The sequence below is a fragment of the Streptomyces justiciae genome (genome assembly GCF_015163075.1).
Lineage (GTDB): Bacteria > Actinomycetota > Actinomycetes > Streptomycetales > Streptomycetaceae > Streptomyces > Streptomyces justiciae.
Map to the genome: position 1 here is coordinate 854,679 of NZ_JADDXU010000002.1, position 56,449 is coordinate 911,127.

The 56,449-nt window shown below is 70.2% G+C and carries 55 protein-coding genes and 1 riboswitch (2 of these 56 only partly in view); of the genes, 17 read left to right on the plus strand and 38 right to left on the minus strand.

Translation table 11 applies throughout. From position 1 onward, the window contains the following. From IQ210_RS07945 to IQ210_RS07960, 4 genes are all read right to left on the minus strand, one after another. A protein-coding gene (locus IQ210_RS07945) for an SDR family oxidoreductase (protein ID WP_194078120.1) crosses the window boundary here: on the minus strand, positions 1-377 show its start. The gene continues 391 nt to the left of window position 1, outside the view; only the first 377 of its 768 coding nucleotides appear in the window; the start codon lies at positions 375-377; its stop codon lies beyond the left edge, outside the window. Positions 378-389: 12 nt separating this feature from the next. Next, entirely contained in the window at positions 390-1,151 is a 762-nt protein-coding gene (gene fabG, locus IQ210_RS07950; protein WP_059198243.1) for a 3-oxoacyl-ACP reductase FabG, read from the minus strand. Positions 1,152-1,279: 128 nt separating this feature from the next. After that, the gene (locus tag IQ210_RS07955; RefSeq protein ID WP_194078121.1) at positions 1,280-1,729 is read right to left on the minus strand and encodes a DUF3037 domain-containing protein; all 450 of its coding nucleotides are present in this window, start codon (positions 1,727-1,729) and stop codon (positions 1,280-1,282) included. Beyond that, entirely contained in the window at positions 1,726-2,481 is a 756-nt protein-coding gene (locus tag IQ210_RS07960; RefSeq protein WP_194078122.1) for a HipA family kinase, read from the minus strand. The genes IQ210_RS07955 and IQ210_RS07960 overlap by 4 nt, the downstream gene beginning before the upstream one ends. A 91-nt stretch (positions 2,482-2,572) precedes the next feature. Here IQ210_RS07960 and IQ210_RS07965 point away from each other — a divergent pair, with 91 nt between their 5' ends. Further along, positions 2,573-2,992 carry a Rieske (2Fe-2S) protein gene (locus tag IQ210_RS07965; RefSeq protein WP_194078123.1) on the plus strand — a complete coding sequence of 140 codons (420 nt, stop codon included), beginning with the start codon at positions 2,573-2,575 and terminating at the stop codon, positions 2,990-2,992. 3 nt (positions 2,993-2,995) lie between these two features. Here the strand turns inward: IQ210_RS07965 and IQ210_RS07970 are convergent, their stop codons facing one another. Next, positions 2,996-3,637 carry a cysteine hydrolase gene (locus IQ210_RS07970; protein WP_194078124.1) on the minus strand — a complete coding sequence of 214 codons (642 nt, stop codon included), beginning with the start codon at positions 3,635-3,637 and terminating at the stop codon, positions 2,996-2,998. A 123-nt stretch (positions 3,638-3,760) separates the two neighbouring features. Between IQ210_RS07970 and IQ210_RS07975 the strand changes: the two genes are divergently transcribed. Beyond that, positions 3,761-4,228, plus strand: a complete 468-nt coding sequence (locus IQ210_RS07975; RefSeq protein WP_194078125.1) for a pyridoxamine 5'-phosphate oxidase family protein — start codon at positions 3,761-3,763, stop codon at positions 4,226-4,228. Between the two features lie 29 nt (positions 4,229-4,257). Here the strand turns inward: IQ210_RS07975 and IQ210_RS07980 are convergent, their stop codons facing one another. Further along, positions 4,258-5,160: a LysR family transcriptional regulator gene (locus tag IQ210_RS07980; protein ID WP_194078126.1), complete on the minus strand. Its 903-nt coding sequence runs from the start codon at positions 5,158-5,160 to the stop codon at positions 4,258-4,260. Between the two features lie 74 nt (positions 5,161-5,234). Here IQ210_RS07980 and IQ210_RS07985 point away from each other — a divergent pair, with 74 nt between their 5' ends. Further along, positions 5,235-6,272: a DMT family transporter gene (locus IQ210_RS07985; protein WP_194078127.1), complete on the plus strand. Its 1,038-nt coding sequence runs from the start codon at positions 5,235-5,237 to the stop codon at positions 6,270-6,272. A gap of 112 nt (positions 6,273-6,384) precedes the next feature. Here the strand turns inward: IQ210_RS07985 and IQ210_RS07990 are convergent, their stop codons facing one another. Next, positions 6,385-7,716 (minus strand): aminotransferase class I/II-fold pyridoxal phosphate-dependent enzyme, encoded by a 1,332-nt coding sequence (locus IQ210_RS07990; protein WP_194078128.1) that lies wholly within the window; start codon positions 7,714-7,716, stop codon positions 6,385-6,387. A 77-nt stretch (positions 7,717-7,793) separates the two neighbouring features. On the opposite strand from IQ210_RS07990, the gene IQ210_RS07995 reads away from it, so the two are divergent. Then, complete coding sequence (locus IQ210_RS07995) at positions 7,794-8,480, plus strand: pyridoxamine 5'-phosphate oxidase family protein (RefSeq protein WP_194078129.1); 687 nt, start codon at positions 7,794-7,796, stop codon at positions 8,478-8,480. Continuing rightward, entirely contained in the window at positions 8,480-9,112 is a 633-nt protein-coding gene (locus IQ210_RS08000; protein ID WP_194078130.1) for an FMN-binding negative transcriptional regulator, read from the plus strand. Before IQ210_RS07995 ends, IQ210_RS08000 begins: the two co-directional genes overlap by 1 nt. Positions 9,113-9,117: 5 nt before the next feature. Here IQ210_RS08000 and IQ210_RS08005 read toward each other — a convergent pair whose 3' ends face one another. The 3 genes from IQ210_RS08005 to IQ210_RS08015 all read right to left on the minus strand — a co-directional run bounded on the left by IQ210_RS08005 (position 9,118) and on the right by IQ210_RS08015 (position 12,170). Next, positions 9,118-10,071, minus strand: a complete 954-nt coding sequence (locus IQ210_RS08005; protein WP_194078131.1) for a DMT family transporter — start codon at positions 10,069-10,071, stop codon at positions 9,118-9,120. Positions 10,072-10,242: 171 nt separating this feature from the next. Next, positions 10,243-11,247, minus strand: a complete 1,005-nt coding sequence (locus tag IQ210_RS08010; protein WP_194078132.1) for an EamA family transporter — start codon at positions 11,245-11,247, stop codon at positions 10,243-10,245. Between the two features lie 392 nt (positions 11,248-11,639). Further along, positions 11,640-12,170 (minus strand): Clp protease N-terminal domain-containing protein, encoded by a 531-nt coding sequence (locus tag IQ210_RS08015; protein WP_194078133.1) that lies wholly within the window; start codon positions 12,168-12,170, stop codon positions 11,640-11,642. 197 nt (positions 12,171-12,367) lie between these two features. Between IQ210_RS08015 and IQ210_RS08020 the strand changes: the two genes are divergently transcribed. Continuing rightward, complete coding sequence (locus tag IQ210_RS08020; protein WP_169808055.1) at positions 12,368-12,556, plus strand: hypothetical protein; 189 nt, start codon at positions 12,368-12,370, stop codon at positions 12,554-12,556. 148 nt (positions 12,557-12,704) lie between these two features. Next, the gene (locus IQ210_RS08025; RefSeq protein ID WP_194078134.1) at positions 12,705-13,133 is read left to right on the plus strand and encodes a type II toxin-antitoxin system Rv0910 family toxin; all 429 of its coding nucleotides are present in this window, start codon (positions 12,705-12,707) and stop codon (positions 13,131-13,133) included. A 71-nt stretch (positions 13,134-13,204) separates the two neighbouring features. Here the strand turns inward: IQ210_RS08025 and IQ210_RS08030 are convergent, their stop codons facing one another. The 4 genes from IQ210_RS08030 to IQ210_RS08045 form a co-directional block, all read right to left on the minus strand. After that, the gene (locus tag IQ210_RS08030) at positions 13,205-13,831 is read right to left on the minus strand and encodes a PadR family transcriptional regulator (protein WP_194078135.1); all 627 of its coding nucleotides are present in this window, start codon (positions 13,829-13,831) and stop codon (positions 13,205-13,207) included. 113 nt (positions 13,832-13,944) lie between these two features. Continuing rightward, a complete protein-coding gene (locus IQ210_RS08035; protein ID WP_194078136.1) occupies positions 13,945-14,694 on the minus strand; it encodes a class I SAM-dependent methyltransferase in 750 nt (249 codons plus the stop codon). Between the two features lie 37 nt (positions 14,695-14,731). Then, complete coding sequence (locus IQ210_RS08040; RefSeq protein WP_194078137.1) at positions 14,732-16,372, minus strand: thiamine pyrophosphate-binding protein; 1,641 nt, start codon at positions 16,370-16,372, stop codon at positions 14,732-14,734. Continuing rightward, positions 16,369-17,154, minus strand: coding sequence for a cyclase family protein (locus IQ210_RS08045; RefSeq protein WP_194078138.1), 786 nt, complete (start codon positions 17,152-17,154; stop codon positions 16,369-16,371). The genes IQ210_RS08040 and IQ210_RS08045 overlap by 4 nt, the downstream gene beginning before the upstream one ends. A 188-nt stretch (positions 17,155-17,342) precedes the next feature. Between IQ210_RS08045 and IQ210_RS08050 the strand changes: the two genes are divergently transcribed. Continuing rightward, entirely contained in the window at positions 17,343-18,152 is an 810-nt protein-coding gene (locus tag IQ210_RS08050; protein ID WP_194078139.1) for a PhzF family phenazine biosynthesis protein, read from the plus strand. Positions 18,153-18,156: 4 nt separating this feature from the next. On the opposite strand, the gene IQ210_RS08055 is transcribed toward IQ210_RS08050, so the two are convergent. Further along, the gene (locus IQ210_RS08055) at positions 18,157-18,957 is read right to left on the minus strand and encodes a CPBP family intramembrane glutamic endopeptidase (RefSeq protein WP_194078140.1); all 801 of its coding nucleotides are present in this window, start codon (positions 18,955-18,957) and stop codon (positions 18,157-18,159) included. Between the two features lie 206 nt (positions 18,958-19,163). On the opposite strand from IQ210_RS08055, the gene IQ210_RS08060 reads away from it, so the two are divergent. Next, positions 19,164-20,942 carry a substrate-binding and VWA domain-containing protein gene (locus tag IQ210_RS08060; protein ID WP_194078141.1) on the plus strand — a complete coding sequence of 593 codons (1,779 nt, stop codon included), beginning with the start codon at positions 19,164-19,166 and terminating at the stop codon, positions 20,940-20,942. Positions 20,943-20,973: 31 nt separating this feature from the next. Here the strand turns inward: IQ210_RS08060 and IQ210_RS08065 are convergent, their stop codons facing one another. Next, positions 20,974-22,491, minus strand: a complete 1,518-nt coding sequence (locus tag IQ210_RS08065) for a glutamate-cysteine ligase family protein (protein ID WP_194078142.1) — start codon at positions 22,489-22,491, stop codon at positions 20,974-20,976. Positions 22,492-23,045: 554 nt separating this feature from the next. On the opposite strand from IQ210_RS08065, the gene IQ210_RS08070 reads away from it, so the two are divergent. From IQ210_RS08070 to IQ210_RS08080, 3 genes are all read left to right on the plus strand, one after another. Further along, positions 23,046-23,636 (plus strand): hypothetical protein, encoded by a 591-nt coding sequence (locus IQ210_RS08070; protein WP_194078143.1) that lies wholly within the window; start codon positions 23,046-23,048, stop codon positions 23,634-23,636. A gap of 282 nt (positions 23,637-23,918) precedes the next feature. Next, entirely contained in the window at positions 23,919-24,125 is a 207-nt protein-coding gene (locus IQ210_RS08075; protein WP_079310610.1) for a DUF5999 family protein, read from the plus strand. Positions 24,126-24,346: 221 nt separating this feature from the next. Continuing rightward, positions 24,347-25,393, plus strand: coding sequence for a LacI family DNA-binding transcriptional regulator (locus IQ210_RS08080; RefSeq protein WP_194078144.1), 1,047 nt, complete (start codon positions 24,347-24,349; stop codon positions 25,391-25,393). Positions 25,394-25,492: 99 nt separating this feature from the next. Here the strand turns inward: IQ210_RS08080 and IQ210_RS08085 are convergent, their stop codons facing one another. From IQ210_RS08085 to IQ210_RS47870, 12 genes are all read right to left on the minus strand, one after another. Beyond that, positions 25,493-26,530: an endo-1,4-beta-xylanase gene (locus IQ210_RS08085; RefSeq protein ID WP_194078145.1), complete on the minus strand. Its 1,038-nt coding sequence runs from the start codon at positions 26,528-26,530 to the stop codon at positions 25,493-25,495. Between the two features lie 47 nt (positions 26,531-26,577). Next, a complete protein-coding gene (locus tag IQ210_RS08090) occupies positions 26,578-27,342 on the minus strand; it encodes a carbohydrate ABC transporter permease (RefSeq protein ID WP_390897652.1) in 765 nt (254 codons plus the stop codon). Positions 27,343-27,449: 107 nt separating this feature from the next. Continuing rightward, positions 27,450-28,448 carry a carbohydrate ABC transporter permease gene (locus IQ210_RS08095; RefSeq protein WP_194078147.1) on the minus strand — a complete coding sequence of 333 codons (999 nt, stop codon included), beginning with the start codon at positions 28,446-28,448 and terminating at the stop codon, positions 27,450-27,452. Positions 28,449-28,454: 6 nt separating this feature from the next. Continuing rightward, positions 28,455-29,750 (minus strand): extracellular solute-binding protein, encoded by a 1,296-nt coding sequence (locus IQ210_RS08100; RefSeq protein WP_194078148.1) that lies wholly within the window; start codon positions 29,748-29,750, stop codon positions 28,455-28,457. 219 nt (positions 29,751-29,969) lie between these two features. Further along, complete coding sequence (locus IQ210_RS08105) at positions 29,970-31,463, minus strand: glycoside hydrolase family 43 protein (protein ID WP_194078149.1); 1,494 nt, start codon at positions 31,461-31,463, stop codon at positions 29,970-29,972. Between the two features lie 174 nt (positions 31,464-31,637). Beyond that, on the minus strand, positions 31,638-34,184 hold the full coding sequence (locus IQ210_RS08110; RefSeq protein ID WP_194078150.1) for a sensor histidine kinase: 2,547 nt from the start codon (positions 34,182-34,184) through the stop codon (positions 31,638-31,640). Between the two features lie 2 nt (positions 34,185-34,186). Beyond that, on the minus strand, positions 34,187-34,870 hold the full coding sequence (locus tag IQ210_RS08115; RefSeq protein ID WP_194078151.1) for a response regulator: 684 nt from the start codon (positions 34,868-34,870) through the stop codon (positions 34,187-34,189). A gap of 3 nt (positions 34,871-34,873) precedes the next feature. Beyond that, positions 34,874-35,506 (minus strand): potassium-transporting ATPase subunit C, encoded by a 633-nt coding sequence (locus tag IQ210_RS08120; protein WP_194078152.1) that lies wholly within the window; start codon positions 35,504-35,506, stop codon positions 34,874-34,876. A gap of 6 nt (positions 35,507-35,512) precedes the next feature. Continuing rightward, a complete protein-coding gene (kdpB, locus tag IQ210_RS08125) occupies positions 35,513-37,663 on the minus strand; it encodes a potassium-transporting ATPase subunit KdpB (RefSeq protein ID WP_407699686.1) in 2,151 nt (716 codons plus the stop codon). Next, complete coding sequence (gene kdpA, locus IQ210_RS08130; protein ID WP_194078153.1) at positions 37,660-39,324, minus strand: potassium-transporting ATPase subunit KdpA; 1,665 nt, start codon at positions 39,322-39,324, stop codon at positions 37,660-37,662. The genes kdpB and kdpA overlap by 4 nt, the downstream gene beginning before the upstream one ends. A gap of 8 nt (positions 39,325-39,332) precedes the next feature. Continuing rightward, entirely contained in the window at positions 39,333-39,422 is a 90-nt protein-coding gene (gene kdpF, locus IQ210_RS08135; RefSeq protein WP_016434100.1) for a K(+)-transporting ATPase subunit F, read from the minus strand. Continuing rightward, positions 39,419-39,541 (minus strand): hypothetical protein, encoded by a 123-nt coding sequence (locus IQ210_RS47870; protein WP_256781355.1) that lies wholly within the window; start codon positions 39,539-39,541, stop codon positions 39,419-39,421. Before IQ210_RS47870 ends, kdpF begins: the two co-directional genes overlap by 4 nt. Positions 39,542-39,771: 230 nt before the next feature. On the opposite strand from IQ210_RS47870, the gene IQ210_RS08140 reads away from it, so the two are divergent. The 4 genes from IQ210_RS08140 to IQ210_RS08155 all read left to right on the plus strand — a co-directional run bounded on the left by IQ210_RS08140 (position 39,772) and on the right by IQ210_RS08155 (position 43,573). Further along, positions 39,772-40,284 carry a hypothetical protein gene (locus tag IQ210_RS08140; protein ID WP_194078154.1) on the plus strand — a complete coding sequence of 171 codons (513 nt, stop codon included), beginning with the start codon at positions 39,772-39,774 and terminating at the stop codon, positions 40,282-40,284. 262 nt (positions 40,285-40,546) lie between these two features. Further along, positions 40,547-42,514, plus strand: coding sequence for an APC family permease (locus IQ210_RS08145; RefSeq protein WP_194078155.1), 1,968 nt, complete (start codon positions 40,547-40,549; stop codon positions 42,512-42,514). Between the two features lie 168 nt (positions 42,515-42,682). Further along, complete coding sequence (locus IQ210_RS08150) at positions 42,683-43,078, plus strand: TOBE domain-containing protein (RefSeq protein ID WP_194078156.1); 396 nt, start codon at positions 42,683-42,685, stop codon at positions 43,076-43,078. 75 nt (positions 43,079-43,153) lie between these two features. Continuing rightward, complete coding sequence (locus tag IQ210_RS08155) at positions 43,154-43,573, plus strand: TOBE domain-containing protein (RefSeq protein WP_194078157.1); 420 nt, start codon at positions 43,154-43,156, stop codon at positions 43,571-43,573. Positions 43,574-43,645: 72 nt separating this feature from the next. Here the strand turns inward: IQ210_RS08155 and gcvP are convergent, their stop codons facing one another. After that, positions 43,646-46,531 (minus strand): aminomethyl-transferring glycine dehydrogenase, encoded by a 2,886-nt coding sequence (gene gcvP / locus IQ210_RS08160; RefSeq protein WP_194078158.1) that lies wholly within the window; start codon positions 46,529-46,531, stop codon positions 43,646-43,648. 175 nt (positions 46,532-46,706) lie between these two features. Next, positions 46,707-46,803, minus strand: a riboswitch (glycine riboswitch). A gap of 131 nt (positions 46,804-46,934) precedes the next feature. On the opposite strand from gcvP, the gene IQ210_RS08165 reads away from it, so the two are divergent. Then, a complete protein-coding gene (locus IQ210_RS08165; protein WP_194078159.1) occupies positions 46,935-47,312 on the plus strand; it encodes a PRC-barrel domain-containing protein in 378 nt (125 codons plus the stop codon). A gap of 97 nt (positions 47,313-47,409) precedes the next feature. On the opposite strand, the gene IQ210_RS08170 is transcribed toward IQ210_RS08165, so the two are convergent. The 9 genes from IQ210_RS08170 to IQ210_RS08210 all read right to left on the minus strand — a co-directional run. Beyond that, on the minus strand, positions 47,410-48,798 hold the full coding sequence (locus IQ210_RS08170) for a DNA polymerase IV (protein ID WP_194078160.1): 1,389 nt from the start codon (positions 48,796-48,798) through the stop codon (positions 47,410-47,412). 58 nt (positions 48,799-48,856) lie between these two features. After that, positions 48,857-49,546 carry a MerR family transcriptional regulator gene (locus tag IQ210_RS08175; protein WP_194078161.1) on the minus strand — a complete coding sequence of 230 codons (690 nt, stop codon included), beginning with the start codon at positions 49,544-49,546 and terminating at the stop codon, positions 48,857-48,859. Positions 49,547-49,805: 259 nt separating this feature from the next. After that, positions 49,806-50,279, minus strand: a complete 474-nt coding sequence (locus tag IQ210_RS08180; protein ID WP_004002801.1) for a bifunctional nuclease family protein — start codon at positions 50,277-50,279, stop codon at positions 49,806-49,808. A 77-nt stretch (positions 50,280-50,356) separates the two neighbouring features. Continuing rightward, positions 50,357-51,094, minus strand: coding sequence for a transcriptional regulator FtsR (gene ftsR, locus IQ210_RS08185; RefSeq protein WP_194078162.1), 738 nt, complete (start codon positions 51,092-51,094; stop codon positions 50,357-50,359). 18 nt (positions 51,095-51,112) lie between these two features. Continuing rightward, the gene (locus IQ210_RS08190; protein ID WP_194078163.1) at positions 51,113-52,003 is read right to left on the minus strand and encodes an FHA domain-containing protein; all 891 of its coding nucleotides are present in this window, start codon (positions 52,001-52,003) and stop codon (positions 51,113-51,115) included. 61 nt (positions 52,004-52,064) lie between these two features. After that, positions 52,065-52,910 carry a DUF881 domain-containing protein gene (locus IQ210_RS08195; protein ID WP_194078164.1) on the minus strand — a complete coding sequence of 282 codons (846 nt, stop codon included), beginning with the start codon at positions 52,908-52,910 and terminating at the stop codon, positions 52,065-52,067. Positions 52,911-52,915: 5 nt separating this feature from the next. Next, complete coding sequence (locus IQ210_RS08200) at positions 52,916-53,248, minus strand: small basic family protein (protein WP_003988855.1); 333 nt, start codon at positions 53,246-53,248, stop codon at positions 52,916-52,918. Continuing rightward, positions 53,245-54,081 (minus strand): DUF881 domain-containing protein, encoded by an 837-nt coding sequence (locus IQ210_RS08205; protein WP_228047099.1) that lies wholly within the window; start codon positions 54,079-54,081, stop codon positions 53,245-53,247. Before IQ210_RS08205 ends, IQ210_RS08200 begins: the two co-directional genes overlap by 4 nt. 167 nt (positions 54,082-54,248) lie before the next feature. Next, positions 54,249-56,449, minus strand: partial view of a mannose-1-phosphate guanyltransferase gene (locus IQ210_RS08210; protein WP_194078166.1) — the 3' portion only. It continues 295 nt past the right edge of the window; 2,201 of the gene's 2,496 nt are visible here — the last part of the coding sequence; its start codon lies off the right edge, out of view; the stop codon is at positions 54,249-54,251.

Consider the following 56,449-nt stretch of genomic DNA (forward strand, 5'->3'; position numbering starts at 1 on the left):
GCGAAGCCGAGCGCCGAGATCACGTTGGTCTCGAACACCTTGCGGGCCACGTTCAGGTCGAGGTCGGCGATCGGGCCGAACACCGGGTTGGTGCCGGCGTTGTTGACCAGGAAGTCGACGCGGCCGAAGGCCTCCATGGCGCGCTCGACGGCGACGGCCTGGTGGGCCTCGTCGTGGGCCTTGCCGGCGACGCCGATGACGCGGTCGGCGCCGAGCTGCTCGACGGCCTCCTTGAGGGCGTCCTCGTTGCGGCCGGTGATGACGACCCGGTCACCGCGGGCGACGAGCGCCTCGGCGACGCCGTAGCCGATGCCGCGGCTGGCGCCCGTGACGAGGGCGACCTTGCCGGAGAGTTCGGGGAGTTCCACCGAAGTCATGTTCCTGTTCCCCTAGTCGAGCGGTCCGCCGGCCACGTACAGCACCTGGCCGGAGACGAAGCCGGCGGCCTCGTTGGTGAAGAAGGCGATGGCGTTGGCGATGTCGTCGGGCTCGCCGACGCGGGCCACCGGGATCTGGGTGGCGGCGGCGGCCTTGAACTCCTCGAAGCCCATGCCGACGCGGGCGGCGGTGGCCGCGGTCATGTCGGTGGCGATGAAGCCGGGGGCGACGGCGTTGGCGGTGATGCCGAACTTGCCGAGCTCGATGGCGAGGGTCTTGGTGAAGCCCTGCAGACCGGCCTTGGCGGCGGAGTAGTTGGCCTGGCCGCGGTTGCCGAGCGCGGAGGACGAGGACAGGTTGACCACGCGGCCGAAGCCGGCGTCGACCATGTGCTTCTGGACGTACTTCGTCATCAGGAAGGAGCCGCGCAGGTGCACGTTGAGGACGGTGTCCCAGTCCGAGGCGCTCATCTTGAACAGCAGGTTGTCGCGGAGCACGCCCGCGTTGTTGACGAGGATGGTCGGCGCGCCCAGCTCCTCGACGACCCGCGCGACCGCGGCCTCGACCTGCGCCTCGTCGGAGACGTCCGCGCCGACCGCGATCGCCTTGCCGCCGGCTGCGGTGATCTTCTCGACGGTGTCCTTGCAGGCGGCCTCGTCGAGGTCGATCACGGCGACCGCGCGGCCCTCGGCGGCCAGTCGTACGGCGGTGGCCGCGCCGATGCCGCGCGCGGCACCGGTGACGATCGCTACCCGCTGCTCAGTGGTGGACATTGCTGCTTCTCCTCGCCCTTGAAGAATGTGCGGCCCGGTCGGTGAGCGACCGCTTAGTACCTTCGGCAGACGTGACGCTAGAAGGCCTGGCACCCGGTGTCAACGCCACGCGGCCCGGGTGTGATCCATTACCTGACCAGGAGGTCCAGCAACCGCTCGGTCTCGGCCGCCGGATCGAGCGTGAGCCCGGTGTGCACGGGACCCGGCTGGACGACGGTGGAGCGGGGCGCGATCAGCCAGCGGAAGCGCCGTCCGGCGTCGTCGGAGGCGGCCTGACCGGCGCTGTCCCCGCCACCGCAGACCCGCTCGACTGCGCTCAGTGCCGCCCTGATGCCGGCCACGTCGGCGCTCGGGTCGAGGGCGCGCAGCCGGGCCTCGTCGAGGTGGGTGCGGGCTCCGACGTACCCCTTCGCGCGGCAGTAGACGAGCACCCCGGCGTTGATGCACTCGCCGCGTTCCACGCGCGGGACGACGCGCAGCAGGACGTACTCGAAGACGTCCCGGTCGTTGCCCTCGCCACCCTTGATGATGTGGCGCTCGACCACGCTGCCGGCCATGTGGATGTGGCGCTCGCTCATTTGATCCCCTGGATGCGGTCGTGGATGACGGCGGCCCGGGCCAGCAGGGGCCGGGCGTAGGCCCGGCGCAGGTCGTCCGGGGTGTCGAAGCCGGGTTCGTCGGCCAGCCACGCGTCCGGGATCTCGGCGGTGACCTCGGCGAGGAGGTCCTCGGTGACGCGCGGGGCCAGCTCCGCGGCGGCGCTCGCGAGGTCGGGGGCGAAGCGGGCGAGGGCGTGGTCGGCGGCGTCGTAGGGGCGGGCCGCGGAGGCCTCGGCGCCGGGCCAGTTGTGGTGCCAGATCATGGTGGCGCCGTGGTCGATGAGCCACAGTTCGCCGTGCCACATCAGCAGGTTGGGGTTGCGCCAGGACCGGTCGACGTTGTTGATCAGTGCGTCGAACCAGACGATCCGCCCGGCCTCAGCCGCGTCCACCTCGAAGGCGAGCGGGTCGAAGCCGAGCGCGCCGGAGAGGAAGTCCATCCCGAGGTTGGTGCCGCCGCTGGCCCGCAGCAAGTCCTGCACCTGCTGCTCGGGCTCGCCGAGGCCGAGCACCGGGTCCAGGTCGAGCGTCACGAGCCGCGGCACCCGGAACCCGAGCCGCCGCGCCAGCTCACCGCAGACCACCTCGGCGACCAGCGTCTTGCGGCCCTGTCCGGCGCCGGTGAACTTCATGACGTACGTCCCGAGGTCGTCGGCCTCGACGAGTCCCGGCAGTGAGCCGCCCTCACGCAGGGGCGTGATGTAGCGGGTCGCGATGGCTTCCTTGAGCATCGCCCCAGGTTACTGGGGCTGCTCTGAACAACCCGCACTCCGGGCCCGTACCTCAGGGCAGTTCACGAGGTATCCGCGGAAGGGACTCAGCATGGCCAGCGAATCGCTTCATCCCGCTTCGGCACCGAGCCGCCGTACGGTCGTGGCGGCGGTGGGGGCGGCAGGGCTCGCCATCACGCTGAACGCGTGCGGCTCGGACGACGAGGGGTCGACCGCCGCGGCCGGGACCGCGCTGGGGAAGACCTCGGAGATCCCGGAGGGCGGCGGCAAGATCTTCGCGGACGAGGGTGTGGTGGTGACCCAGCCGACCGCGGGCACGTACAAGGCGTTCTCGTCCAAGTGCACGCATCAGGGCTGCGCGGTGACCGGGATCGCCAACGGGGTCATCACCTGCCCGTGCCACAAGAGCGAGTTCTCGGTGACCGACGGCAGCGTGAAGAAGGGTCCCGCCACCCAGCCGCTGCCGGAGGAGAAGATCACCGTGAGCGGGGACTCGATCACCCTCGCGTGAGGGTCATGCACGCTTTCGGCGGCTGAGGCAGGCCAGCATGTCGGCCGTCGTCGTGAGCGTGGCGACCAGGGCGAGGGTGTTGCGGATCATCGCCGGGGTGTAGTCGGAGGGCACCCCGGCGATGGCGTCCGTGGGCACGACGGCGGTGTAGCCGCGGTTGACCGCGTCGAACACCGCGTTGGGGATCGCCACGTTGGCGGAGACGCCGGTGACGACGAGGGTGCGGCAGCCCAGGTTGCGCAGCAGCGGATCGACGTCCGTGCCCTGGATCGGCGACAGCCCGTGCAGCCGTCGTACGACGAAGTCCTCCTCGGAGACCTCGATCGGGGCCGCCACCCGGACCGCGCTGGTGCCGGACAGCTGCTGGACGGGGAGCCGTTCGGCGGCCCGGAAGAGGCGGGCGTTGCGGTTGGCGCCGCGGCCGTCGGGGCGGCGTTCGGCGATCGCGTGGACGACCTGGACACCACTGTCGTGGGCGGCCGCGACCAGTCGGGCCACGTTGGCGAGAGTCCCCGACGACCGTGCCTCCTTGGCGAGTTCGGGGAGCGCGCTGTCCGGGCCGACGACGCCCTGCTGGCACTCGACCGTGAGCAGCACGGTGGTGGCCGGGTCGAGGAGTTCGCTCAACTGCTCGTGCGACGGCACGTTCTGCCCCCTTGTCGCCAACGGTGTGGGCGGGCGAGCGTAACCACCATTGCGTGTTGAAGGAAGACACCGCATTGTTTTCTGACGCACTGTCAGATTCCGAGCAGGAGAAAGAGGGGGCGGATGACCGTCACTCAGCGTCGGGGCCGGAAGATCATGATGACGCCGGGCGAGCTGGACGAGTTCCTGACCAGCCAGCGCACCTGCCGGGTCGCCACCGTGTCCAAGGACGGCGCTCCGCATGTGAGCACGCTCTGGTTCGCCTGGGACGGCACCTCGTTGTGGCTGTACTCGGTGGTGAAGAGCAGGCGTTGGACCGATCTGCGCCGTGACCAGCGGGTCGCGATCGTGATCGACACGGGCGAGGAGTACGACGAGCTGCGCGGCGTGGAGCTGTCGGGTGCCGTGGAGTTCGTGGGCGAAGCACCCCGGGTCGGGGATCTGTACGCCGAACTCGACGTTCCCGAGACGCTGTTCGCCCGCAAGAACTTCGGCCTCGACGAGATGCCGCACGACGGACGGCACGCGTGGGTGCGGCTGACGCCGGACAAGATCGTGTCGTGGGACTTCCGCAAGTTGGCCTCGATGTGAGGAAGTTCAGCCGAGTGATGTAGGGAAGTTCAGCCCAGTTTCGCCGCCGCTTCCCTGAGGGCCTCGACCGCCGCCCTGATCGACGGGCGGCGGTCCGCGTCCGCGCGCCAGACGACGTACACATGGCGCCGGACCCGCTGCTTGAGCGGGACGGTGACGACGCCTTCGGGCATCGGGTGCCGTCCCAGCAGCGGGGCGATACAGACGCCCAACCCGGCTGCCACGAGGCCGAGTTGGGTGTGGGTCTCGGCGGCGCGGTGGCCGACGATGGGCTCGATGCCCTTGGAGCGCAGGGTGAACATCAGCCATTCGTGGCAGAACTCGCCCTGCCCCCAGGTGATCCACTCGTCCCCCGCGAACTCGGCGAGGTCCACCTCGTCGCGGTCGGCGAGCCGATGGCCGACCGGCATCGCCACGTCCGCCGGGTCGTCCAGGACGGATGCCTTGACCAGGCCGTCCGGGAGCGGCATCGGCTTGTTGTACCAGTCCAGGACCACGGCGAGGTCGAGGTCGCCGCGGACCACGCCGGCGATGCCGAGCTCCGGTTCCAGCTCGCACGAGCGGACCCGCAGGGCGGGGTGCTCGGCGACGAGGGCGGAGAGCGCGGCCGGGAACAGCCCGCGCGCGGCCGTGGGGAACGCGGAGATGCGCAACTCGCCCACCACCTGGCCGCGTTGGGCCTCCAGGTCGGACTGGGCGAGTTCGACCTGCGACAGGATGCGGGCCGCATGCTCGGCGAGCAGCCGGCCGGCGTCCGTGAGCCGCACGCCGCGGCCGTTCTTGGCGAGGAGCTGCTGGCCGACCTCGCGCTCCAGCTTGGACATCTGCTGCGAGACGGCGGACGTCGTGATGTGCAGGCCCTCGGCGGCGCCGCTCACCGAGCCGTGCCGGGCGAGGGCGTCGAGGGTGCGCAGGCGCTCCAGGTTCAACATGTAAGCAATGCTACGAGATATCGCGTCGAATATCTCGCTTGTGCTACGAGGTTGTGGGCGTCATCGTTGCCTCCATGACCACCGCCGCCCCCGCCCGGACCCGCACCCTCGACTGGCGACTGCGCTTCGCCGCCCTCGCGCTGATCTGGGGTTTCAGCTTCCTGCTCATCAAGGTGGGCACGGACGGGTACGCCCCCTTCCAGGTCACCTTCGGACGGCTGCTGTTCGGGACGCTGGTGCTGGCGGCCGCGATGGCGGTGAAGCGGGAGCGGTTGCCGCGGGGCGCCCGGATCTGGGGCCATCTGGCGGTCGCGGCGTTGCTGCTCAACGCCCTGCCGTTCTCGCTCTTCGCGTACTCGGAGCTGACCATTCCGTCCACGCTGGCGGGCATCTGCAACGCGACCTCGCCGCTGTGGGGCATGGCCCTGTCCGTGGTCGCCCTCTCCGAGGACCGGCCCACGCGGGTCCGGGTGGCAGGGCTCGGGATCGGGTTCCTCGGGGTGCTGACGGTGCTGGGCGCCTGGCAGGGCTTCCACGGCCTGGACGCCGGGGGCACGGCGATGGCGCTGCTCGCCTCGCTGAGCTACCCGATCGGCTGGATCTACGTCCGCCGCACACTGGCCGGGTCGGGCCACTCCCATCTCTCCATGACCGGCGCCCAGTTGCTGCTGGCGACGCTGCAACTGGCGGTCGTGACCCCGCTGTTCACGTCTGTCCCGACGCACTTCGCGGGCGTGCCGCTGCTGGCGATCGTCGCGCTGGGCGCACTCGGCACCGGGCTGGCCGTTCTCATCCAGTACGGCCTGGTCGCCGAAGTCGGGCCTACGACCGCCCAGATGGTCACGTACTTCATCCCCGTCATCGCCACGGGAGCGGGCGTCGCGATCCTCGGGGAGTCACTGAGCTGGTCGACGCCGGTGGGGGCGGTGATCGTGCTGGCGGGGGCGGCGTTGACCCAGGTGAAGCAGGCTCCGAAGGCCGACAGCGCCACTCGCACCCCGACCCCGGCCGACAGCGCCACCCGCCCCTCCCGACCCGCCGACCGGGTGGGGCGCGCCTCCGACGTCACCGACAAGGCGAGGCACAGCCCGGCCCCGGCCCCGGCCGACTAGGCGAGCCATACCCCCGCCGGTGTCACACGCATCCCCACACCCGCCAGCCAGGCCAGCCGCGCCCGCGACCGTACCGACAAGCCGAGCCACCCCGTCAGCCCGACCGACAGCGTCACACGTACCCCCGCCCCCGCCCAGGTCCCACCGCCGCCGCGATCGCCTCGGCCAGAGGTGCTGCCTCCGACTCGTCGAGCCTCGCGATCGTGACACGGATGCCGGGGGCCGCGTCCATCCGGAAGCGGGCCCCCGGGGCGACCGCCCAGCCCGCGTGGAGGAGGCGGGACACGGCGCCCGTCTCGTCGGGGACCGGGATCCAGACGTTGAGGCCGCTGCGGCCGTGCGCGGGGACGCCGCGCTTCGCCAGTTCCGCGATCAGGGTGTCCCGGCGGGCGGCGTACGCGGCCGCCACCGCCTTCGGGTCGATCGCGCCCTCGACCCACAGCCGGGCCACCGCTCCCTGCGTGATCCTGCTGACCCAGCCGGGCCCGAGGCGCTGCCGCCCGCGTACCCGGTCGACCGTGACGGGGTCGCCCGTGAAGACGGCGAGCCGCAGGTCGGGGCCGTAGGCCTTGGCGGCCGAGCGGACGAACGCCCAGCTGCGGGTGGTGCCGGCGAGGGCATGCAGGGGCAGGTCGACGATGCCGTGGCCGTGGTCGTCCTCGATGAGCAGGGTGTCCGGGTGTTCCCTCAGCACCGCACGCAGGGCACGCGCGCGGGCGGCGGTCACCGCGGCGCCGGTCGGGTTCTGGGCCCGGTCGGTGACGATCAGGGCGCGTGCCCCCGACCGCAGCGCCCGCCGGACGTCCTCCGGGAGCGGACCCTCGTCGTCCACGCCGACCGGGGCCGTGCGCAGTCCGACGGCCGGGATCAGATCGAGCAGGCTGCCCCAGCCCGGGTCCTCGACGGCGACCGTGTCGCCCGGCTTGAGGTGGGCCGCCAGGACGCGTTCGATCGCGTCGAGCGAGCCGGAGGCCACCGCGAGCGGCCCGTCCGGGACACCGTCGGCGTCCAGCGCGGCACGCGCGAGCCGGGCCAGCTCCGGGTCCACGGCCGCCTCCCCGTACATCACGGGCTCCCGGTCGTTGTGCCCGGCCGCCGCCGCGAACGCTCCCGCCAGCGCGGGCAGCAGCTCCGGGTCGGGGTTGCCGCTCGCCACGTCCCGGACGCCCTCCGGCACCTCCACCCGGATCGACTCCCGCGCGGTCGTGGCCGGCTTGGGCCGCACCCGGCTGCCCCGGCGCCCCGCGGTCTCGATCACCCCGCGTTCACGCAGGACTCGATAGGCCGCCGCGACCGTGTTCGGGTTCACCCCGAGCTCGCCCGCCAACTCCCGCATGGGCGGCAGGAGTTGCCCCGGCTCCAGCTCACCGGCGCCCACCGCGCGCTCGACGCTCGCCGCGATCTCGGCTGCGCCACGCCCTTCGATCCGATATCCTACTAGCACAAAGCAGATTATGCACTAGTGCAATAGCGGTCGCAACTCGTACTGCTATTGCCACTCGTACCGCTATGGAGACCGCCATGCAGGGGACCACGCAGCCGACGACACCACAGCCCGCCGCCTACCCGGCGACCGACCGCACGGTGCCCACCCGCTCCGCGGACCGTGCCTCGTACGACAAGGACGTCGTGCACGCGATACTCGACGAGGCCTACGTCTGCCACCTCGGCTTCGTCCGCGACGGCGCCCCGGTCGTGCTGCCGACGCTCTTCGCCCGGGTCGGCGAGCGCCTCTACGTGCACGGCTCGACCGGCTCGCGCCCGCTGCGGATGACCGGCCAGGCCGACCCCGGTCTCCCGGTGTGCCTGACGGTCACGCACGTCGACGCGCTGATCCTGGCCCGCTCGGCCTTCCACCACTCGATCAACTACCGGTCCGTGGTGGTGCACGGCACCGCGTACGACGTGACGGACCCGGAGGAGAAGCGCCTCGCCCTGGACGCGCTCGTCGACCACGTCGTGGCGGGCCGGTCCAAGGACTCGCGGCCCGCCAACAAGAAGGAGCTGGCCGCCACCGCCGTCATCCGCCTCGACCTCGACCAGGTCTCCGCGAAGATGCGCACCGGCGGGGTGAACGACGAGCCGGAGGACCTCGCCCTCCCCCACTGGGCCGGCGTCGTCCCGCTGCGCAAGGGCTACGACACCCCAGTCGGCGACCCTGACCTGGCTCCCGGCACCGGACTCCCCGACTACCTCACGACCCTGTGATGCTGATCCACCCGTGGGACGCGCCGCACGCCGACGCGGAGTGGCAACAGTGGCTCGCCGTACGGGACTTCGGCACGCTCGTCGTCAACGGGCTGGACGGCGAGCCGCCGTACGCCCAGCCGCTGCACTTCGTGTACGACGCCGAGCGCGGTGAGGTCCTCACGCATCTGGCCCGCCCCAACCCGATGTGGGCGGCGCTGTCGGCGCACCCCGACGTCGTGCTGAGCGTGGTCGACGACTATGTGTACGTCCCCGGCCCCTGGCAGGCCGAACCGGACGTCCCGGCCGAGCACGGCACGCCGACCAGCTTCTACGCCGCCGTCCAACTCCGGTGCCGGGCCCATGTGGTGGACGACCCGACCGAGAAGGCGGCCCTGCTCAACCGGCAGGTCGGCCACTTCCAGCCGGAGGGCGGCACGGCCGAAGTGGCGGTCGGCGAGGTGCCGTTCGACCAGATGCTGTCGGGCCTGCGCGGGGTGCGGCTCGAAGTCACCGGCGTACGGGCCAAGTTCAAGTTCGGGGGCCGGCGGACCGAGGAGGTCCAGGACTCGATCGCCGTACGCCTCGCGGAGCGGGCCGGTCCGCGGGACGCGGCGGCGCGTGCGCACATGCTGCGCCGCCGCGTCGGCTGAAGCCCCTACGCCGGTACGGGCTCGCCGCGCCGCACGGCACGGGTCTCGGCCACCGCGAGACCCGTGACCGACCCCAGCATCAGGAAGGTGCCGAGGAGGGTCGGCGCCGTCAGGTGCTCGCCGAGCAGGGCCACGGCGAGCACCGCCGCGCTGACCGGCTCCAGCAGCATGATCACGGACACCGTCGCCGACCGTACGGCTGCCGCGCCCGCGAAGTAGAGGGCGTAGGCGAGGGCCGTGGGGACGGCGGCGAGATAGGCCAACAGCCAGAGCAGCAGGCCCGGTTCGACGGTGTGCGGGACCAGGCCCTCTGCCAGCGCGAACGGCAGCAGCAGCGCGCTGGTGACGGCGAACACCCCGACGGACGTGGCGGCCGCGTCCGCCCCGCCGTCACGACCCCAGCGGCGGGTCAGCAGCGTCATCGCCGACCCCCCGGCCGCCGACGCCAGCCCGCACAGCACACCCCAGGGCCGTACGGCGGACCCCCCGCCCCCGAGGGTCAGCACCCCGAGCCCGGCGAGCGCCCCGGCGACGGCGACCGTGCCACCGCGCCCGAGCCGCTCCCCCAGCGCCAGCCGGGCGCCGAGCGCGACGAGGACGGGCCCCGCGCCGAGCGTGACGATCGTGGCCACGGCGAGTCCGGTGGAGCGTACGGCCGCGAAGTAGCCGGTCTGGAACACGGCGAGCCCGAGGCCGGTGACCCCTGCCCGCCACATCTTGCGGCCGAGCGGTCCGCGCGCGGCGGTACGGGTCCGGGGGCGCAGCAGCCGTACGGCGGCCAGCAGGACGAGCCCGGAGGCGCAGCGCCAGAAGGACAGGGCGACGGGCCCCAGATCGCTGACCCCGTAGGCCAGCGCGGCGACCGCGCCCGCGGTGCCCCAGGCGACACCGGCGATGATCAGATAGAGCAGGCCTCGCCCGACGGGCAGGCCGGAAGAAACAGCAGAAGCATTCGACACTTGTCGTCTCCGCAGACATGGAGAAGCGAAGAACCCGGCTCAGCGGGGTCCGTGGACTTCGTCTGCGGGCAGCACCGTGCCGCCCTGCGTGCGGCAGGGCGGGGATGACCGGAGGGCCCGCCTCAGGCGGCCGGCGGTGCGATGACGCGATGCGTATGCATGATCGGCAGCCTAGGCAGCCGTCGAGCGGCGGGACAACTGCCTTTCCGGCCCGCCGCTCGCCACCGGTTCCGGGGACGGCTTGACCGGGGTCGAGGACTGCGCGATGAAGGCGCCGAGCAGGACGATCGCGCCGCCGAGGATCTGCGGGGCGGACAGGTGCTCGCCGAGCAGGACCCAGGCCAGCACGGTCGCGACGACCGCTTCGAGACAGGCGACGACCGTGGCGACCTGCGGGGAGAGCCGGCGTACGGAGACCACGCCGGTCACGTAGGCGACGACCGTGGCGATGAGCACGATCCAGGACAGCAGCAGGGCGGCCGCGACGGAGGTGCCGTTCATGTCCGCCGTGCCACCGAGCACGGACCAGTCCATCGACCACGGCCGGGCGACGACGGTGAGGACGGCGGCGCCGACGAGGAGGCCGTACGCGATGACGCCGAGCGGGTCGGGGGTGTCGGCGCCGGAGTCGGTGCCCTGGTCGGACAGGACGAAGTAGCCGACCTGGCAGCAGGCCGCGCCCAGCGCGAGCAGCAGGCCGACCGCGTCGATGCTCAGCCCCGACCAGACCTCGACGACACAGGCGAGGCCGCCGACGGCGAGGACCACGCCGACCGCGGCGGCACGCGTGACGGGCCGCCGCTGCACGAACCGCACCCAGCCGAGGACCAGGGCGGGCGCGAGGTACTCGATGAGCAGCGCGACCCCCACCGGCAGCCGGGAGATCGAGGCGAAGTAGAACGCCTGCACCCCGGCCACGCCGAGCAGACCGAACCCGGCGAGCAAGGCGGGGCGGCGGCGCAGCAGCGCCCGGTGCCGCACGGCGAGCGGCAGCATCACGAGGGCCGCGCCGGCGACCCGGAGCCACACCACGTGGAGCGGGTCGAGGCCCGCCTCGATCAGCGGCTTGGCCGCGACACCGGAACCTCCGAAGGCGACCGCCGACGCGAGAGCGAGCCCGAGCCCGACGCCTCGGCCACGGTGACCGGCACTGCTGTCAATCGTCTGCACCGGCACATGATGACAGGCGATGACATGACCGTCACCCCCGTTGACACCTGTCTCGATGGCTGGACGATGTAGGGCGCTGCGGGCGGTGGGGGTTTGGCGTGCGGCTGTCGGGACCGGTGAGTGTCTGGCGTGTGGCTGTTTGGGGCGGTGGCTGTCCGGGGCGACACGTTTGGGGCGGTGACTGTTTGGGGCGGTGGCTGTTTGGCGTGTGACTGTCCGGGGCGACGACTGGCTGGTCCGGCGCCTGTCCTGAGTGCGGCTGTCCGGGCCGGTGACTCTCCCGCTTATGGCTTGTCCGGGCCGGTGCCTGCCTGGCGTGCGGCCGTCCCGTCCGGCGACCTGCCCGAGCCCGCCACCCGCCTGACGTGCGGCCGTGCGGTGCGTGGCTGTCCGGGCGGCTAGCGATTGCCGGGTACGCGGCCCTCGAGCCCGGTCAGCAGCGCCTCCGCGTCGATGCCGGCCCGGGTCAGTACCTCGACGGCGCGGGCCTCTGGGTCGGTGACGACCGCCGCGAGGAGGTCGACGCCGCTCGGCCGGCCCGCGCCTCGGCCGACGGCGCGCTCGTGGGCGTACTCCATCGCACCCGCGGCGAGCGGCGAGAAGCCGTCCGCCTCCGTCACCACCGGCACCGCCCCGGAGTCCTCGACGCTGCCTTGCCAGCGCAGCCCGTAGCCGATGCTGCGCTGCACGAGATAGGCGAGCAGGCGGGCGAGCTGCGGTCCGCCCTCGAACACGGCCCGCACCTCGGGGTCGTGCTCCAGGAGGGAGTGCAGCAGATGGGCCGTGTCGATCTGCCGGTCCCCGTCCCTGAGCGCACGCCGGCGCGCGCCGGAGACCACCGCTGCCAGCTCCTCGCCGAGCCGGGCATCGTGGTCCGCGCGATGACCTCCCGGCTCGCTCACCGACTGCCGGGGTATACGGGGTTGCACATCCCTCACCCCATCAGTCCCGCCGGACCGGGTCATCCCCGGCGGGAACCATCTTCGCGTCCGACGGAGAGTGGACCGGACGACCGGAATCTCCTCCTTGCGGATGAGATCAGGCCGTTCTTCCGCCGGGGGCGCGCGCCGCCTTGATTCGCGCCCGGTACGCAACCGCCGTGCCCCCTCGTTCGTCCCACAGGGACATGGAGAGCAGGTGCTGGCTGGTGGCGCTGCCGGCCGTGGACGGGATGCAGTACGTGTACCGGGTGTACGCCCCGGAGGACGCACTGCTCGCCGACCTGTTCTGGGAGGCGTGGCACTGCCACGACGAGAGCGCGTTCCCGCGGGCGTGGGACGTGTTCGACGCGGCGGTGATACGGCTGGTGGCCTGACCGTCCGGCAGCCGAATCTGGGCACCTCTGGGCGACTCCGGGCGTCTCCAGGCGTCTCCACATTTCCTGACGGTTCATCAGCATTGAATATTGCGGGCCCTACGGCTACGTTCCGCGACACCGTAGCCGGAGTCGAAGGGGTGGTCGCATGGCCGAAGTCAGCGCGGAGGCACGGATCGAGGCGCCGGCCGAGAAGGTGTGGGGCCGGCTCACGGACTGGTCGTCGTACGGCGAGTGGAACGCCACCCACACCAGTTTCCCCGAGGGCGGTCCGAAGAGCCTCGAAGTGGGCGGGACGTACCAGGAGAACATGAAGCTGATGGGCTTCCCGGCCGAGGTCGAGTGGACCATCGACGAGTTGGAACCGGCCCGGGTGTTCGCGACCAAGGGCAAGGGGCCGATGGCGGTGAGCCTGGTCAACCGCTACACGCTCGTCCCGGACGGCGACGCCACGACGGTCCGCATCGACAGCGAGTTCACGGGCGCGGCGGTGTCCCTGATGGCGGGCAAGCTGAAGGACTCGGCGACGGCCGCGCTGAACGAGTCGCTGCGGAAGCTGGCGGGGCTGGTGGCCTGACCGCCGGAACACAGGAAGGCGCCCCGCGGAACGATCCACGGGGCGCCGATGTCCGGCCCTGAGGCCGCCGGTCAGTCCTCTTCGGCGAGGATCAGGTACAGCTTCTTGCGGGCTTCGTTGATGACGCCGACCGCCTTCTCGCGCTGCTCCTTGTTGCCGGTCTTCCAGACCTGCCCGAAGGCCTCCATCAGACCGAAGCCGGCCTGCCGGATCTCACCCAACGCCTCGAAGTCCACGCCGCGGGAGGCTTCCTCCCAAGGCGCGTCGGGGCCCTCCTCGGCCGTGGTGCGGCCCGCCTCGGTGAGCGAGAACAGCTTCTTGCCGCCTTCGCTCTCGCTGGCGATGAGGCCCTCGTCCTCCAGCAGCTGAAGGGTGGGGTACACCGAGCCGGGGCTGGGCTTCCACGCCCCGCCGCTGCGCTCGGCGATCTCCTGGATCATCTCGTACCCGTGCATGGGCCGGTCCCTGAGCAGGGCGAGGATCGACGCGCGTACGTCGCCGCGGCGCGCCCTCCCCCGGGGTCCGCCGCGCCCTCGTGGGCCCCAGGGGCCCGGACCGAAGCCGGGTCCGCCGAAGCCGGGACCACCCGGGCCGCCCGGCCCGAACGGGCCGAAGGCACCACGTCGTCCATCGAAACCACCTCGGCCGCCGCGGGGGCCGGGTCCACCGTGTCCACGTTCGAATCCATGGGAACGCATCGCAATCACTCCATCCATCGTTGATCTGTCGCGATGCGTCAACGATATATCGGAATAGTTCGCATGGCAAGGCCCGAGGATTCCTTCCTCCACGGGCCCGGGGTTCCCCCCGGTCAGACGGCCTCCAGCACGAAGAACAGAAAACACAGGAACGCCTCGGACCCCATCCCGGCAACCTCGGGAAACACCTCCCGAGCACCCGGAGCCGGCGCCGGCTCACTGACGACGACGATCCGAAAACCGGCCGCGCCGAAAGCCCCGGTCATGGCATGCAACGGCCGATGCCAGAGCCGCAACACGGCACGCTGACCACCGAAGGTGTACTCCTCGGACCAGGCGTGGGTGGCGAAGTAGTCGGCCTCGGGGTCGGCCAGCTTCCGGACGAACGGATGGTTGACGGCCGCGACGAGCCGCCCGCCGGGCACCAGCACGCGCCGCAGCTCGGCGAGCGGCGCCGCCCAGTCCTCCAGGTAGTGCAGCACGAGACAGGCGATGACGTCGTCGAAGGCGCCATCGGCGAACGGCAGTGGGCGGCTCAGGTCGGCAGCGTGCAGCGCTGTGTCGTCCCCGAGCCGTTCCCTGGCCAGCTCCAGCATCCTCACGCTGGAGTCGACACCGGTGACGAACGCACCCCGCTCCCGCAGCGCCACCATCAGCGCCCCGGCACCACAGCCGACATCCAGAACACGCCGCCCGGCCACATCACCGACCAGGTCGAGGATCGCGGGCCGCGTGTAGTAGCCGTTGATGAGGTTGGACTCGGTCTCGGCCGCGTAGGCCTCGGCGAAGCTGTCGTAGTCGTTGGCCGCGGCCTGACCCGTGGACGCGGCGGGCTGCTCAAGATCAGAAGACATGCGGCCCATCCTGGCACCCACCCCCGCCGCCACCCGCCCCGCGAACTCAGTGCCCCCGGAACGCCTCCTCCAGCCACCAAGCCCCGTGCTCCTTCGCCACCTTGGCATCCACGAGCAGCGGGGCCGAGCGTGGTCCCGTCACCCAGTCCTCCACGCCCTTCAGGTCGGCGCGGGCGCGTACCGTCACCGCCTCGAAGCCGTGGCCTCGGGCTATGACGGCGATGTCTGTCGGTGGGAAGGTGACCGTGTCCAGGGGGAAGCCGTCGGGGCCGAAGTGGTGGACCTCGGCTCCGTAGGACTCGTCGTCGTAGACGATCACGACCATGGGCAGCCCGAGTCGTCTTACGGTGTCCAGCTCGGCGACCCCCATCAGCGCGCCGCCGTCGCCGAGCGCAGCGACGGGCAGGCGGTCCGGCTGGGCCAGGGCCGCGCCGATCGTCGTGGCGAGGCCCAGGCCGATCGACTGGAAGGCCTGGGTGAAGCAGAAGCCGTTCTCGTCGGGCACCGAAAGGTAGGCGCTCGGGTAGCCCATGAAGTTGCCCGAGTCGACGCCGACGACCCGCTCCGCCGGAAGGATGTCGTCGAGGGCCGCGCTCAGGGTGCGTGGGTCGATGCGGTCCCGCGTGCTCTCGTCGTCGTACGGCACGTCCCGCCACCGCCCGCGGGTGCGCAGGGCCCGCGCGATGTCGGCGGTGCGATACCCCTCGCGCCGTTCCCCACCCACGGCGAGCGCCCGCCAGGCCGTCGCGGCGACGTCGCCCGTGACGCCGAGGTGGACCTCGCGGTGCGCGCCGAGCGCGGACGCGTCGTCGTCGACCTGGACGACGGTCGCGTCCGGGCCGATGAGCCGGCCGTGCCGCATGGTCCACATGTTGAGGCCGCAACCCCAGCCCACGATCAGATCGGCGTCCTCGATCAGTTCCGCGGCCAGGGGCGTGGCGAAGCCTCCCGAGATGCCGAGCGACCAGGGGTCGTCGTGGAACAGCCCGTGCGCGACTGCGGACGTCGCGAGGACGGCGCCGTGGTGGTCGGCCAGGGCGCGGAGGGCGTCCCGGCCCTCCGGCGACCGTGCGCCCCGGCCGGCCACGAAGACCGGGCGGCGGGACCGGGCGAGGGCGGTCACGAGGGCCGACACCTCGGACGCCGACGGCTCGACGGCGGCCCGCTGCGGTGGCGGTACGACCGCGATCGCGGCGGTGTCGGGGACGTCCAGTGCCTGCACGTCCAACGGGAGGTTGAGCAGGACGGTGCGGCGCTCGTGCAGGGCACGTCGGACGGCGCCGCAGGCCTGCTCGACGGCGGAGTGCGGGGACGTCACCCGTTCCGCGACCGCGCCCACCGCCTCCGCCAACGTCTCCTGGTCGACGTAGAAGTTGGAGGTCGGCTGCGTCGCCTCCGCGGCCACGACGAGCAGCGGCGTGCGGCTCTTCGCGGCCTCGGCGATGCCGGTGAGGGCGTTGGTCAGGCCGGGTCCCTGGTGCACGCTGAGGGCCGGGACCGTGCCGCTCATGCGGGCGTAGGCGTCGGCCATGGTGGCCGCTCCGCCCTCGTGCCGGGCGGCGACGAAGCGGGAGCCGGCCGCGACCATGGCGTTGGTGACGTGGAAGTTGCCGGAGCCGACCACGCCGAACACCTGATGCACACCGGCCGCGGTCAGCGCCCTGCCGACGGCCTCGGCGACCTTCATGACCGCTCCACCAGCGCGATGACCCGGGCCGGCGACCCCGAGCCCCGCACGATCGGCAACGGGCCCGCGACGACCACGGCACCCGTGGCCGGCAGTTCGCCGAGGTGCTGGAGCTGCGTCAGCCCGTACTTGTCGTTGCCCATGAGGTACGAGTGGCAGGGGAAGACCGGGTCGAACGAATGGGCCGCCCCGGCGTCGGTGCCCACCGTCTCCGTACCGAGCCCGATCACCGGCGACTCCTCGGCGACCCAGCGGGCGCACTCCGGTGACAGACCCGGGGTGTGGGGGCCGTTCTCGTCGGCGTTCAGGAACTCCCGCTGGGAGTCCGAGCGGGCGTCCCACCCGGTGCGCAGCAGCAGCCAGCCCCCGTCGGGCAGCGGACCGTTCTCGGCCTCCCACGCCTTGATGTGGTCCACCTCGACCAGGAAGTCGGGGTCCTTGGCCGCTGCGGCGGAGAAGTCCAGCACGACCGCGGGCGCGATCAGCCGGCTCACCGGCACGGAGGCCACGTCGGCGAGGTCCTTGCCGGTGACCCAGTGGTTGGGGGCGTCGAAGTGGGTTCCGGTGTGCTCACCCGTACGGAAGTTGTTCCAGTACCAGGCCGGCCCCCGGTCGTCGTACCGGCTGATCTCCTCCAGCTCGAACACCTGCGTCTGCCCGAACGGCTCCGGCAACTGGATCACCGGTGTCTCGGAGGACAGCGGCGCCGTGAGATCGACGACCTCGATCGCACCGCCGCGCAACCCGGCCAGCAGGGCTTGGAGAACGGACGGCTGGGACATGGCGGCCTCCTGAACTGTCGTGAGTAGGTGACGCGTTGACGACAGTCGCACCGCCGGAGCTGGACGTCCAGACAGCGCCCGCCGTACAGCCGTACGACACGTCCAGACACCACCCCAAAGACGAAATCAGGCCAGTGGTCCCGAATTGGCCTTGGTCCGGCCTGCCACTCCCCTCTAGCGTCGAGCCCATGCGCATCCGAATCGTCGACGCCTTCACCGACCGTCCCTTCGCCGGCAACCCGGCCGGAGTCCTCCTCCTCGACTCCTTCCCGGACGACGAGTGGCTCCAGAACGTGGCCGTCGAGGTCAACCACGCCGAGACGGCCTTCGCGCACCGCCTGCCCGCGGGCGGGGACGCCGACTGGGCGCTGCGCTGGTTCACGCCGGCCGCCGAGGTGAACATGTGCGGCCACGCCACGCTGGCGACCGCCCATGTGCTGCACACGACCGGCGCCCACGAGGGCCCGGTACGGTTCGCCACCCGCAGCGGGGTGCTCATCGCGACGCCGGGCGAGGACGGTTCGATCACCCTGGACTTCCCCACCGCGCCGCTCATCCGGACCGAGGTGCCGTACGGGGTCGCGAAGGCGCTCGGCGCGAAGCCGCTCTCCGCGTTCGACACCGGTCCGAACGTCGGCGACCTCGTCCTCGAACTCGCCGACGAGAAGACGGTCCACGCCCTCGACCCCGACCACAAGGCCCTCGGCGTCTTCTCCGAGCGGGGCATCATCGCGACCACCCGCGCCGAGGACCCGTCCCGGGGCTACGACTTCGTCTCCCGCTGCTTCTTCCCGAACGTCGGCATCGACGAGGACCCGGTCACCGGCAGCGCCCACACCGCGCTGGCCCCCTTCTGGGCCGAGCGCCTCGGCCGCACCGAGCTGACCGGCCTCCAGGCCTCCCCGCGCTCCGGCCGCGTCCGCACCGAACTGCGTGGCGACCGCACACTCCTGGCGGGCCGCGCGGTCACCACGATCGAGGGCGAGCTGCTCGTGTGACCCCTCAGGCTGTCGGCAGCCAGCCCACCTTCCCGGCCAGCAGCGCGTACCCGACGAACGCGCCGATGTCGAGCAGCGAATGCGCCACCACCAGGGGACCCACCCGACCCCATCGGCGGTAGAGGTAGACGAACACCACCCCCATCGCCATGTTGCCGATGAACCCGCCGATGCCCTGGTAGAGGTGGTACGACCCGCGCAGTACGGAACTGGCCACCAGAGCCGTCCCCGGTGTCCAGCCCAACTGGCCGAGCCGGCGCAGCAGATAGCCGACGACGATGACCTCTTCGAGGATCGCGTTCTGCAGCGCGGACAGCACAAGGACCGGGTACTTCCACCACACCTCGGGCAACGCCTCCGGTACGACGGTGAGGTTGAAGCCGAGGCCGCGTGCTGCCAGGTAGAAGGCGATTCCGGTGCTGCCGATCACCGCCGCGATCGCCGCGCCGCGGGCCAGGTCGAACCAGGGCCTGGTGCGGTCGAAGCCGAGGACGCGCAGGCTGCCGCCCTCGCGCAGCAGCAGGTGCGCGACGAGGGCGACGGGGACGAGCGACGAGGCGATCCCGAAGAGCTGCCAGGCGAGATCGAGCCAGGGACGGCCGGGCGCGGCCGAGGCGTTGAGGGTGGCCGCCTGGTCCTTGAGGCCGCCCGGTTTGGTGACCGATCCGACAAAGCTGATCAGGGCGGACACACCGCTCGCACCGAGCGAAAGCCCCAGAACGAGCAGGGTCTCGTCCCGGAGAATCCGTCGTGAGGACCGCTCCGGCGGAAAAGAATCAGCCACCGCACCCGCCTCTGCCTGCACACCTGACTCCAATTCAGTAATCCCGTCTCATCCCCCGCGAAGCCCCGCTAGGGTCCTCGAAAGAACTTACGAAGATCGTGAGAACTTACGACGATCGTGCGAGACAGGCCGTTGGGGGACGGACACCGTACGGGGCGCACCTCCCCCTTTGCCCGACATGCGGCCGGAAACCGGCAGAAGGTCCGACAGGGAGGGGCACCACCGTCATGGGACGTCACAGCTTGCCCGATCAGTATGGGGCGGGCGGCAGCGACCCCCGCCCACGCACCCGGCGCCGCACGGTGGCCATCGCGACCGTACTCGTCCTCACCGTCGCCGGGGGGACGGCGGCCGCCGTCCAGAGCGGCCTGCTCTCTTTCGGCACGTCCTGCCAGGAGGACGCGGTACGGCTCAGGGTCGCGGCCTCTCCCGACGTGGTCCCGGCGCTGCGCGCGGCGGCGGAGCGGGCTCGTGACAGCAGCCTCACCTCTGACGGCCGCTGTGTGGACGTCACGGTCACCGCGCAGGACTCCTCCAAGGTCGCGGACACGCTGCTGGCCGGCCGGAAGTCCGATGCGCAGGTGTGGGTGCCGGACTCGCAGGTGTGGGTGGAGCGGGTCGCCGCGGACACGGGAGCGACGGAGGTGACGCCGGTCGGCAGCTTCGCGTCCTCGCCGGTGGGCGTGGCGGTGGTGCCGCAGGCGGCGAAGTCACTGGGGTGGCCGGAGAAGACGTACAGCTGGATCGAACTGGCCGGTGCCACCATGCGGGACGACGCGCTCAGGCTCGGCGCGGCCGACCCGGCGCGCAGTGCGACCGGTCTGCTGGCCCTCACCCGGCTGAGCGCGGCCGCGGGCTCGATCGAGGGCGGGGACACCCAGGCCGCGGCCATGATGAAGACGCTGTCGCAGCGCACCTCCGACAGCGACACGCAGGTCCTGGACACCCTCCCGCGTGACGCGTCCGGCACCGAGCAGGGCAACCCCAAGCGCAACCAGGCGCTGATCCTCAGCGAGCAGGCGGCGTTCGCGTACAACACCGCCGGCGGGGGCGACGGTCTCGACCTCTTCTATCCGAAGGACGGCTCACCGCGGCTCGACTTCCCCTACGCCCTGGTCGACCAGGCGGTGCTGACGACCGACGAGAGCCGGGCGGCCCTGCGGTTCGTGAACTATCTGCGCAAGCCCGAGCAGCAGAAGCTGCTCCACAAGTACGGCTTCCGCACGTCCGACGACGAGGTGGACGCGGCGGTCGTCACCGGGGCCGGCGGCAGCAAGCCGCAGCCGTACACGAAGTCCGCCGTACGGCCGGCCTCCCAGACGGCGCTCCAGGAGGCCCTCGGCACCTGGACGATCACCGTGCAGAGCGCTCGCATCACCACGGTCGTGGACGCGTCCTCCTCGATGTCCGAGGAGGTCACGCGCGACGGCCAGTCCCGGATGGACGTGACCAAGGCGTCGCTCCTCCAGGCCCTCGCCACGTTCACGCCGGACGACGAGATCGGTCTGTGGGACTTCTCCACGAAGCTGGACGGCGACAAGGACTACCGCGTCCTGGTGCCGACCGAACGCCTCGGCGCGGCCCAGGGCAACGGCACCCAACGGGACCGCCTCACAGCGGCGTTCAGCGGCCTGGCACCGGTGCCGAACGGCGCGACGGGCCTGTACGACACCACGCTCGCCGCCTACAAGGCGGCGGTGTCCTCCTACGCCAAGGGCAAGTTCAACGCCCTGGTCATCCTCACCGACGGCGTCAACCAGGACCCCGGGAGCATCTCCCGCGGCGCCCTGATCAGCCGCCTCCAGCAACTCACCGACCCCGACCGCCCGGTCCCCCTCATCATGATCGCCGTCGGCCCCGACGCGGACCGCGCGGAAGCCACCCAGATAGCCACAGCAACAGGCGGCTCCGGCCAGGAGGTCACCAACCCGTCCGAGATCCACGAGGTGATCCTGAAGGCGATCGTGGCGGCGGGGGCGGAGGGAACCGGTACAGGCGCGGGGTGACACCCCTTCGCCGAGCGACCCGCCTCCGACCTCACCCCAGTGGTACCGGCTCCGGCAACCCCACCGGCCATGTGTGCACCGGGTCGCCGGCGTGCATCAGTTCGCAGTACCGCCGGGTCAGCGCGGCGAACGCGGTGTCGCGGCCGAGCCCTTTCTCCAGGGCCCGGTGGAAGGTCGCCGACTGCCAGGTCGCGCCGTTGGCCCGGCGGCGGCAGCGTTCGTCGATGACGCCGAGGTAGAAGTCCCGGTCGGCGGGTTCCACGCCCCAGCCGTCCAGCCCGGCCTCGGCCAGTGGCAGCAGTTCGTCGCGTACGAGGGTGACGGCGTCGACCTGGGTCAGCCCGCCGTAGCGCCCGCGCCGCGGCCAGTCGAAGCGGGCGTCGATGCCGTGCCGGCAGGCCGCGTCGAAGTTGGCGGCGGCCGACTCGAAGGGCAGCCGGGTCCACACCGGCCGCGACTCCTCGGCGAGGGCGCGGACGACGCCGTAGTAGAAGGCGGCGTTGGCGATGACGTCGGTGACGGTGGGGCCGGCGGGCAGGACGCGGTTTTCGACGCGCAGGTGCGGGACGCCGTCGGCGATGCCGTAGACCGGGCGGTTCCAGCGGTACACCGTGCCGTTGTGCAGGACGAGCTCGGCGAGGCTCGGCACCCCGCCCTCGTCGAGCACCTTCAGCGGGTCCTCGTCGTCGCAGATCGGCAGCAGCGCGGGGTAGTAGCGCAGGTTCTCCTCGAAGAGGTCGTACGCGGAGGAGATCCACCGCTCCCCGAACCACGTGCGCGGCCGTACCCCCTGCGCCTGGAGCTCGGGCGGACGCGTGTCGGTGGACTGCTGGAACAGCGGGGGCCGGGACTCGCGCCACAGCTCCTTGCCGAACAGGAACGGCGAGTTGGCGCCGACGGCGATCTGCGCGGCGGCGACGGCCTGCGCGGCGTTCCACACGTCGGCGAAGCGCCCCGGGGTGACCTGGAGGTGCAGTTGCACGGAGGTGCAGGCGGCCTCGGGGGCGATCGATTTCGAGGTGCAGCTCAGTCGTTCCACGCCGTCGATGTCGAGCGTGAAGTCCTCACCGCGGGCGGCCACGATCTGATCGTTCAGCAGGGTGTAGCGGTCGACGTCGGAAAGGTTGGAGGAGACCAGGTCGTCCCGGTCGAGCGTCGGCAGAATGCCGATCATCACGATCCCGGCGTCGAGCTCTCCCGCTTTTCGGTCCGCATATGCCAGCGAGGTACGTATTTCCTCGGCGAGCCGGTCGAATACGCGCCCGCCCAACGGATGTGGAGCTATGTTGACTTCCAGATTGAACATGGCGAGTTCTGTTTGGAAATCTCGGCTCGCGATCCGTTCGAGTACCTGCGCATTCAACATTTTCGGCATACCGTCGGCGCCGGTGAGATTCAGTTCGATCTCCAGCCCCATGAGGTTCTTCGGCCGGTCGAACCGCTTCTCCTCCAGCAGCCGCTCCAGGCCCGTCAGACACTGCCGGAGCTTGCCGCGGTAGTGCTGGCGATCGGACAGATCGAACCGACCTGCCACGACCTTCTCCCCCATCGAAGCGTCCCTCCTCGGATGGGCGTGCCGTAGACCGGCCGCCGGGCGTCCCGGGTCAGGTGGGATGATGCCCAGCGGAGGCGATCGATAACGTCCCGCGCGGGCCCGGCACCCGCTACTCTGACGCACATGACCGGGGGCACATTCACCGGGCATGCGGCACTGTGCAGTTTCGAGTGCCCTGAACAACTCGTGAAAAACGCCGACGACAATTGGCCGTCCACTTCCGCGGCATTCCCCGAGGTCATCGCCGTACGGCCGATGCAGAATCGGGATGATTCCCACGTATCGACGACCGGATGAACCCTTGCCGTTCACCTCGGAAACGGCTAGACGAAACACCGTCTGAACACGTGTCGTATAAACTCCGCGAACGAGGCAGAAGGTTGGCGCCCCCGGTCGAACGATCCTGCCGTCGAGGTGACGTAAGGCAGGCCTCACCCTCACCACGCGCACTCATGACCCGGCCCCCGCCTCTCTGGCCCCGCGAGCTGACAGCGCCGTCCGCCCACGCCCTCGCGCCACCGTGCCTGTCGAATGAGAGGCGACCCACCATGCCGCTGCATGTGCCCCCGGCCCCCGCGCCCGCCCTTCGCTCCGTCCTCACTGCGCTCGGTTCGCCCACCGCGGTCCGCGAGGCCCGGACACCGTCACTGCGTAACGCCCAGGGTCCCGCGACCCCCGAACTCCCGCTGCCCCTCCATGTCCTCGACGAACTCACCGCCGCGGGCGCGGCCGCGACCCGGCTGGCCGGGTGGCGCTTCCTGATCCGCTGCGGCGACCGTGCCGTGGCCGCGGCCGAGACCCGGCTGACGCCCGACGGCTGGGCCTTCTCGCACTTCTTCGAGGGCCCGTACATCGCCTCCACCGAGCGCGCGCTGCGCCAGGCCGAGACGATGCAACAGCCCTATCAGCCGCGCCTGCTGTCGGTCCCGGGCCTGTACATGCTCACCCTCTGGTTGCACGGCGACTGCACCGCGGACGGCGCCTCCGGCCACCCCGCCGCCACCGATCTGCTCGTCCCGCTCGCGCCCGCGCCGCCCGGTATCGCCGCCCACCGGCCGCACCGGGTCGCCGAACTGCTCCCGGTGCTGACCCACCGGGTGACACCGGCGCCGGCACCCCTGCTGAGCCAGCCCGCCTGAAGCGGGCACCACCGACTGCGGCTCGTACGAGCGAAACCCAGCTCGTACGAGCCTCTTTCGTGCCCGCACCCGTCCGGACTAGCCCCATCCGGCCATCGCGAACCACCCGAAGAGACAGTGCAGTTGGGATGAACCGTCCGCGCGGGTGATGCGTCATGAACCTGTGAGTAGCGGTGCTGCCAAATCCCTGCGGATCGAGGCCCGTGGGGCAACACTGGTTCCGACCGACTTATCACAACGGGGGCAGCGATGAAAACCACGACAAAGCGAAAGATCCCACCCATGTGCCAGCACCAGCCGCCGTGTCCGACCGCCGACTCCGCCGACCGGGAATCCGCCCGCCTCGTGGCGCACCACCCGGAACAGGGCTGGAGTCTGCTGTGCAACGGCGTTCTGCTCTTCGAGGACACCGGCGAGCTCCTGCCCGACGGCCAGATCATCGCCCCGCACCGCCCGTTGGGCACCGACAAGGTGATGACCGCCGCCTGAGGCACCCCGGGCGGCCGGCGCACCGCCCGCAGACCAAGTGGGGCCGGCCCGCAGACGCACGCTGCGAACCGGCCCCGACGCATGTCCGGTGGTGCTCACTCCCCGTAGCCCCGCATGCGGAATCCGCTGATCCTCGTACTGCCCTCCGGTCCCCTCTTCCCATCGGTGCCCGTTTTCCGGAAGACTCCTGGAAGTTTCGACACAGCCACGGAGGTGGGGAGTTGGCAACACACGAGGTCGGCACCGACGGGCCGGCCGCGCCCGGGAGCCGGGTCACGATCACCGAGATCGCCCGGCAGGCCGGCGTCTCCGTGCCGACCGTGTCCCGGGTCGTCAACGGCCGTTCCGACGTGTCCCCCAAAACCCGGGCGCGCGTCGAGGAACTGCTCCAGCGGTACGGCTACCGCAAGCGCCCCACGTCCTCCGGAACCGGCGCGGCCCTGCTCGACCTGGTCTTCAACGACCTCGACAGCCCCTGGGCGGTGGAGATCATCCGCGGGGTCGAGGAGGTGGCCCACGCGACCGGCGTCGGCACCGTCGTCTCGGCGATCCACGGCCGCTCCGGCGACGCCCGCGAGTGGATGCGCAATCTGCGGGCCCGCGCCTCCGACGGCGTCATCCTCGTCACCTCGGACCTGGAGCCGGTGCTGCACGAGGAGTTGCGCATCCTCGGCGTCCCCCTGGTGGTCGTCGACCCGGCGGGCTCCCCCGCGCTGGACGCCCCCACCATCGGCGCCGCCAACTGGTCGGGCGGCATGGCAGCCACCGAGCATCTGCTCTCCCTCGGACACCGCAGGATCGCCCTGATCGCGGGCCCGCCCCGGCTGCTGTGCTCCCGGGCCCGGTTCGACGGCTACCGCGCGGCCCTGGAGGGCGCCGGGCTCGCCGTCGAGGACTCCCTCGTCGTCCCCGGCGACTTCCACCCCGAGTCCGGCTTCGACGGCTGCAACGCCCTGCTCGACCTGCCGGAGCCGCCGACCGCGATCTTCGCGGCCAGCGACCAGATGGCGCTCGGCGCGATCGAGGCGCTGCGCCGGCGCGGGCTGAGGGTGCCGGAGGACATGAGCCTGGTCGGTTTCGACGACCTTCCGGAAGTGCGCTGGTCCGCCCCGCCCCTCACCACCGTCCGTCAACCGCTCGCGGAGATGGGCAAGTTGGCCGTCCGTACGGTGCTCAGGCTGGCCCGCGACGAGCAGCCGGACTCGCCACGGGTGGAGCTGGGCACGGAACTCGTCGTCAGAGCCAGCACCGCGCCCCTCGCCCCCTGACACGGCACCGGCCCTGCGGTGGGACGCACCGCAGGGCCGGGCCGCACCCCGGCGGACTCCCCTCCTTGCCCAGCCGCCGGGTGTCCTGAGAACGCGCCGCTACTTCAGCGCGTCCCTGATCGCGAAGTACGCGGGCTTCGGCTGGAGTTGCTCGTCGTACGGCAGGGCCGAGCCCTCGCCGTCGAAGAACGCCGGTATCCAGCTGTACTTGTCGGTGTAGTCCCAGATCGTGATGCCCACGCACCGGCGCACCGCGAGGCAGGCGTCGGTCACATCGGCGTACCACTGGGCCTGTTGGGCGAGCTTCTCCTCGGTCGCGGGCAGGATCATCCGGATGTCGACCTCGGTGAGCGCGGTGTCCAGGCCCAGCTTGGCGAACCGGCGGAGGTTCTCCTCCAGCGAGGTGGGATAGCCGTACTGGAGCGCGAGGTGCGCCTGGAGGCCGATGCCGTCGAGCGGGACGCCTTGCGCCTTCAGCTGCTTGGCGAGGTTGTAGTAGGCGTCGCTCTTCGCGCCGACCGCCTCGATGTTGTAGTCGTTGAGATAGAGCTTGACCTTCGGGTCGGCCTGGCGGGCCCAGCGCAGGGCGTCGGCGATGTAGCCGGGGCCGAGCGTCTTGTAGAAGATCGTCTCCCGGTAGGTGCCGTCCTCGTTGAAGGCCTCGTTGACGACGTCCCAGGCGAACACCTTGCCGCGGTAGTGCCGTACCTCGGTCTGGATGTGCTTCTTCAGCACGGCGCGCAGCTCGCTCGCCGTCCACTCCTTGCTCGTCAGCCAGTCGGGCAGCTGGCTGTGCCACACGAGGGTGTGGCCGCGCACCTTCTGGTGGTGGGCGCGGGCCAGGTTCACGATCTCGTCGCCTGCGGTCCAGTCGAAGACGCCCTGCTGGGGCTCGGTGGCGTACCACTTCATGCCGTTGCCGGGCGTGATCTGGTCGAACTCGCTGCCGAGGATGGCCTTGTAGGGCTCGTCGACGAGTTCGGGGTTGTCGGTGGCACTGCCGAAGTAGCGGCCGTGGCGCTGGGCCAGCTCGGCGAGGGTGGGCTGCTTGTCGTGGGCCTGGGCGGGGGTGCCGAGGCCGGCGGCGACGAGGACGGCGGCGAGGGCGCCGACGAGTCTGAGACGGTTCTTGTGCATGGTGGTGCGACTCCTCACGTGCGGGGGTGGGGGCCGTACAGCCGCCGTCAGCCCTTGGTGGCGCCGGCGGTGAGGCCGCCGACGAGCTGGCGCTCGGCGACCGAGTAGAAGGCGAGGGCGGGAACCATCGCCAGGACGAGGTAGGCGAAGACACGGGCGTAGTCGGACGAGTACTGGCCCTGGAACTGCTGGACGCCGATGGGCAGGGTCCACCAGGTGTTGTCGGTGAACACCAGCAGCGGCAGCATGAAGTTGTTCCAGCTGGTCACGACGGCGAGCACCGAGACCGTGCCCAGCGCGGGCCGCGCCATGGGCAGCAGCACCCGCCAGAAGAACCCGAAGGAACTGCACCCGTCGAGGGTGGCCGCCTCCTCCAACTCACCGGGGATCTCCCGGAAGAAGGCCCGCAGGATGATGATGGTCATCGGCAGCCCGAACGCGGCCTGCGGCAGGATCACGCCCAGCGGGTTGTCCAGCAGGTCGAGATAGCGCAGCAGCAGGAAGAGCGGCAGCGCGGCGACCGCGAAGGGGAACATCAGCCCCATCGTGAACAGCGTGAACAGCACCTCCCGCCCCCGGAAGGCGAACCGGGCGAAGGAGAAGGCCGCGAGCGCCGACACCGCGACCACCAGCACGGTCGTGGCGACCGCGATCAGGGTGCTGTTGCCGAGCAGCCGCCAGAAGTCTCCGGAGCCGAGAATGCCGGTGTAGTTGCCGGTCAGCCAGTGGTCCGGCAGCCCGAAGGGGTTGCGGGAGAGCTCGTCGGTCGACTTGAAGCCGGACAGGACGGCGTACACCAGGGGTACGACCATGAGCGCGCCGACGGCGACGAGGATGACGTGCAGCGGCAGCGTGCGTGGGGTCCGGCTCTTGCGGCTCACGGCCTCGCTCTTGAGGCCCACACCCTCGCTCTTGAGGCTCATTTCCCGGCTCCCCTCATCGTGGTGGTCGCCCCTTCGAGGTCACGGCGGAGCACGAAGCGCTGGTAGGCGAGGGCGAAGACGAGGCAGATGCCGAACATGACCACGCTGATCGCGCTGGCGTAGCCGACCTGGTAGCGCTTGAAGCCGTACTGGAACATGGTCACGGCCATGGTCTCGGAGTGGTGGTCGGGACCGCCCTGCGTGATCACCCACACCAGGTCGAAGAGCTGGATGGCGCCGATGACCGCGAGGAAGATGCTGATGCGGATGGTGGGCATCAGCAGCGGCAGGGTGACGCTGCGGAAGCGCTGCCAGGCGCTGGCGCCGTCGATGAGCGCCGCTTCGGTCAACTCCCGTGGTACGGACTGGAGTCCGGCCAGGTAGAGCATCATGTGGAAGCCGAAGTACTTCCAGGTCATGACGATGAACAGGGTCGCCATGACCCACGACGGGTCGGCGAACCACTCCCCGCCGAGGCTGTCGAGGCCGATGCCGCCGAGGAGATGGTCGGCGAGACCGTCGTCCGGCGCGAACACCATGCTGAAGAGCACACCGGTGATGGCCTCGGACAGGACGTACGGCGCGAAGAACAGCATCCGGTAGACGGCCCGGCCGCGCAGCTTCTGGTTGAGCAGGACCGCCATGGCGAGCGCGAAGGGCAGTTGCAGCGCGAGCGTCAGCAGCACCAGGACGAGGCAGCGCCACAGGTCGCCCATGAACACCGGGTTGTCGAAGAGGTCGGTGAAGTTGTCGACACCGACGTAGTCCTCGGGCATCCCGAAGCCGCCCCAGCGGAAGAAGGCGGCGTACAGGGCGAACAGCATCGGCAGCAGCACGAGCCCGATGAACAGGACCAGCGCGGGCAGCTGGAAGCCCACCGCGGTGAGCCAGTTGAGCGCGCGGCGCCGGGCCCGCCCCCGGGCCCTGACCGTGTCCGGGGGCGGGGCGTCGGCGCCGGGACGGCTCCGCTTGTCTGCGAGGAACGTGGAGGTCATCGCCTGTTACTGCTCTTCCTTCGTGACCTTCGTGATCGACTGGGCGACCTGCTCGGGCGACTTGGAGCCGGCGATGAGCGCGGCCACGCTGTCGTTGACCTCCTGGCCGACGGCGGGGGCGTAGGCCTGGTCGAGGTAGAGCTGGAAGCCGGTGGCGCTGTTCAACTGGGCCTGTACGGCCTTGAGGTTGGCGTCGGTGATGGCGCTCTCGGCACCGGGGACCACCGGGAGGGTGCCGGTCTTCTTCACCAGTTCCAGGTCGGTGGCCTCGGAGGCGAAGAACTTCAGGAAGTCGACGGCCGCCTGCGGGGCGCCCCGGCGCAGCGCGTGCCCGCCACCGCCGCCGAACACCTCGGTGATGGCACCCTTGCCGCCGTCGACCGCCGGGAACGGGAAGAAGCCGAGGTCCTTGCCGAGGCCCTTGCCCGCGTCGGCCTCGACCTGGGGCGCCCACTGGCCCATGAGCTCCATGGCCGCCTTGCCGTTGCCGACGCTGGCCGCCTGGCCGGTCGGGGTGGAGTAGGCGGCGTTGAGGAAGCCCTTCTGGAACGGCTGGAGCGCGACGAGGTCCTTCAGGTGCGCGCCCGCCTGGACGAACTCGGGGCCGGTGAAGTCCTTGTCGTCGTAGGCCTTCTGCAGGGCGCTCGCACCGGCGGTGCGCATCGCGAGGTAGGCCCAGTAGTACATGCCGGGCCACTTCTCCTTGCCCGCGAGGGCGATGGGAGTGATGTTCTTCGCCTTCAGCTTGCTGACGGCTTCGAGGAACGCGCCCCAGGTCGTGGGGGGTTCGGTGATGCCGGCCTGCTTGAAGAGCGCCTTGTTGTACCAGAACCCGATCATGCCGATGTCGAACGGTATGCCGTAGACCTTGTCGTCGATCAGGTAGGCCTCCTTGGAGACCTTCAGCAGGTCGTCGGCCCACGGCTTGGTCTTGTCGGTGAGGTCCTCGACGAGGCCCGCGTCGACCTGCTGCTTGAGGACGCCGCCGCCCCAGGTGTGGAAGATGTCGGGGAGCTTCCCGGAGGCGATCAGCGCCGTCATCTTCGACTTGTAGGCGTCGTTCTCCATCTGAACGATCTTCACCTTGACCTTGGGGTTCTGGGCCTCGAACTTCTTGGCGAGGCCCGCCCAGACGGTGTGGGCCGGTTCGGTGGTGGAGATGTTCCACCACTCGATCGTGGTCGTTCCGTCGGACGACCCACCGTCCGAATCGCCACCGCAGCCGCTCAGTGCCGTCATGCCCAGACCGGTCGCGGCGGACGCCGCCAGGAAGCCGCGGCGAGACAGTGCCGGGTCGCCCATTTTGCACTCCTTGGGTACGGGACGGCGTGTCCACTACACCGTCCTCAGGACCGAAAGTTTCGGAGTTGATCCAGAAAGCTTCGTTGTTGCCGCACCCTAGAGACAGCTCCCAAACGGTGGCAACCCCTTGTACGCGGTGAATCTGCGGCCAACTTCCACGGCGTCCGCGGGGCTTGCCCCCATCGCGACCGGACCGAACGTTTCCGAAGCCTTCCGGAACTACCGCGAAGGCCCGGCCGCGTAGACGAACCAGTCGAAGGCGGCGCTGCCCTCGGTGACGTACATCCCGATCACGCGGCCGGTGAATCCACCGGCGACCTGAGTGGACAGATAGCGGCCGTCGAGCGCGGCGAGCGGCTCGCCGTCGACGGCGAACGTGATCGCGTCGGGCCCGCCGGCCCGCAGCCCCGGCAGGTCCTCGCCGGTGGCCGTGACCAGGGGTTCTGTACGCACACCGACGGTGAGGGTGAGCGGCCCGGCGGCCACCGCCCGGCGCGCGACACACTGCCGCGCCGGCCCGACCCGGGCGATCACGCTCGCCTCTCCCCCGGCGATCTCCAGGTCGTAGTGATGGGCCTCGTCGATCCGCACGGACAGCCCGGCCCGCCCGTGCCCGGGCACCAGCAGGGCGTCCACCCGGCACTCGGGGTGCTGCTGGCGGCGCCCGACGAAGGTGTGCCCGGGCCGGTCGAGACTGTCCCCGGTGGCGTGCAGGGTGAGCGCTCCGGGCCGCTCGACGAGCGACCACGAACCGGCCGGCCTGCGGCGCGGGGAGATCCAGTACGGGGCGAGGTCGGCGGCGTCGAAGTCGTCCCGCTCCGGCTGCGGCGGTACGGGGTGCCAGGCGGCCGGCGCCGGATGACTCTCCCGCACCGGCCCCACCCGCGGCCAGCCGTCGACCCACTCCACCGGCGTCAGGAAGGTCTCCCGGCCGAGCACATGGAAGCCCGGGAAGTAGCCGCGTGGACGGGTCCCCAGCAGCACCATCCACCACGTGCCGTCGGCCGCCTCGACGAGGTCGGCGTGGCCGGTGCACTGGATGGGCGAGTCGGTGCTGCGGTGACTCAGCACGGGGTTGCCCGGGGCGGGTTCCCAGGGCCCGCGCGGCGAGCGGGCCCGGGCGATCGACACACTGTGCCCATGGGCCGTGCCGCCCTCGGCGAGCATCAGGTACCACCAGTCGCCGATGCGGTAGAGATGCGGCGCCTCGGGGTGCTCCAACCCCGTCCCGGACCACACCGGAAGGGGCCCTTCCAGCACCTTCCCCGTCCCGGGGTCGATGCGCGCGAGGCGGCACCCGGCGACCGTGCACCAGCAGTTGCCGTCCTCGTCCCAGGCCAGGTCGGGGTCGATGCTGGGCACGTCGACCCACACCGGGTCGGACCACGGCCCCTCGGGCCTCTCGCTGGTGACGATGAAGTTCTCGCCGGCGCCGACGACGGTGGTGATCATGTAGAAGCGGCCGTCGTGATGGCGCAGGGTCGGGGCATAGATCCCCGCGGAGGCCGGGATGTCGTCAGAGAGCTCCAACTGCCCCGGCCGGTCGAGGACGTTGCCGATCTGCCGCCACTGCACCAGGTCGCGGCTGTGGAAGATCGGGACGCCGGGAAAGTACTCGAAACTGGAGCAGACCAGGTAGTAGTCGTCACCGACCCGGCACACGCTCGGATCGGGGTGAAAACCACCGAGAACGGGGTTGTCGTACGTCCGCATGAAGCGTCAGCCCTTCCAGCGGGCCGATCGAAACATTCGGCCCCGTTGGCGAACATTACGAAAGCGGACTGTACGAGGATGCCTGGGCGGGGACAAGAGAACGCTTGCCCTCTTCGAGAGGCAGATGAGAGGCCCGCGGGGCCCTCGGACCGGTCTACGGCGAGGTTGGGTACGTCAGGAGACCACCGCCCTCGGCAGTTCCGGCTCCTCCCCCGGTCGCCGTCCCCCCGCCATCCGCAGGCTCAGGACCATCGTGAGCCCGCCCCCAGGAGTGTCCTCCGCGCTGATCGTTCCGCCCATCGCTTCGGCAAAGCCACGGGCGACCGCGAGGCCGAGTCCGACTCCGGCGCCGCGCGGGGCGTCGCCGTAGCGCTGGAAGGGGGCGAAGATGCGCTCCTTGGCCTCGTCGGGGACGCCGGGGCCGCGGTCGACCACCCGCACCTCGACCCGGTCGGCGATGGCGCTCGCGGAGACCAGCACCGGCTCGTCCTGCCGGCTGTACTTGACGGCGTTCTCCACGACATTGGCGACGACCCGCTCCAACAGCCCCTTGTCCACGGAGACCATGGGCAGCGTCTCCGGAATGTCCAGCTCCACGCTGTCCTCCGGCACCCCGCCGAGCGCCATCGGCACCACCTCGTCGAGGTCGACCTCCCTGATCAGCGGCGTTACCGTACCGGTCTGGAGGCGGGACATGTCCAGCAGGTTGCCCACGAGATGGTCCAGCCGGTCCGCCCCTTCCTCGATCGCCGCGAGCAGCTCTGCCTGGTCCTCCTCGGACCACGCCACGTCGTCGGAGCGCAGGGACGACACCGCGGCCTTGATCCCGGCCAGCGGAGTGCGCAGGTCATGGCTCACGGCAGCCAGCAGGGCCGTCCGGATCCGGTTGCCCTCGGCGAGCGTGCGCGCCCGGTCGGCCTCTTCCTGGAGCCGCCGCCGGTCCAGCGCGACGGCCGACTGCACGGCGAACGCGGCCAGCACCCGGCGGTCCTCGGCGGGCAGCACCCGCCCGGTCAGGGCCAGCGCCATGTGGTCGCCGACCGGCACGTCGACGTCCGCGTCCTCGGGGCTGCCGCAGGGCCGGGGCCCCACGCTGCCCGCACAGGTCCACGGCTCGACGTCACTCGCCCGCTCCAGCAGGGCCGCCGACTCCATCCCGAAGGTCTCCCGGACCCGCTCAAGCAGCTCCTCCAGGCTGGTCTCGCCCCGCAGCACGTTCCCGGCAAGGAAGGAGAGAATCTCCGACTCCGCCCGCAGCCGCGCCGCCTGATGCGTGCGCCGCGCGGCGAGATCCACCACCGAGGCCACCGCCACCGCCACCCCGACGAAGATCGCGATGGCAACGATGTTGTCGGGGTCGGCGATGGTCAGCGTGTGGACGGGCGGGGTGAAGTACCAGTTCAGCAGCAGCGAACCCACCACCGCCGAGGCCAGCGCCGGCAGCAGTCCGCCGAGTAGCGCCGCCGCGACCGTGAGGGTCAGGAACAGCAGCATGTCGTTGGCGAGACCGACCTCGCGGGTCACGCTGGTCAGCAGCACAGTGAGGAGCAGCGGGCCGAGCACACCGACCAGCCATCCCCGGACGATCCGCGCCCGCCCGAGCCGTGCGCCCCGGGCCACGGGCAGCCCGCGCCCCTTGCCGGCCTCCGCATGGGTGATCAGGTGGACGTCGAGGTCGGGTCCCGAGTCCCGGGCGACCGTGGCACCGACGCCAGGACCGAAGACGTACTGCCAGCTGTTGCGACGGGAGACCCCGAGCACGATCTGGGTGGCGTTGACGCCGCGCGCGAAGTCGAGCAGCGCCGCGGGGACGTCGTCGCCGACGACATGGTGGAACGTACCGCCGAGATCCTCCACCAGCCCGCGCTGCACCGCGAGTTCCTTCGGCGAGGCGGACGTGAGCCCGTCGCTGCGGGCGATGTAGACGGCGAGCACCTCACCGCCCGCGCCCTTCTCGGCGAGTCGCGCGGCCCGGCGGATCAGCGTCCGCCCCTCGGGGCCGCCGGTCAGCCCGACGACGATCCGCTCGCGTGAGCCCCATATCGCGGAGACCTCGTGCTCACTGCGGTAGGCGTTGAGGTACTCATCCACCCGGTCGGCCACCCACAGCAGCGCCAACTCCCGCAGCGCGGTGAGGTTTCCGGGCCGGAAGTAGTTCGACAGGGCCGCGTCGACCTTGTCGGGCCGGTAGATGTTGCCGTGCGCCATCCGCCGCCGCAGCGCCTCCGGCGACATGTCGACCAGCTCGACCTGGTCGGCACGCCGTACGACCTCGTCGGGGACGGTCTCCTGCTGCCGTACGCCGGTGATCGACTCGACGATGTCCCCCAGCGACTCCAGGTGCTGGATGTTGACGGTCGAGATGACGTCGATGCCGGCGGCGAGCAGTACCTCCACGTCCTGCCAGCGCTTGGCGTTGCGGGACCCGGGGACGTTGGTGTGGGCGAGTTCGTCCACCAGCGCCACCTCGGGCCGACGGGCCAGTACGGCGTCGATGTCCATCTCTGTGAAGGAGGTACCCCGGTACTCCAGCTCCCTGCGGGGCATCTCCTCCAGGCCGTGCAGCATCACCTCGGTGCGCGGGCGGCCGTGGTGTTCCACGAACGCGACCACGCAGTCGGTGCCGCGTTCCACCCGCCGGTGCGCCTCGGAGAGCATCGCGTAGGTCTTGCCGACGCCGGGTGCCGCACCGAGGTAGATCCGGAGCTTGCCGCGTGCCATGTTCACCCTTCGAAGCGGTAACCCATGCCGGGTTCGGTGATGAGATAGCGCGGATGGGACGGGTCCGCTTCCAACTTGCGGCGCAGCTGGGCCATGTAGACGCGCAGGTAGTTGGTCTTGCCGGCCCGGGACACCCCCCAGACCTCCTGGAGCAGGTGCTTCTGCGTCACGAGCCGGCCGGGGTGGGTGACCAGGATCTCCAGCAGCTGCCACTCGGTCGGCGTCAGCCGGACGTCACGGGTGCCGCGGACGACCTTCTTGGCCCGCAGGTCGATGGTGAACCCGGCCGTCACCACGAGTGTCGTCTCGGGGGCGAGCGGGGTCTCCTCCGTCCGGCGGACGGCCGCCCGCAGCCGGGCCATGAGCTCGTCCATGCTGAACGGCTTGGTGACGTAGTCGTCCGCACCCGCGTCGAGCGCCGCCACCTTCTCGGCGGAGCCCTGGCGCGCCGACAGCACCAGGATCGGCACCCGGGACCAGCCGCGCAGCGCCCTGATGACGTCGACCCCGTCCATGTCGGGCAGGCCGAGGTCGAGCATCACCACGTCCGGCCGGTGTGCGGCCGCCAGCCGGAGGGCCGTGGCGCCGTCGGGCGCCGCGTCCACTCCGTACCGGCGTGCCTGCATGTTGATCACGAGTGCTCGTACCAGTTGGGGGTCGTCTTCCACGACCAGCACTCGGGTCATCGGTCAGTCGCCCTCGACCAGTGCCTTGAGCGCGATGTTGAGCTCCAGGACGTTCACCCGGGGCTCGCCCATGAAGCCCAGGGTGCGGCCCTCGGTGTGCGCGTCGACCAGCTTGCGCACCTGGCTGACGGAGAGGCCGTTCCGCTCGGCGACCCGGTGGACCTGGAGGTCGGCGTAGGCCGGGGAGATGTCCGGGTCGAGCCCTGAACCCGAGGAGGTGACCGCGTCGGCGGGGACCTGGGAGGGCTTGACCTTGTAGTCGGCGGTGGAGTTCTCCTTGACGACCTTGGCCTTGGCCTCCTTCACCCACTTGATCAGCTCGGGGTTGTCGCCGGAGCGGTTGGTGGCGCCGGACAGGATCAGCTTGTACTGGGTGTTGACCGAGTTCTCGCCGAGCCCGTTGGCCGGCCGGGGCTGGAAGTAGTCGAGGCTGTAGCCCTGTTGGCCGATCAGCGAGGAGCCGACGACCTTGCCGTCCGCCTTGACCTCGGAGCCGTTCGCCTGGTGGTTGAAGAGCGCCTGCGCCACGCCGGTGACGGCCAGCGGATACAGCACACCCGTGAGCACGGTCAGCACGAGCAACGCCCGCAGGCCCGCCCCCAGCAACCGGCCGGTGTTCGCAACGGAGTTGTTCATGGTCCTTCACCCGATCCCGGGGATCAGCGAGATGAGCAGGTCGATGAGCTTGATGCCGATAAAGGGCGCGATCAGGCCGCCCAGGCCGTAGATCGTGAGGTTCCGCCGCAGCAGCCGGTCCGCGCTCACCGGCCGGTACTGCACGCCCTTCAGGGACAGCGGCACCAGCGCGATGATGATCAGGGCGTTGAAGATGACGGCGGAAAGGATCGCGGAGTCCGGTGAGTTGAGCCCCATGACGTTGAGCTTGTCCAGGCCCGGGTAGACGGCCGCGAACAGCGCCGGGATGATCGCGAAGTACTTCGCGACGTCGTTGGCGATCGAGAACGTGGTCAACGCGCCCCGGGTGATCAGCAGTTGCTTGCCGATCTCGACGATCTCGATGAGCTTGGTCGGGTTGGAGTCGAGGTCGACCATGTTGCCGGCCTCCTTCGCGGCCGACGTACCGGTGTTCATGGCCACGCCGACGTCCGCCTGGGCCAGCGCGGGCGCGTCGTTGGTGCCGTCCCCGGTCATCGCGACCAGCTTGCCGCCGGCCTGCTCCCGCTTGATGAGGGCCATCTTGTCCTCGGGAGTCGCCTCGGCGAGGAAGTCGTCGACGCCCGCCTCGTCGGCGATCGCCTTGGCGGTCAGCGGGTTGTCACCCGTGATCATGACGGTCTTGATGCCCATGCGGCGCAGCTCCTCGAACCGTTCCCGCATGCCGTCCTTGACGACGTCCTTGAGGTGGATGACACCCAACACCCGTGCTCCACGATCGTCTTCGACGGCCACGAGCAGCGGGGTGCCACCGGCCCCGGCGATCCGGTCGGTCAACTCCCGTGCGTCCTCCGCGACTTCACCACCCCGCTCGGCCACCCACGCAATGACCGAACCGGCCGCGCCCTTACGGATCTTGCGCCCGTCGACGTCCACACCGGACATCCGCGTCTGTGCGGTGAAGGCGATCCACTCGGCACCCCTCAGCTCACGCTCCCGGAGCCCGTACTTCTCCTTCGCCAGTACGACGACGGAGCGGCCCTCCGGCGTCTCGTCGGCCAGCGACGACAGTTGGGCGGCGTCGGCCACCTCGGCGTCGGTCGTCCCGCGCACCGGCACGAACTCGGCGGCCTGGCGGTTGCCGAGGGTGATGGTGCCGGTCTTGTCGAGCAGCAGCGTCGAGACGTCACCGGCGGCCTCGACCGCACGGCCGGACATGGCGAGGACGTTGCGCTGCACCAGCCGGTCCATGCCGGCGATGCCGATCGCGGAGAGCAGGGCGCCGATGGTCGTGGGGATCAGGCAGACCAGCAGCGCGACCAGCACGACCATCGTCAGATGCGTGCCCGCGTAGTCCGCGAGCGGCGGCAGGGTGGCCACGGCCAGCAGGAAGACGATCGTCAGCGAGGCCAGCAGGATGTTCAGCGCGATCTCGTTCGGCGTCTTCTGCCGGGCCGCGCCCTCGACCAGGTTGATCATCCGGTCGATGAAGGTCTCACCGGGCTTCGTCGTGATCTTGATGACGATCCGGTCGGAGAGAACCTTCGTACCGCCGGTGACGGCACTGCGGTCGCCGCCGGACTCGCGGATGACCGGGGCGGACTCACCGGTGATGGCCGACTCGTCGACGGAGGCGACGCCCTCGACGACGTCACCGTCGCCGGGGATGATGTCGCCGGCCTCGCAGACGACCAGGTCGCCGATCTTGAGCTCGGTGCCGGCGACCACGGTCCCGTCGGCCTTGCGCGCCACGGTGTCGGTCTTGGCCTTGCGCAGCGTGTCGGCCTGCGCCTTGCCACGGCCCTCGGCGACGGCCTCCGCCAGGTTGGCGAAGATCACCGTCAGCCACAGCCAGGCGCTGATGGTCCAGCCGAACCAGTCGCCGGGGTCCTTGAAGGAGAAGACCGTGGTCAGCACGGACCCCACCAACACCACGAACATCACGGGGGACTTGACCATCACCCGCGGATCGAGCTTGCGGACGGCGTCCGGCAGCGACTTGAGCAGCTGCTTGGGGTCGAAGAGGCCCGCTCCGACACGGCCCTCGGGGGGCTTGTGCCCGGTGGGCGCGTCCTGGTGGGGCGCGAGGGTGGAGGTGGACATGGAGTCCTGCTTCTTTACGTCGGACTGGGTCTCGTCGGACTGGGTCTCGTCGGACTTGGTCACGTCGGTGGTCATGAGGCCAGCCCCTCGGCCAGCGGTCCCAGCGCCAGGGCCGGGAAGTAGGTCAGCCCGGTGATGATGAGGATCGCGCCCACCAACAGGCCGGTGAACAAGGGCTTTTCGGTGCGCAGGGTGCCCGCCGTCTCCGGCACCGGCTTCTGCTCGGCGAGCGAACCGGCGAGCGCCAGCACGAACACCATCGGCAGGAAGCGGCCGAACAGCATGCACAGGCCGAGCGTCGAGTTGAACCACAGCGTGTCCGCGTTCAGCCCGGCGAAGGCCGAGCCGTTGTTGTTGGAGGCGGACGTGTAGGCGTACAGGATCTCGGAGAAGCCGTGCGCCCCGCTGTTGGTCATGGAGTGGCCCGGCGTGGGCAGGGCCATCGCGATCGCGGTGAAGACGAGGACCAGCGCGGGCGTGACGAGGATGTAGCAGGCGGCCAGCTTGATCTCGCGAGCGCCGATCTTCTTGCCGAGGTACTCGGGCGTACGGCCGACCATCAGACCGGCGATGAACACCGCGATGACCGCCATGATCAGCATGCCGTAGAGGCCGGAGCCGGTGCCGCCGGGCGCGATCTCGCCCAGCATCATGCCGAGCATGGTGATACCGCCGCCGAGCCCGGTGAAGGAGGAGTGGAAGGAGTCCACGGCACCGGTCGAGGTGAGCGTCGTAGAGGTCGCGAAGATGGACGAGGCACCTACGCCGAAGCGCACCTCCTTGCCCTCGTAGGCCCCGCCGGCGAGGTCGAACGCCGGGCCGTGGTGGGCGAACTCGGTCCACATCATCAGCGCGACGAAGCCGACCCAGATGGACGCCATGGTCGCGAGGATCGCGTAGCCCTGCTTGACCGAGCCGACCATGATGCCGAACGTGCGGGTCAGGGCGAACGGGATGACGAGGATCAGGAAGATCTCGAAGAGGTTGGTGAAGGGCGTCGGATTCTCGAACGGATGGGCGGAGTTGGCGTTGAAGTAGCCGCCGCCGTTGGTGCCGAGCTCCTTGATGGCCTCCTGCGAGGCGACGGCACCACCGTTCCACTGCTGCGAACCCCCCATGAACTGCCCGACTTCATGAATCCCGGAGAAGTTCTGAAGGGCACCGCAGGCGACGAGCACGAGGGCGGCGACGAAGGCCCCGGGCACCAGGATGCGTACGACACCCCGCACCAAGTCGGCCCAGAAGTTGCCGAGTTCACCGGTCCGCGACCGGGCGAACCCACGCACGAGAGCCACCGCCACCGCGATCCCGACGGCCGCGGAGACGAAGTTCTGCACCGCCAGCCCGGCGGTCTGCACGACATGCCCCATGGCCTGTTCGCCGTAGTACGACTGCCAGTTGGTGTTGGTCACGAAGGACACGGCGGTGTTGAACGCCTGGTCCGGGTCGATGGAGGCGAACCCGAGCGAGCCGGGCAGCACGCCCTGCGCGCGCTGCAACAGATACAGAAAGAGAACCCCGACCGCGGAGAAGGCGAGGACGCCACGCAGATACGCGGTCCAGCGCATCTCCGTGTCGGGGTCGGCACCGATGCCCTTGTAGATCCACTTCTCGACGCGCCAGTGCTTGTCGGACGAGTAGACCTTGGCCATGTAGCTGCCGAGGGGGATGTAGGCGAGAGCCAGCGCGCCGATCAGGGCGAGCAGTTGGAGGACGCCTGCGAGGACGGGACCCATGTCAGCTCTCAGAACCTCTCCGGGAAGATCAGGGCGAGGACGAGATAGCCCAGCAGGGCGACGGCCACGACGAGGCCGACGATGTTCTCGGCGGTCACAGCTTCGTCACCCCCTTGGCGACGACAGCCACCAGCGCGAAGCACGCGATCGTGACGACGACGAAGGCCAGATCGGCCATCGTGAGCTCCTGGAGTGAGGTGCGTTCGAACAGGGACACCCAGAGCAAACAGCCCCGCTGCCCGAATCCCCGCGCCGTTGACACCTCCCATACGGCCCACGGCACGCCCTTGACGCATCCCTGACGCCCAGGACCCGTCACCCACCTCAGGCCACCCGAAACCGCAGCCGTCAGATCACCGCTGCGGCCGCGTCAAGATGCGCCGGGAAGCCGTCAGAGACCCGTCAAGGCACCCGGCAACGCCTCGCACCCTGCCTAGCGTCAGCCCTATGGGACAGCACACGGAGACCGCCCACGACCGCCGTTGGTCACGCGATCTGATCGACTCGGTCCGCTGCGCGGGCGTACTGCTGTGCCTGCTGCTCCTGGTCGACCGGGCCGCCGACACGCTCAGTCCCTGGCGGTGTGTGCTGTGGTGCACGCTGGCCGGGCTGCTCTTCCTGGTGCTGTACCCGTCCCGGGTCTCGGTCGGCGAGGGCTGGCTGGCCTCCCGCCGCCTGCTGCGCACCCGCCGTGTCCGCACCGACCTGCTGCTGTCGGTCCGCTGCCGAGACGGCGTCTCCCCACGCCTGGTGTTCCGGGACATCTACGGCGACCGCGTCGAGATCGGCCCCCAGGTCCTCCTCGACAACCCCGACATCTGGCACCGCCTGACCGAGGACACCCACAAGTCCCTCGCCAACGGCACACTGACGTGCGGTGCGACCGCCCTGCGTCAGATGACGGAACGCATCGACCAGGAGACCGCGGCAACGGTCTTCAAGGTCTCGGGTCTGAGCTGAGGCCGGTGATGACGCTGGGTGTCCACCCTCCCGCCCCATCGCGCCGTCCCCCGTTCAGCGCAACACACCGCCACCCACCCCACACGCTCCACCCTTGACGCGCGACAAGCTCCCACACCCCCAGTCTTAACGGACTTTTGACGCCTCCGACCCCCTGATCCGTGGGCCCATGCGTCACTCTCCGCTTACGCTGAACCCGCCGTCCGTGTGATGGCCGGAACCGTACGGAACCGCACTCCGAGCCGCACATCAGGAGCCCCCGATGGCCACCACCGAACACCCACCGCCCAGTCGCCTGCGCGCCTGGATGCTGGAGGGCCTGTCCGACATGGCCAAGAGCCAGGACCAGGGCCAGGGCGAACAGGCTCCGCGGACCGAGTCCAAGCTGGAGCACCCGGGCCAGCCCTGGTACCGGGTCATGTGCCTCACCGGCGTCGACTACTTCTCGACCCTCGGCTACCAGCCCGGCATCGCGGCCCTCGCGGCCGGCCTCCTCTCCCCCGTCGCGACGATCGTGCTGGTGATAGTCACCCTCGCGGGCGCCCTGCCCGTGTACCGCCGCGTCGCCGAGGAGAGCCCCCACGGCCAGGGCTCGATCGCGATGCTGGAGCGCCTGCTCACCTTCTGGAAGGGCAAGCTCTTCGTCCTGACCCTGCTCGGCTTCGCCGCGACCGACTTCCTGATCACGATCACCCTGTCCGCCGCGGACGCCTCCACCCACCTCGTCGAGAACCCGCACCTCAACAGCGCCCTGCACGACAAGCAGATGCTGATCACCCTCATCCTGGTGGCGTTGCTCGGCGCGGTGTTCCTCAAGGGCTTCCTGGAGGCCATCGGCGTCGCGGTCGCGCTGGTCGGCATCTACCTGGCGCTGAACGTCGTCGTCGTGATCGTCGGCCTGTGGCACGTCGTCACCGCCGGCCATGTGGTCACCGACTGGTCCAGCGCCCTGACCGCCGAGCACGGCAACGTCTTCGTGATGATCGGCGTGGCCCTGGTCGTCTTCCCGAAGCTCGCCCTCGGCCTCTCCGGCTTCGAGACCGGCGTCGCGGTCATGCCGCACGTCAAGGGCGACCCGGGCGAGACGGAGGAGAACCCGGCGGGCCGCATCCGGGACACGAAGAAGCTCCTGACCACGGCCGCGCTCATCATGAGCTGCTTCCTGATCGCGACCAGCTTCATCACCACCCTCCTGATCCCGGAGAAGGAGTTCGAGTCGGGCGGCCAGGCCAACGGCCGCGCCCTCGCCTTCCTCTCGCACGAGTACCTGGGCGGCGCCTTCGGCACGGTCTACGACGTCTCGACCATCGCCATCCTGTGGTTCGCCGGCGCCTCCGCGATGGCGGGCCTGCTCAACCTGATGCCCCGCTACCTCCCCCGCTACGGCATGGCCCCGCACTGGGCCCGCGCCGTACGCCCCATGGTGATCGTCTTCACCCTGATCGCCTTCCTGGTCACCTGGATCTTCGACGCCGACGTGGACGCCCAGGGCGGCGCGTACGCCACCGGCGTCCTCGTCCTGATCAGCTCGGCGGCGATCGCGGTGACGATCGCGGCGCGCAAGGCGGGCCAGCGCAACTGGACGATCGGTTTCGCGGTCATCTCCGCGGTGTTCCTCTACACGACGGTCGTCAACGTCATCGAGCGCCCGGACGGCGTCAAGATCGGCGCCTGCTTCATCGCCGGCATCATCCTGGTCTCGCTCCTCTCCCGGCTGGCCCGCGCCTTCGAACTCCGCGTCACCAGCGTGAGCCTCGACCCCATGGCGGAACGATTCATCAGGGACATGGCCAGCCGCAAGATCCGTTTCATCGCCAACGAGCCCGACAACCGGGACAAGGCCGAGTACCGCGACAAGATCGAGCAGATCCGCGCCGACAACGACATCCCCGGCCAGGAGGACTTCGTCTTCGTCGAGGTGACGGTCACCGACCCCTCGGAGTTCGAGGCCGGGCTGACGGTCCGCGGCGAGGTCCTGCACGACCGCTACCGCGTGCTGACCCTGGAGTCGTCCTCCATCCCCAACGCCCTGGCCGCCCTGCTCCTCCACGTCCGCGACGCGACGAAGTGCACCCCGCACATCTACTTCGAGTGGACCGAGGGCAACCCCTTCGCCAACTTCCTCCGCTTCTTCCTCTTCGGCCAGGGCGAGGTGGCCCCGGTAACCCGAGAGGTCCTACGAGAAGCAGAACCAGACAGGGCCCGCCGCCCGAGGGTCCACACAGGCTGAGCCGCGGCCGCGGCCGCCGACGGCGCCATGCCCCCACAAGGGCCACCCGCACCCGAAATCGAAACCCGCACGGGCGGTGCGGGTGGGAACCCCAAACCCGGCCGAAGGCCGGGTGCCCCACCAACCACCCGCACCCGCTGCACAAACCCCCACCACTATCGTGACCGCATGCAGTCCTACACGATCGGCCAGGCCGCCCGCCTGCTCGGCGTAAGCCCCGACACCGCCCGCCGCTGGGCAGACGCCGGCCGCGTCACGACCCACCGCGACGACAGCGGCCGCCGCCTCATCGACGGCCGCGACCTAGCCGCGTTCTCCGTAGAACTCGCCAAGGGCACCACAGCCGACGACGAACCGTCGTACACCTCGGTCCGCAACGCCTTCCCCGGCATCGTCACAGCCATCAAACTCGGCGACGTCGCCGCCCAGGTGGAGATCCAGGCCGGCCCCCACCGCCTCGTCTCCCTCCTCACCCGCGAGGCCGTCGAAGAACTCGGCCTGGAGGTGGGCATGGAGGCCACGGCCCGCGTGAAGTCGACAAACGTCCACATCGACCGGACGTAGAACCAACCGAACGCAAAAAGCCACGAACAAGCACATACCCGGCCCAACCCGCCCAGAGCCCTACGGTTGATGCCCATGACCCTGAGCATCCGCAACCAACTCCCCGGCACCGTCACCGCCATCACCTCCGGCGAGGTCATGGCCACCGTGGGAATCCGCCTCACCGGCGGCCAGGACCTCACCGCGGCGATCACCAAGGAAGCGGTGACCGACCTCGGCCTGGCCCCGGGCTCCCCCGTCCGCGCCCTGGTCAAGTCGACGGAGGTGGCCCTCGCCACCGGCCCGGTGGAGGGCCTCTCCATCCGCAACCAGCTCCCCGGCACGGTCACCACCGTCGCCACCGGCGCCGCGATGGCCTCCGTGAAGGTCGCGTTCGAGGGCACCGAACTCACCGCGGCCATCACCAAGGACGCCGCCAGGGCCCTCTCCCTCGCGGCCGGCACCCCGGTCGTCGCCCTGATCAAGTCGACCGAGGTCTCCCTGGCAACGCCGTGACGGCGCCGACGTAGCCCCGGAAAACGAGAGGACCCCGCCGAAGCGGGGCCCTCTCACACACCACGGACCGGCTCAGTCCTCGTACGCGTCCAGCGGCGGGCACGAGCACACCAGGTTCCGGTCCCCGTACGCCTGGTCGATCCGCCGCACCGGCGGCCAGTACTTGTCGGCGACCACGACCCCGCTCGGGAACACGGCCTCCTCACGGCTGTACGCGTGCTCCCACTCACCACCGAGCGCCGCGGCGGTGTGCGGAGCGTTCCGCAGCGGGTTGTCCTCCGCGGGCCACTCCCCGGACCCGACCTTCTCGATCTCCGCGCGAATGGCGATCATCGCGTCGCAGAACCGATCCAGCTCGACGATGTCCTCGGACTCGGTCGGCTCGATCATCAGCGTCCCGGCCACCGGGAACGACATGGTCGGCGCGTGGAACCCGTAGTCGATGAGCCGCTTGGCGACATCGTCCACGCTCACACCCGTCGCCTTGGTCAGCGGCCGCAGATCGATGATGCACTCGTGCGCGACCAGCCCACCGGGCCCGGTATAGAGCACGGGGTAGTGCGGCTCGAGCCGCTTGGCGATGTAGTTGGCGCTCAGCACGGCCACCTGCGTGGCCCGCTTCAGCCCTTCCCCGCCCATGAGCCGCACGTAGGCCCAGGAGATCGGCAGAATCCCCGCCGAGCCCCACGGCGCGGCGGAGATCGGCCCGACACCCGTCTCGGGCCCGGCCGCGGGCTGCAACGGGTGGTTCGGCAGATACGGCGCCAGATGCGCGCGCACACCGACCGGCCCGACGCCCGGCCCGCCACCACCGTGCGGGATGCAGAAGGTCTTGTGCAGGTTCAGGTGCGAGACGTCACCACCGAAGTGCCCCGGCTTGGCAAGCCCGACCAGCGCGTTGAGGTTGGCGCCGTCGACGTACACCTGCCCACCGGCCTCGTGCACCTGAGCGCAGATGTCGGCGACATGCTCCTCGAACACCCCGTGCGTCGAGGGGTACGTGATCATCAGCACCGCGAGCTCGTCCCGGTACTGCTCGATCTTCGCCCGCAGATCCTCGACGTCGATCTCACCGTCCTCGGCGGTCTTGACGACGACGACCTTCATGCCCGCCATGACAGCGCTGGCGGCGTTGGTCCCGTGCGCGGAGGACGGAATCAGACAGACGGTCCGCTGCTCATCGCCATTGGCCCGGTGGTACCCGCGTACGGCGAGCAGACCGGCCAACTCACCCTGCGACCCGGCGTTGGGCTGGAGCGACACCTTGTCGTACCCGGTGACCTCGGCGAGCCGCTCCTCCAGCTCCTGGATGAGCGTCAGATAGCCCCGCGCCTGTTCGGCGGGCGCGAAGGGGTGCAGCTGCCCGAACTCGGGCCAGGTGACCGGCTCCATCTCGGTGGTGGCGTTGAGCTTCATGGTGCAGGAGCCCAGCGGGATCATGCCGCGGTCGAGCGCGTAGTCCCGGTCGGCGAGCCGGCGCAGATAGCGCAGCATCGCGGTCTCGGACCGGTACTGGTGGAAGACGGGGTGGGTCAGGAACTCGTCGTCGCGCACCAGCGCCCCCGGCAGCGCGTCCTCGGCCGCGGCGTCCAGCGCCTCGACGTCCCCCTCGACCCCGAACGCGGCCCATACGGCGGCCAGTTGGGCCCGGTTGGTGGTCTCGTCGCAGGCGATGGAGAGATGGTCGGCGTCGACGAGACGCAGGTTGACCCCGTTCGCCTCGGCGGCGGCGACGACCTCACCGGCCTTGCCGGGCACCCGCACGGTCAGGGTGTCGAAGTAGGCCCCGTGCACGACCTCGACCCCACCGGCGACAAGCCCCGCGGCAAGGACACGGGCGTACCGATGGGTCCGCCGGGCGATGCCCTTCAGCCCCTCCGGGCCGTGGTAGACGGCGTACATCCCCGCCATGACAGCGAGCAGCACCTGAGCGGTACAGATGTTGCTGGTGGCCTTCTCCCGCCGGATGTGCTGCTCACGCGTCTGCAGGGCGAGCCGGTAGGCCTTGTTGCCGTCCGCGTCCACGGACACGCCCACGAGCCGCCCGGGCAGGCTGCGCGCGAACTTCTCGTGCACCGCCATGTAACCGGCGTGCGGCCCGCCGAACCCCATCGGCACACCGAACCGCTGCGTGGTCCCGACGGCGATGTCGGCCCCGAGCTCCCCGGGCGACTTCAGCAGCGTCAGCGCGAGCAGGTCCGCGGCGACGGTCACGAGGGCACCGAGCTCGTGCGCCTGGTCGACAACCGCCTTGATGTCGCGTACGGCACCGGAGGCGCCCGGGTACTGGATGAGCACGCCGTTGATCTCACGCGCGGCGATGTCGGCGGGAATCCCGTCGCTGAGGTCGGCGACGACGACCTCGACGCCGGTCGGCTCGGCCCGGGTCTGGATCACGGCGATGGTCTGCGGCAGCGCGTCCGCGTCGACGAGGAACAGACCCTTCTTGTTCTTGCCCATGCGCCGGGACAGCGCCAGCGCCTCGGCGGCGGCCGTGCCCTCGTCGAGCAGCGAGGCACCGGAGGTCGGCAGCCCGGTGAGCTCGGCGACCATGGTCTGGAAGTTGAGGAGGGCCTCGAGCCGCCCCTGGGAGATCTCGGGCTGGTAGGGCGTGTACGCCGTGTACCAGGCGGGGTTCTCCATGACGTTGCGCAGGATGACGGGCGGGGTGAAGGTCCCGTAGTACCCGAGCCCGATCATGGACCCGAGAACCTGGTTCTGATCGGCGAGCGACCGGAGCTCAGCGAGCACCTCGGCCTCGGTCCGCGCCCCCGGCAGATCGAGGGCGTCAGCGTTCTTGATCACATCCGGCACCGCGGCGGCGGTGAGCTCGTCCAGCGAGCCGTACCCGACCTGCGCGAGCATCTTGGCCCGGGCCTCGTGGTCGGGGCCGATGTGACGCTGCTCGAAGGGAATCCCCTGCTCGAGTTCGGTGAGCGGAGTGCGGTGGGCGGTCATTACGGAGGCCTCCTGGTCTATGCGACCTTCGAGGGACACCACGGCTGCGGGGTCCCGGCGGCCTCCCCCTCTGTCATCTCAACCTGAGAGCTTCACCGGGCAACCCGAGGGTGCCCGGCTTTCACCGTCGGTGAGAGCGGAAGCCGTCGACACCCGCTCTGCTTTCCAGAGTGACCTCGTCCGTGCGGTACGTGGGCCTGAGAGATTCCGGGGAGGATTTGCTCCTTCGGCGCCCCCGGACGATCTCCGGAGGACTCTCCCGCACAGGGTCAACAGCCGCTTGCCAGCCTACCAGCGCACAAAAAGCGGATCCCTTGAGGAGCCCTCGAGTGGCCACTCGTCCCAATGTGCTCTTTTGTAGTGCTTACGGATGAGTTGCGAGTGGCGACCTAGTGGAGGGCCCGTGCAGACCGACATCGATCCGCGCAACCTGATCGGCCGCAAGGCGTTCGACCGCAACGGCACCAAGATCGGCACGATCGACGAGGTCTACCTCGACGACGCGACCGGAGTGCCGGAGTGGGCCGCCATACGCACCGGCCTGTTCTCCCGGGACGCCTTCGTCCCCCTGGAGCCCAGCGAACTGATCGAGGGCGCCCTGCAGGTCCCCTTCGACCGCTCCTTGATCAAGGACGCCCCCGACTTCGGCGTGGGCCGCCACCTCTCCCCCGACCAGGAACTCCAGCTCTACCACCACTACGGCCTGGACGTGGCCCCACCACCCCCACTCCCGGACAGAGACTTCGGCAAGCTGGCAGGCACGGAAGAGGCAGACGCCTGACACAGCCGACGAGAAGCCACGAGAGCCGACCACCCTCCCGCAGCCGCCGACGGAGCCCCCGCCCCACAGGGGCCACCCGCACGCGACAACGAAACTGTCACGGGTGGTGCGGGTGGGAAACCAAATCCGGCCGAAGGCCGGTTGCCCCACCCTCCACCGGCACCAACGGCAAAGGCTCAGCCACAGCCAACGCCGCATCGTCCACCCGAAACGTCCGCACCCTCCCCGGCTCGGAATCCGGCGTCTCGAACCGCACCGTCACCCGCCCCAGCCCACTCCCCTGCACCCACCCATGCCCGAACTCGGCATGCACCACGTCATGCCCCGCAGCAAACCGCCGCTCAACAGCCACCTCCACCCCCTCGGCGGCCACCGCATCCCCCGGTTCCTCCTCGGAAATCTCCCCCACTTCCCCCGCGGCCTGCGCGAACAGATCCTCCTGCGTGTAATCGGCCAGCCCGGAAACCCCCACCCCCAACAACCGCACACCCCCCGTGGTGTCCACGGACTCCAGCAACCGAGCCGCAGCCTCCCTCACCACAGCCGGATCATCGGTCGGCCCCCGCAACGTCTCGGACCGAGTCAGCGTGGAGAAGTCGTACCGCCGCACCTTCAGCACGATGGTCCGCCCCGACAACCCGGCCCCCCGCAACCTCCGCACGCACCGATCCGCCAGCCGCTGCACCTCCATCCCCACCCGCAGCCGATCGTGGATGTCCACGTCGTACGTGTCCTCGACCGACACCGACTTGGTCTCCCGTTCCGCCACCACAGGCCGCTCGTCCCGCGCCAGCGCCATGGCATACAGCCCATGCCCGTGCGCCTTCCCGAGCAGCCGTACGAGCTCGTCCTCCCCCGCCTCGACGATCTCGTCGACCGTGTGGATGCCGGCCCGCCGCAGATGGTCCCCCGTGGCCGGCCCCACGCCCGGCAGAATCCGCACGGACATCGGCCCGAGCAGTTCCCGTTCGCTCCCCGGGTCGATCACCACCAGGCCGTCGGGCTTGGCCTGCTCGGACGCGATCTTCGCGAGCATCTTGGACGCCGCAAGGCCCACCGACCCCGTGAGCCCGGTGACCGCCCGTATGTCGGTGCGCAGCTTCTCCCCCGCGAGCCGCGCCGACGCCTCGTCCCAGGCCGCGCCCCCGGCCTCCAGGTCCACGAACGCCTCGTCGAGGCTCAGCGGCTCCACCAGCGGCGACAGAGCGCGCAGCAGCCCCATCACCTGCTCGCTGATCGCCCGGTAGAACCCGAAGCGCGGCACGAGATACGCGGCATTGGGCGCCAGCCGCCGCGCCTGGGCCATCGGCATTGCGGAATGCACCCCGAAGACGCGGGCCTCGTACGACGCGGTCGCCACCACACCACGCGGCCCCAGCCCACCCACGATGACGGCTTTCCCGCGCAGACTCGGCTTGGACGCCTGCTCCGCGGAGGCGAAGAAGGCATCCATGTCGAGATGCAGGATCGTGGGCGCGGTTCTCACATGTCCGATGCTGCCCTACGCCACTGACAATGCCCTCGGTAATGCCCCGGGCAAAGCCTCAAACGGCCCGATTGCCGCGCCGCCGCGCCAGCTCGTCGGCGGGGTTGTGCCCCACCAGCGTCTCCCCGGTGTCGATCCGCTCCCCGTGCAGCTGCGACAGTGCGCTCTCGACGTCCCGCCACACCACACCCACGGCGATACCGAAGATGCCCTGTCCGCCCTGGAGCAGCGCGTGCACCTCGTCGGGCGAGGTGCACTCGTAGACGGTGGCACCGTCGCTCATCAGCGTCATGCGCTCCAGGTCGCGGAAGCCGCGCTCCCGCAGGTGCTGCACAGCGGTACGGATGTTCTGGAGCGACACACCGGTGTCGAGGAACCGCTTGACGACCTTCAGGACGACGACGTCCCGGAAGCTGTACAGGCGCTGCGTCCCCGACCCGTAGGCGGGCCGCACACTCGGCTCGACGAGCCCGGTGCGCGCCCAGTAGTCGAGTTGCCGATAGGTGATGCCGGCGGCCGCACAGGCCGTCGGACCGCGGTAGCCGATCTCCTCGGACGCCATGGACGTCGCCCCTCCGCCACTGCTCGGCACGGCCGCCGGTCGCTGCGGAGCGTGATCGGCCGCGCTGGTGTGATGGGGGTCCCCCCAACTCGAACGCAGTTGAGAGCTTGGGGGAGGATACGGACCGCTCGCCCCGAGACTGCGTCCGGGGGCACCCCCAGCCGTACCGTCGCCGCTGCTTCTCACGCCGACCTCCGTCCTTGACCTGCCTTCTCGACGGTAGGCAGTCACCCGGGGTGCGTCAACGATCGCCACACTCGGCACGCCGAGTGATAATCACCCTAGGAGTGGTTTCCCGCACCCCACCGCGGGGAAAGGCTAGCCGAATGCGCTCGAGGCGGGCCGTAGGACGCTCTCACACGCCGGTGGCAAATGCCGGCATTTCCGCGGTGACCGGACACAGCCGACCCGTCACGGACGGCGAGTCCGCCGGGCCGGCCCCGTCTCACTGGCTGCTGGTGCCGAAGTCCTCGGGCGAGATCTGGTCGAGGAACTCGCGGAACTTCTCCACCTCGTCCTCCTGCTCGTCCGGGATCGCGATCCCCGCGTCGTCGAGCACACCGTCGCTGCCGTAGATCGGCGTTCCGGTGCGCAGCGCCAGCGCTATGGCGTCGGACGGCCGGGCACTCACCTCCACACCGCTGGCGAAGACCAGCTCCGCGTAGAAGACGCCCTCACGCAGATCCGTGATGCGCACTTCGGTGAGCTCCTGGCCGACGGCCTCCAGCACGTCCTTGAACAGGTCGTGGGTCAGCGGTCGTGCGGGGGCCATGCCCTGCTGGGCGAAAGCGATCGCCGTCGCCTCCCCCGGCCCGATCCAGATGGGGAGGTAGCGGTCGCCTCCCACTTCACGCAGGAGCACGATCGGTTGGTTGGAGGGCATTTCGACCCGGACACCTACGACATCGAGCTCGTTCACACAGCAACCCTAGGCCGTGCCCGGGACGTTTGGGTAGTCGGGCAGGAAACGGGGGCCCGATCCGCCGTCCGCGCCCATCAGGGCAGCCGTACCCCGAGGGCGGTCTGCACCAGCGCCGCGTGCAGCTTCACCGTCAGCCCCGCCAGTTCCTTCGTACGGGCCTCGGCGTGCGCCCGGGTCTGCGGATTGCGGTGGCGCTTCAACGGGGCCACCACCTGGTCCACCAGCCCCGCCTCGCGGTCGGCGGCGGCCTTCATCGCGCGCAGATGCCGCGGCTCGATCCCGAACCGCCCCAGCTCGACGACGAGCGCCGCCACGGTGACCGCCTCGGCGTCGTACGCCCCGTCCGGCAACGGGGCGATGAGTCCGTACGACTCCCACTCCTCGAGCTCCTGCTCGCCGATCTCGGCGGCGGCCATCAGCTCCGACCGGCCGATCCGCGCGGCCGTAGGGGCCTCCCAGGGCTCCTGAAGCGTTTCTCCGTCCCGCTGGCGCCCCACCACGGGCAGCGCCACGGCCTCCCCGCGCTCCATGGCGTCCAGATGCTCCCTGATCACCTTGAGCGGCAGATAGTGGTCTCGCTGCATCCTCAGCACATGCCCGAGACGCTCGACGTCGCCGGCGCTGAACTTGCGGTACCCCGAGGGGGTTCGCTGCGGCTCGATGAGCCCCTCGGACTCCAGGAAGCGGATCTTGGAGATGGTGACTTCGGGGAACTCGTCGCGCAGCACGTTGAGCACCGTGCCGATGCTCATCAGCCCACTGTCCGCGGCGGCGGTACCGTGACCGGCACCGCCGCTCGGTGTTTGAAGCATGGACCTTCCCTGACGGGGTCAGTAGCCCCGCTGGCTCGCGTAGAAGACCAGCCGGTACTTGCCGATCTGTACCTCGTCCCCGTTGTGCAGCGGCACCGTGTCGATCCGCTCGCGGTTCACGTACGTGCCGTTGAGGCTGCCGACGTCGCCCACGGTGAACGAACCGTCCTGCTGGCGACGGAACTCCACATGCCGACGCGACACCGTCACGTCGTCCAGGAAGATGTCGCTCTGCGGATGACGCCCCGCCGTGGTCAGATCGCCGTCCAGCAGGAAGCGGCTGCCCGAGTTCGGTCCACGGCGCACGACCAGGAGCGCGGAACCCAGCGGCAGCGCGTCCACGGCCGCCTGCGCCTCCGGGGAGAGCATCGGCACCTGCGTCTGACCGGTCGCCTCGGCGTCGTAGGCCTCGAGACCGGAGATGGAGATGGTGGAGGTCGTCTCGGACGGACGCTCGGGCGCACCGCGCAGCGGCGCACCGCAGTTGGAGCAGAAGCGGCTGTTCTCCGCGTTGCGGTTACCGCACCTCGTACACACCAGGGCCGACATGGAAAACTCTCCACCCGTACTCGAGGTTGACGGTTGCCCGAAACCTATGCCGCCGGACTGCGCAGGGTCAACAGACGGCGCGCCCTGACCTCCCGGAACGCCGCCCACCTGGTCCCGGAACAGGGGGCGCTGGCCCTCCGCGTCTGGCTGTGCGCGATGACGAGCGGTGGCGTTCGCATTGTCGCTACCCTCTCGCGCGCTCTTGCCGAACAACTTCGCAAACAACTTCACGGGCGATTCCCCTTGACCGAAACAGACCCGCCCGTGGGGCAGGACGAACCCTGATTGCATACACCGGCCGACCCGGACATCCTGACAACGTCCGTATCCACCAGACAGTTTCCACCACGCACCACCCAATCGGTGCGCCGACCCCCCGCAACCTCATGCCCTGGCCGGACGTCCCTCATGCACCCGCGGTTCACCGGGAGGACGACCGAGCGTAGTCAGGCTGCTTCGCGGCTCGCAAGGCGTCCACGACGATCTTGGTCGACCGCTCGACGGTGACGGTGGCCTGCTCCTTCTCCAGAGTCTGCACCACGCCTCCAGGAATGTTGAGCGCCGGTTCGAGGTCCTGCGGCTTGCCGATGACCTTGAAACGATAGGGGGCGTTGATCTTGTTCCCGTCGACGCTCACGCTGTTGCCGGAGTCGGTCAGATAGGTACCGGCGACCACCCGCACACCGTTCACCTGGATCGCCTCGGCACCGGCCGCGCGCAGCTCCTGGATCGCGTCGAGCAGCATGTCCGCCTCGACCGTCCCCTTCGTGTCGTCGATCGTCATCGTGATACCCGGCCCCTGCGCGGCCACCGTGCCCGCGAGGATGCCGAGTTGCCGCTCCTTCTCCAGCGTCTGCTTGCGGGCCTCCTCCGCCTGGTCCGAGCTGTTCTCCAACTCGTCCCGCTGCTTCTCGAGGCCCGCCTTCTCGTCCTCAAGACGCTGAGTACGGTCATCCAGTTCATCGAGAATGCGAACAAGATCTTCCTGACGGGCACCGCGCAGCGCGCTGTCGCCGTCACTGTTCGACGCCACCTGCACGGCCAGCCCGAATCCGAGGCCGAACAGCAGCACGGCGACGATCAGTTGGGCACGCGTGACACGCGGCGGCCACAGTCCCTGGACCAGCCGCTGACGCCCGGTCAACCCGGACTTCTCGTCCTTCTCGTCGTTCTCGCCCGTCGGGACCGCCTCCGGAGCCGTCGCGGGCGTCTCCTCGGGCAGCTCCTTGCGCAGCCTGTTCTCCGGCGTACCGTCCTGGTCGCTCATCGGCCTCACGCCCGGAAGACGTGCCGGCGGATCGCGGCGGCGTTCGAGAAGATGCGGATGCCGAGGACGACGACCACACCGGTGGACAGCTGCGCGCCCACGCCCAACTTGTCGCCCAGGAACACGATCAGCGCGGCGACGACCACATTGGACAGGAACGACACCACGAAGACCTTGTCGTCGAAGATGCCGTCGAGCATGGCCCGCAGACCACCGAAGACGGCGTCGAGCGCCGCCACGACGGCGATCGGCAGATAAGGCTCGACGACCGCCGGAACCTCAGGCCGGACCAACAGGCCGGCCACGACTCCCACGACGAGGCCCAGTACGGCGATCACGATGTGCCCTTCTCAGTTCTCGGCTGTGCTGTACGTACGATCACACTCGTTGCTGCGGGCAGCCGGAGATCCCCCTCCACGGAGATGCTCGTCCGGATGCCGTAGTTCTCCTGCAGGGCGTTCAGATACAGCCCGTCGGCACTGTTCTGGAACCTGGTGCTCAGTCGCTGCCCGTCCCCCACCGCGAGCACCGTGTACGGCGGCACCAGCGGCCTGTTGTCGACCAGTATCGCGTCACCCGCGGCTCTGATCGCGGACAGCGCCGTCAGCCGCTGCCCGTTGATCGAGACGGCCTCCGCGCCCGACTCCCACAGCCCGTTGACCACACGCTGCATGTCCCGGTCCCGTACCCGGCCGGTGTCGGAGAACCCGGAGGTCTCGCGCGGGTCGCCGTCACCACCGGTGGTGGCCTCCTTGGCGTCGTCCACGACCAGCTTCACACCGGGACCGTGCACGGCCGTGGCGCCCGACAGGATGCCGACCAGGTCCGCCTGCCCACTGCCCCCGCTGTCCCTGAGCGCCGCGCGCTGCATCGCGCTCACGTCGTCGCGCAGGTCGTCGACCGTGCCCTCCAGCTTGTCGGCCGCGTCCGTCTCACGGTCGATACGGTTGATCAGCTCCTCGCGCTCCTTGGCGACGGCGGGAGCCGCGACGCGCGCCTGCGCCGCCCCTACGGTCACGACAAGCGCCGCCAGCACCAGGCCGGCGGCAAGCCCGAGCTTCGCCCGCAGCGTCTTGGGCAGGCCCCCCTCGCCCGCGGCCTTCTTCCGAGCGGCCGCCTCGGCATAGCCGTCGTCGAGGCTGTGGTCCATGACGTTGGTGAGCAGCGACATGGACGCGTCCGGACGCGAGGGGCGCGTAGGTCTGCTCCGAACGGGGGGCTGCTGCGGCATGCCGCACATCGTCGCACGTCGCGACCAGTACCTCCGAATGGCCCCACCGGCGTGCCGGACAGGCCCCCTTGGGGACACTTGTCCGGCACGCACGCGTACTGCGGATATCAGCGACCGGCGCTGTCCACAACCGCCGCCCACTCGTCGAGCAGCGCCTGGGCAGAGGCGTCATCGGGCCCTTCCGCCCACAGATGGGTGACCGCCTCGGCGGGGTCGGGCAGCACCATGACCCACCGCCCGTCGGTCTCCACGACCCGCACGCCGTCGGTCGTGTCGACAAAGCGATCTCCCGCGGCCTCCACGACCCGCCGCATCACAAGTCCCTTGACCGCCCAGGGAGTAGCCAGGTCCCGCTTGAGCACATACGCCCGCGGAATCCGCGCGTCGATCTGGCTGAGCGTGAGCTGCGTCCGCGCGACCAGCCCGATGAGCCGTACGAAGGCCGCCGTACCGTCGAAGACACTGCTGAACTCGGGCACGATGAACGCGCCCTTGCCGTCACCACCGAAGATGGTCGAGTCATCACGCCCGACCCTCGTCAGGTCGTCGGGCGACGTGGTCGTCCACTCCACCTGCGTCCCGTGGTACGCCGCCACCTGCTCGGCGATCCGCGTGGTGGTCACCGGCAGCGCCACCCGCCCGCTGCGCCGCTCCGCGGCCACCAGGTCGAGCATGACGAGCAGCGCCCGGTCGTCCTCGACGATCCGCCCCTTCTCGTCGACCAGCGACAACCGCTCGCCGACCGGGTCGAACCGCACCCCGAACGCGGCCCGCGACGACGCCACGATCTCCCCGAGCCGCACCAGCCCCGAGCGCCGCACATCAGCGGTCTCCGTGGGCCGCGACTCGTCGAGCCCCGGGTTGATGGTCAAGGAGTCCACCCCGAGCTTCCCGAGCAGACTGGGCAGCACAAGCCCCGCACTACCGTTCGAGGCATCGACGACGACCTTCAGCCCCGACTCGGCGATCCCCGTCGTATCGACGTTCCGCAGCAACGACCCGGTGTACGAGTCGAACACGCTCGCGGGGAAGTGCAGATCCCCGATCTCACCGGGGAACGCACGCCGGTACTCCTGCCGCGCGAACACACGGTCCAGCTTCCGCTGACTGCCCTGCGACAGATCGGCTCCGCGCCCGTCGAAGAACATGATGTCGACGGAGTCCGGCACCCCGGGCGTCGTCCGAATCATGATCCCGCCCGCACTACCCCGCGCGGTCTGCTGCCGGGCGACGGGCAACGGTACGTTCTCCAGATCGCGTACGTCGATGGCGCTGGCCTGCAACGCGGAGATGACCGCCCGCTTCAGCGCACGCGCACCACGCGAGTGGTCGCGGGCCGTGGTGACGGTCGACCCCTTCTTCAGAGTAGTCGCGTAAGCGCCGGCGAGACGCACGGCGAGCTCGGGAGTGATCTCCACGTTCAGAATTCCGGACACCCCACGGGCGCCGAAGAGATGCGCCTGCCCCCGGGATTCCCAGATCACCGAGGTGTTGACGAAGGCACCGGCCTCGATGGTCTTGAACGGGTAGACCCGCACATTGCCCTGAACGATCGATTCTTCACCGATGAGGCACTCGTCGCCGATGACCGCGCCGTCCTCGATCCGGGCCGCACGCATGATGTCGGTGTTCTTCCCGACGACACAGCCACGCAGATTGCTGTGCTGCCCGACATAGACGTTGTCGTGCACCACGGCCTTGTGCAGGAACGCCCCGCTCTTCACGACGACGTTGGATCCCACGACGGTGTGCTCACGGATCTCGACGCCGGCCTCGACCTTGGCGTAGTCCCCGATGTAGAGAGGGCCCCGGAGTACGGCGTCCGGATGCACTTCCGCACCCTCGGCGACCCACACCCCGGGCGAGAGCTCGAAGCCGTCGATCTCGACGTCGACCTTGCCCTCCAGGACGTCGGCCTGGGCCTTCACATAGCTCTCGTGGGTACCGACGTCCTCCCAGTAGCCCTCGGCCACAAAGCCGTAGATCGGCTTGCCTTCCTTCATCAGCTGCGGGAAGACATCACCGGACCAGTCGACGGGCACATCGGCCTCGACGTAGTCGAAGACCTCGGGCTCCATGACGTAAATACCGGTGTTCACCGTGTCCGAGAAGACCTGCCCCCAGGTCGGCTTCTCGAGGAACCGCTCGACCTTTCCTTCTTCGTCGACGATGGTGATACCGAATTCCAGCGGATTGGGGACGCGCGTCAGGCAGACGGTGACCAGCGCGCCCTTCTCCTTGTGGAAATTGATCAGCTCGGTGAGGTCGAAGTCGGTCAGCGCATCGCCGGAGATGACGAGGAAAGCAT

Excerpts from the sequence above, each read along its gene's own strand:
- IQ210_RS08105 (WP_194078149.1), bottom strand. The coding sequence starts at position 31,463 with ATGCGGACGTACGACAACCCCGTTCTCGGTGGTTTTCACCCCGATCCG.
- IQ210_RS07980 (WP_194078126.1), bottom strand. The coding sequence starts at position 5,160 with ATGTTGAACCTGGAGCGCCTGCGCACCCTCGACGCCCTCGCCCGGCAC.
- IQ210_RS08090 (WP_390897652.1), bottom strand. The coding sequence starts at position 27,342 with ATGGTCGTACCCCTGGTGTACGCCGTCCTGTCCGGCTTCAAGTCGACC.
- IQ210_RS08045 (WP_194078138.1), bottom strand. The coding sequence starts at position 17,154 with ATGTCCCAGCCGTCCGTTCTCCAAGCCCTGCTGGCCGGGTTGCGCGGC.
- IQ210_RS08100 (WP_194078148.1), bottom strand. The coding sequence starts at position 29,750 with ATGGGCGACCCGGCACTGTCTCGCCGCGGCTTCCTGGCGGCGTCCGCC.
- kdpB (WP_407699686.1), bottom strand. The coding sequence starts at position 37,663 with ATGACCACCGACGTGACCAAGTCCGACGAGACCCAGTCCGACGAGACC.
- ftsR (WP_194078162.1), bottom strand. The coding sequence starts at position 51,094 with ATGCTTCAAACACCGAGCGGCGGTGCCGGTCACGGTACCGCCGCCGCG.
- IQ210_RS08065 (WP_194078142.1), bottom strand. The coding sequence starts at position 22,491 with ATGGGGGAGAAGGTCGTGGCAGGTCGGTTCGATCTGTCCGATCGCCAG.
- IQ210_RS07955 (WP_194078121.1), bottom strand. The coding sequence starts at position 1,729 with ATGAGCGAGCGCCACATCCACATGGCCGGCAGCGTGGTCGAGCGCCAC.
- IQ210_RS08070 (WP_194078143.1), top strand. The coding sequence starts at position 23,046 with ATGCCGCTGCATGTGCCCCCGGCCCCCGCGCCCGCCCTTCGCTCCGTC.
- IQ210_RS08035 (WP_194078136.1), bottom strand. The coding sequence starts at position 14,694 with ATGGGCCGCATGTCTTCTGATCTTGAGCAGCCCGCCGCGTCCACGGGT.
- IQ210_RS08000 (WP_194078130.1), top strand. The coding sequence starts at position 8,480 with ATGCTGATCCACCCGTGGGACGCGCCGCACGCCGACGCGGAGTGGCAA.
- IQ210_RS08095 (WP_194078147.1), bottom strand. The coding sequence starts at position 28,448 with ATGACCTCCACGTTCCTCGCAGACAAGCGGAGCCGTCCCGGCGCCGAC.
- IQ210_RS08040 (WP_194078137.1), bottom strand. The coding sequence starts at position 16,372 with ATGAAGGTCGCCGAGGCCGTCGGCAGGGCGCTGACCGCGGCCGGTGTG.
- IQ210_RS08025 (WP_194078134.1), top strand. The coding sequence starts at position 12,705 with ATGGCCGAAGTCAGCGCGGAGGCACGGATCGAGGCGCCGGCCGAGAAG.
- IQ210_RS08020 (WP_169808055.1), top strand. The coding sequence starts at position 12,368 with ATGGAGAGCAGGTGCTGGCTGGTGGCGCTGCCGGCCGTGGACGGGATG.
- IQ210_RS08030 (WP_194078135.1), bottom strand. The coding sequence starts at position 13,831 with ATGCGTTCCCATGGATTCGAACGTGGACACGGTGGACCCGGCCCCCGC.
- fabG (WP_059198243.1), bottom strand. The coding sequence starts at position 1,151 with ATGTCCACCACTGAGCAGCGGGTAGCGATCGTCACCGGTGCCGCGCGC.
- IQ210_RS08145 (WP_194078155.1), top strand. The coding sequence starts at position 40,547 with ATGGCCACCACCGAACACCCACCGCCCAGTCGCCTGCGCGCCTGGATG.
- kdpA (WP_194078153.1), bottom strand. The coding sequence starts at position 39,324 with ATGGGTCCCGTCCTCGCAGGCGTCCTCCAACTGCTCGCCCTGATCGGC.
- IQ210_RS08195 (WP_194078164.1), bottom strand. The coding sequence starts at position 52,910 with ATGAGCGACCAGGACGGTACGCCGGAGAACAGGCTGCGCAAGGAGCTG.
- IQ210_RS08205 (WP_228047099.1), bottom strand. The coding sequence starts at position 54,081 with ATGTCGCTGCTCACCAACGTCATGGACCACAGCCTCGACGACGGCTAT.
- IQ210_RS08150 (WP_194078156.1), top strand. The coding sequence starts at position 42,683 with ATGCAGTCCTACACGATCGGCCAGGCCGCCCGCCTGCTCGGCGTAAGC.
- IQ210_RS08155 (WP_194078157.1), top strand. The coding sequence starts at position 43,154 with ATGACCCTGAGCATCCGCAACCAACTCCCCGGCACCGTCACCGCCATC.
- IQ210_RS07985 (WP_194078127.1), top strand. The coding sequence starts at position 5,235 with ATGACCACCGCCGCCCCCGCCCGGACCCGCACCCTCGACTGGCGACTG.
- IQ210_RS07975 (WP_194078125.1), top strand. The coding sequence starts at position 3,761 with ATGACCGTCACTCAGCGTCGGGGCCGGAAGATCATGATGACGCCGGGC.
- IQ210_RS08050 (WP_194078139.1), top strand. The coding sequence starts at position 17,343 with ATGCGCATCCGAATCGTCGACGCCTTCACCGACCGTCCCTTCGCCGGC.
- IQ210_RS08110 (WP_194078150.1), bottom strand. The coding sequence starts at position 34,184 with ATGGCACGCGGCAAGCTCCGGATCTACCTCGGTGCGGCACCCGGCGTC.
- IQ210_RS08085 (WP_194078145.1), bottom strand. The coding sequence starts at position 26,530 with ATGCACAAGAACCGTCTCAGACTCGTCGGCGCCCTCGCCGCCGTCCTC.
- gcvP (WP_194078158.1), bottom strand. The coding sequence starts at position 46,531 with ATGACCGCCCACCGCACTCCGCTCACCGAACTCGAGCAGGGGATTCCC.
- IQ210_RS07965 (WP_194078123.1), top strand. The coding sequence starts at position 2,573 with ATGGCCAGCGAATCGCTTCATCCCGCTTCGGCACCGAGCCGCCGTACG.
- IQ210_RS08060 (WP_194078141.1), top strand. The coding sequence starts at position 19,164 with ATGGGACGTCACAGCTTGCCCGATCAGTATGGGGCGGGCGGCAGCGAC.
- IQ210_RS07960 (WP_194078122.1), bottom strand. The coding sequence starts at position 2,481 with ATGCTCAAGGAAGCCATCGCGACCCGCTACATCACGCCCCTGCGTGAG.
- IQ210_RS08120 (WP_194078152.1), bottom strand. The coding sequence starts at position 35,506 with ATGAACAACTCCGTTGCGAACACCGGCCGGTTGCTGGGGGCGGGCCTG.
- IQ210_RS08115 (WP_194078151.1), bottom strand. The coding sequence starts at position 34,870 with ATGACCCGAGTGCTGGTCGTGGAAGACGACCCCCAACTGGTACGAGCA.
- IQ210_RS07995 (WP_194078129.1), top strand. The coding sequence starts at position 7,794 with ATGCAGGGGACCACGCAGCCGACGACACCACAGCCCGCCGCCTACCCG.
- IQ210_RS08075 (WP_079310610.1), top strand. The coding sequence starts at position 23,919 with ATGTGCCAGCACCAGCCGCCGTGTCCGACCGCCGACTCCGCCGACCGG.
- IQ210_RS08140 (WP_194078154.1), top strand. The coding sequence starts at position 39,772 with ATGGGACAGCACACGGAGACCGCCCACGACCGCCGTTGGTCACGCGAT.